This is a genomic window from Alteromonas sp. a30 (assembly GCF_026788005.1).
In the GTDB taxonomy this organism is placed as follows: domain Bacteria; phylum Pseudomonadota; class Gammaproteobacteria; order Enterobacterales; family Alteromonadaceae; genus Paraneptunicella.
This window is the reverse complement of sequence record NZ_JABEPE010000011.1, coordinates 1-57671: the sequence shown is the minus strand read 5'-3', so window position 1 is coordinate 57671 and position 57671 is coordinate 1. Positions and strand designations below refer to the sequence as shown.

The following is a 57671-nucleotide window of genomic DNA, read 5'->3' as shown; positions in this document are numbered from 1 at the left end:
TGATGGAAGGAGTGCTGACCATTTGTGCCTTCACTTCCCCAAACAATGGGGCCTGTTAGGTAGTCAACGGCTTGCTCACCTGCCATGCGTTTGCCATTACTTTCCATATCAAGTTGTTGTACGTAGGCAGGAAAGCCACGTAAGTAATGATAGTAGGGTAAAAGCACATAGCTTTGCGCGTTAAAGAAGTTGCGATACCAAATGCCAAGTAGAGCCATGATTACTGGCATATTGTCAGCAAGAGGTGCGGTTCTAAAATGTTGGTCCATATCGAATGCACCTTCAAGCAATGCCCGAAAGTTATCGAATCCAATATTTAGTGCCAGAGGTAAACCAATGGCTGACCACATGGAATAGCGTCCACCAACCCAATCCCACATTGGAAACACATTGTCTTCCGCAATGCCAAAATCGGTAGCCGCTTCAATGTTGGAAGAAACCGCAACAAAATGGTGAGCGACGTCTTTCTTTTGCCCACCAGAGCGATAAAACCATTCGCGTGTTGTTAAGGTGTTTTGCAGTGTTTCTTGAGTGGAAAACGACTTCGATGACATGATTACCAAAGTTTCTTCAGGAGAAACTTTGGCAAGCACATCCTGCAAATGGCAGGCGTCTACATTAGCAACAAAATGCACGTTTACTTTGCCGGTTTGATAAGGCTTCAACGCTTCGGACATGATTTTCGGGCCTAAGAATGAGCCGCCAATGCCGATAGCGAGCACATCTTTTATGGGTTTGCCGGTATACCCTAGATGATCGCCTGAATGAATAGCGTGAACAAAGCGCTGCATTTTAGTCAGGCAGTCTTCTATTTCTGGCATCACGTTTTCGCCGTCTTCATAAACGGGGGCGCCAGAAAAGTTTCTTAAGGCAGTGTGTAAAACGGAGCGATGTTCAGTGTGATTGATTTTATCACCGGAAAACATGGCATCACGTTTTACTTCAAGGTTGGCATCTTGGGCTAAACCAAGTAGGGCGCTCATCACCTCTTGGTTGACCAAGTTCTTAGAATAATCAAGGAAGATGCCACAAGCCGACAAACTCATTTTTTGCGCTCTATCGGGATCTTGCTTAAACCAGTCCCGCATATGTTCTGCTTGAATTTGCTCGTGAAGCTGTGAAAGTTGCTGCCAGTGTTCTGATTGTGTCAGAAGGCTCATGTCATCTCCCAATGTGTAGTTACGCAAACCAGAGCAGTTACAGATACTCCTGTAGCATTTTTTCCAGTTTGATTTGGTCAACAGTGAAATTACGAATACCTTCAGCGAGCTTTTCCGTTGCCATTGCGTCTTCATTCATTGCCCAACGGAACGCTGCCTCTGTTAACGCAGATGGCGCAGTTTCAGTTGCTTGAGCCGCTTCTAGTTTGAGTGGAAGCGGATCGGTGCAATCTTTCAGTTCTTGCAATAGCGCAGGGCTAATCGTTAAACGATCACAGCCAGCTAGCTCGGTTATTTCGTCTATATTGCGGAAGCTTGCTCCCATCACAATGGTGTTGTAGCCGTGACGCTTGTAATAGTGATAAATGCTGGTCACAGATTGCACACCCGGGTCTTCCGATGCAGGGTAACTGTCTTTGCCGTTTTTAGCTTTGTACCAGTCTAAAATTCGGCCAACAAAGGGTGAGATAAGGTAAACACCGGCTTCTGCACAGGCTCTTGCCTGAGCAAAGCTAAACAATAATGTGAGGTTGCAATTTATACCTTCTTTTTCTAATTGTTCAGCAGCGCGAATGCCTTCCCATGTCGATGCTATTTTTATCAGAATTCTGTCTTTAGTGATACCTTCTGATTGATAAAGTTCAACTAAACGATGCGCTTTTGCAATGGTTGCTTGCGTATCGAACGATAATCGAGCGTCCACTTCCGAAGAAACGCGTCCGGGAACAATATCAAGAATTTCTTTTCCGATTAACACAAGCAATTTGTCGTTAGCATCTTCAAGCTGTTGCGTAGCGTTATCCGATTGAGACTTAGCCCATGTTGTGGCTTGTTCAAGTAGAGGAGTATATTGCGGTAGCTGCGCCGCTTTTAATAACAATGACGGGTTGGTTGTGGCATCAACCGGCTGATAAGTTTTAATGGCGTCGATGTCACCAGTGTCGGCGACAACCGTGGTAACTTCGCGTAAAGCATCTAATTGGTTAGTCATAATATCCTCTAACTACAAGGTTCTTGGGCTTGTATCATTTGGCTTAATATTTCATTTTCAAGTGCAACCGTAATAAACGATTGTGACTGGTTAATGAATTGAATTCGTATTCATTCTGATGGGCGACTGGCACAATGCCGATTTCAGGAGAATCGTGTCTTTGAAACATGACGCCATTATAACGGTTGCTACTCTCAAAGCGCAAAACTTGCTAACCTTTTGGCTAAATTCCAGTGTGAAATGATTGAAAATCAACAACAACTATTTAGAACCAGTTAAGGTAATACATTTATGACAGCGAAAATTACCATTATTCAGGAAGATATTACCCGACTTTCCGTGGATGCCATTGTGAATGCTGCCAATAATTCCTTATTAGGTGGTGGCGGTGTTGATGGTGCTATTCATCGAGCTGCTGGGCCGGAATTAAAAGCGGAATGCAGTAAATTAAAGGGATGTCGAACCGGGGATGCTAAAATTACGCAAGGTTACAACTTGCCCGCTAAGCATGTTATTCATACTGTAGGACCGCGCTGGTATGGCGGTGGTCATGGGGAAGCGCAGTTGTTGGCGTCCTGTTACAAAGAGTGTTTAGCGCGCGCTGGAGAAAATGGCATTCGCAGTATCGCTTTTCCGGCTGTCAGTTGCGGTGTTTACGGCTATCCATTGCAAGCTGGCTGCCAAATTGCCATGCAAACAGTTGCCGAAGAAATCGGTCACTATGAAGATATACGTAAAGTGATCTTCTGTGCTTTTAGTGAAGAGGTGTACCACGCCTTTGTTAATGCAATGCAATCCTTGCAACTGCATTAACACACCATCATTGATAGAATGCCAAAATCAGTGCCTGCCAAGTAAAAATAGAGAATGCTATGTTAGTTGTTATTTCCCCTGCGAAAAATTTGGATTACACCACCGCGCCCGTTACCGATACCTACACCCAACCAAGGTTATTAGACGATGCTCAGGAGCTTATTCAACGATGCCGTGAGTTAGCGCCGCATGAAATTGGTTCATTAATGAAAATCAGCGATAAATTGGCTCAATTAAATGCTGAGCGTTTTGCAGAGTGGCATTTGCCATTTACGCCAGAGAATGCCAAACAAGCGGTATTGGCCTTTAACGGCGATGTTTACACCGGTCTCGAAGCCAACACATTAGATGAAGCCGACTTCACCTTCGCACAGTCTCACTTGCGTATTTTGTCGGGTTTGTATGGTTTATTGCGTCCATTAGACTTAATGCAAGCGTATCGTTTGGAAATGGGCTCGTCGTTGTCTAACAATCGCGGTAAAAATCTATATGAGTTTTGGGGAACGATCATCACCGACAACTTGAATATGGCGCTTGCGGAGCAAGGCGACAACGTTTTAGTGAATCTTGCTTCTAACGAATATTTTAAATCGGTGAAAAAAGCCAAATTAGAGGCTGAGATCTACACGCCAGTATTCAAAGATAAGAAAAACGGTGAATATAAAGTGATTAGCTTCTTTGCTAAGAAAGCGAGAGGACTAATGGCGCGATATATCATTAAGAATCAACTTGCGGAAGTCGAGCAATTAAAAGCCTTTGATTATGCGGGATACCAATTTAGTGAAAGTATGAGTCAAGGTACGGATTTAGTATTTACCCGTGAAGAACAATAATAGAAATGTTTAAAAACGGCCGGAAAGCAAGCGCCTCCGGCCAAAAACACTTTGAGAAAAGTGAAACGTGAAAAATGAAATGTTGAAACGAGGAACAGAGAATTAAGCGAGTTTAACTTCAACCGCAATGTTGCCACGGGTTGCGTTAGAATATGGGCAAACCATATGCGCTTTTTCAACTAACGCCTGAGCTACTTCTTTATCCAAGTCTTTTAAATCCACGGTTAGGCGAACAGCAATGCCAAATCCCGTTTCGACAGGACCAATATCAACTTCTCCTGTGACTTGAATGTCATCCGATAATTTAACTTTGCCTGCGGCAGCAACGTGCTTTAATGCGCCAATAAAACAAGCAGAGTAACCTGCGGCAAACATTTGCTCAGGATTCGTACCTGAACCGCCCGCTCCCCCTAACGCCTTTGGTGTAGAAAGCTTCAAGTTGAGCGATTCATCGTCAGAAAGCGCTATCCCTTCTCTTCCACCTGTTGCGGTTGCAATTCCGGTATATACAACTTGCTGTAATGCTTGCATTATCTTCTCCTAGTAACGTTTACTATGTGAATTAAATATAGAATATTGTTTGCATGCAAAATATATTAAAGTAAGCGGTGTCGCTTTGCAACTATATTGTATGCAAAATTATTGGAGAGGAATGAATAAATGACTGATGCCCTAAGGCTTAAAAATCAGATTTGCCATCGTTTTTATACGGTTTCCAATGCATTTACCCGTGCATATCGTCCTTTACTTAAAAAGTTAGACATTACCTATCCTCAATATGTCGCCATGATGGGGCTGTGGGAGCAAAGCGGGGTGACTATCCAAGAGCTTGTTAAAACAACAAAAATCGATGCTGGAGCAATGACGCTCATTCTGAAGAAACTACAAAGCAAAGGGTATCTGGAAGTGGTTCAAGGCGAGGAAGATAAGCGTACACGTTTTGTGCATTTAACGGAAAAGGGCAAGGCCGCAGAGAATGAAGCCGAGTCGATCCCACAGCAGCTTATTTGCAAAGTTGATACACTTGAAAGGGAAGAGGCACTCACGCTAATTTCGTTGATTGATAAGCTAAGTCAGGGTTTAGAGTCGGCCATTTGTAAGTTAGAGGATTAAATTTTTGTTTAACGTTTTACCTAAAAGCGTTAAATACAGCTATTTAGTTAAACAGCGCTAGTTAGTCGTCACTTTTCTGAGCGCTCGCCCCGCCCAGCTGGAAAAAATCGCGATGATAGCAGAAAGGAAAACAGCAACGGAAAAGAATGAATGAGAAGCCAGCGCTTGAAAAAAGGCAGCGATAAGCATCGAAGTGATCGCTGCCACAATCATTGAAAATGGCAGTGTTTTTTGAAATGTCAGTATGCCAATAATAAAAGGAATAATGATATTGGCAATTAACGCAATGATGCCGACACTTTCACCCTGAAACACGCTTTACTCCTGAATATCAATTTGTTCGCTTTTACTTATCCGTAAGCATTCGCACTTCCCGTTGTGGAAACGGAATGTTCACACCGTTGTCGTTTAGTGAACGGTAAACCTCTCTATTCACTTTATGCAAAAGCGTGTGATATTGCGAGGTAGGCAACCAAACGCGGATAGCGATATTCACTGAACTGTCGCCAAAATCGCTAATGCCCACTTGCGGCGGCTTTTCTTTGTCTGGGCCATCTATTTCCGATATCGCCTTTTGAATCAGCTCGATAGCGTTGTCGGGGTCTTCGCTGTAAGCAATACCAATAGAAAGCTCAGCCAAAGTATTGTTAAACGAGTTTTGGATGATTTCGCCAACGATATGCTTGTTAGGAATGCTGATTTCGATTTGGTCTTCGTTGGTAAGAATGGTAAATGCCAAACGCACTTCTTTGACTTCCCCAGTTACGCCTTGCACGCTAATAGTGTCGCCAACCACGTAAGGCCGCGTCAGAATAATATTCAGGCCCGCACCATAGTTCGATACCAAGCCTTGCACTGCCAAGCCTGCGCCTAGAGACAACGCACCAACCGTGGCAATAAAGGGGGTGACGCTAATGCCCAACTTACCAAGCGCAATGATGGCAAACATGGTCATTGTTACGATTTTAACAAAAGTGGCTGCAAAGCGACTGAGGGTGACATCCATGCCTTTTTTATCACACAGCGCAAGTAGCAAATTACTCACTTTACGAGCAACCACCAAACCCAGCAGCAAAATAAGAATCGCGCCTAGAATTTGAAAGCTGTAATTCACAAAAAACTCAATCACCATTTGATAAATGGCAGCAGCTTGCTCAAGTTCTTTTCCTAAGTTTTCTTCCATCAATGGTGTTCTTCCATCAGTTATTGCTAACAATGCGTTTCAAAAATCAGCGTTAAATGGCGTTAATTGCTTAGCGTAAATCATAGCGAATAGGGTTGGGAATGAGATCGTATGAATATATATAAGCATGGTAAAAAAGGTCGGCTAGTTCGCCTTGGGCGCTCGTTAATTTAGGTACCTGTATGATTGCGGGGCGGTAATTCCATGGCCCAATTGGCTTAGTTCAATGGCCTGTTTATACCTTTGGATGTTTCCAACTTTTATGGCAACAGCACTATCTTTTCCCGAGTAATATTCATCAAAGAAGTTTTTTGAAATACCAGCGTTTTCTTTTGTAAGCTTCCAAAGTTCATCGGGAGTATCTGTCAGTATTTCTTCAATATCAAATTCACCAACAACTTTACCAACGGGGAGAGTTGAATAAACAACTACCGTTTTTATACCTTCTCTTTTAAAGGCTGATTTCCGAAATTCATAGTGTTTTGTACCATTTAAGATTTTGTCGGCATATTCAGGTTTAATTGACAATAAGACTTTCATTTACACCACCTAAGTATATTACTGTTCTAATCTGTTCTAGGGTTAGCCTTCTATATCCCCAATAGTCACCTCTACTGAGTCCGACATTCGCTACTAGTTGAGCTTTAGTCAGTCGTTTTGTCAAGGCTGCGTTATACATGAATTTTATGATAAAAGGGTACTTTCGTGTATTCCAAATATCTAGAAGCTCTTCATCTGTAAATACCGAGTACGAAGAGCAGTAATCATAATATTCATCATAACTCTCGAAGGTATCGATGTGGCGAATGCTCTGGAAAACGCATAATGATGTGACAACTGATCTATATTCAGCGGGCCCCAAATTGTCAGTTGTCCGGTAAATCAAAATCAAGTCGCCGGGATTAAGGCGGTTAACGGCATCCATTTTAGTCATGTAAATTTTATGGATACTATTTGTATGGGAAACGTCTTGTACAATATCCTCGTTTTCATTTTTTAATATGGAATCTGGAAAAAGTTTAGTGTGGTGTTCTGGATAAATACTTAACATTAAATATTGCTTATTAGATAAGCTGATGAATGGATAAGTTTGTATTGACGACCCCGTTGATGAATTCATGAATTTGGTTAAAACTACTTCGGTGCCATTTGCCGTGTTTTTCCGTCCGTGAATTTGAAAACCATACCTTTGAATCATACCCATGAGTTTTTTTTGTTCTTCAAACATAGTCACATAGATTGTATCAACGTTCGAAAATAGCGCGTTATCTATGGCTTTTTTTAAGAATCGTTGACCTCTTCTCGTCCCGATATTTTCGAATTTGAAAGTACCTATCTTTAGCGCTAATTTTGTACTAATTTGAGGGTGAATATCATGTATTGGGCCTTGTTCTACCTTTAAGTACATGAATCCGACAATGCGACTGTCAGCATAAAGTACGTAGGCTTTTTCGTTTGCTTTTCTTGCAAACCAGAAACTAAATTCAGTGTAAGTTTGTTTCAGAGAATCGAAAAAAGGATCGTTGATGTCGATATCCCTAAATTCCTGATAGTACAAGTTATCCATATTCGACCCGTCTATTTATAGGATTTTTCTTGAGGATAAATAATTGGGAAATGAGTTTAAAGTGTAATTTTAATGACTTAAGTATGAGCTTATGGGTTGCTTAGCAAAAAGCGTATTCTTAATGGTAAGTTATTGATAGAAAGTCACCAATAAAAAGACACCAACAGAAAAATCACAAGCAGACCCTCAGCCGCAAGGAAGCGGCTGCGGAGCCTCCATGGAAGGATTTACGGCGAGTCTGCGGTGAATTTCTGTTGGTGGCTAAGAACGGAAGCAAGCATCTATGTCAGTTTGGCTTTGCCCCACGAATTATCTACTTCCCCATTAATCCCGAACTAACTTCTGCTGAAAACGTAGCGTTTGCGTGTTGTTACCGTGCTGAACACGGATCTCAAAGCGATACGTTTCGTTATCATCAAAAGGAAATTGCGCTAAATAATAAATAGATTCCTGCTCTCTTACTTGGCTAAAGGTAAGTGTTTTGGTGTTGCCAAGTAGATCTCGCGCTTCACCCGTTACCACCACATCTTGCGCTTGCTTTGAGGCTCTATCTAACACCGAGATATTCACAAAGGCATTGTACTTACTGCGCACAATCTCGTATTGCTGCGCGATATCGGGCTGCAAAAACGTGCTGTTGAGCACGATATAATGCACTTCCCAATCACCCAACGCCTTAAACTGCTCAGCTTGAGCGCTAAACGCACTTAAGCCACTTAGCAGGGCAACCACGCCACTTAACCACATCGCTTTGATGAGATGTAACGCCTTCATTAAAAACCTCTTACTAAATCCTGAATCAATATTTGAATAAATTGTAGTGCAATTATGGCAACTAACACTGATAAATCTAGACCTCCCATTGGCGGCAAAATGCGGCGAATAGGCGCAAGGAATGGTTCGGTGAGTTGGTGCATAACCATCTCAATAGGGTTTTGACCTTGGCTAACCCAGCTTAACAACGCGCGAATAATTAACACCCAGAACATCAGAGATAACGCTTCTTTTAGCACCACAAAAGCCGCACCAATAAGCAGTGACACAATGTTGTACATGCCGCCAGCAAGCAGCCCTAAAATAAACAGTTTGGCACCAGCAACCAGTAATGCCAGTACTAAAGTGGCGGTATCGAGGCTGCCAATGGAAGGTAGCACTTTGCGTAGCGGCCCAACAATCGGGTGTGTTGCCTTTATTACAAATTGGCTAAAGGGGTTGTAGAAGTCGGCTTTAGCCAGTTGTAGCCAAAGACGTAAAAGCACCACCATTAGGTACAAGTCAAATAGGGTGTTAACTAAAAAATAGCTTGCGTTCATGAATTAACCATCGTTCAAATATTAGAATAACTTAGACATTTCATCGGCTCGATCAACCGCTGCTTGCATTGCACCAGAGACAATGTCTTCGAGCTGATGATCTTGAAAATATTCCACGGCTTTGGCGGTCGTTCCGCCTTTCGACATCACTCTTTCTCGCAATTCCTTTAACGAGACGTCCGGGCTTGCGCACACCAATTCCGCTGCACCTAACATGGCTTGTTGCACCATGTTACGAGCGTCTTGCGGTTCGAATCCCATGGCTTCGGCTTTTTGCTGCATGGCGTCCAAAAATAAGAAGAAATACGCCGGACTGCTGCCAGCGCCAGCGATCACAGTATTAATTTGTGCTTCGTCTTTCGCCCAAACGGTGGTGCCAACCATATTAAATAACGCTTCAGTAAAGTCGCGCTGCGCTTGGCTAGCATTTTCGCTGAACAAGCCGGTTAAGCCTTTGCCTACCGCACTTGGCGTATTTGGCATGGTGCGAACGAGCGCATGTTTGCCGCCAATAAATTCATATAAACGCTCGCAAGTTAGCCCTGCTGCAATTGAGATAAATAACTTGCCTTCAAATGCACCGGCTTCAACTAATGGGGCGCACATTTCCTGCATGAATTGCGGCTTTACCGCTAATACCACCACATCCGATTGCGCGACTGCTTCAAGGTTATCTTGAGTGATATTGATGCCGAGGTCTGCGTTGAGTTTTTCCAATTTAGGTAAACTGCGGTTGCTGGCGGTAATCAATTGGCTAGGGTAGCCGTTTTTTACCATGCCACTAACGATGGCGGAGGTCATGTTGCCTGCGCCGATAAAAGCAATTGATAAATGCTCCATAACGAGTGTTTCAATCTCCAATGCTGCAAATTAAACGTCATCATAACAAGCTTGTGGGCGTTATGATATGTGCCTTCGGGACGGGCGCGTGGTTTTTCCGTGCTTATTGCCTTGCGCTGTTTGCTTCTCTGGGACCAAAGATAGCCGTGCCAACGCGTACCATGGTCGAACCGCATTCAATCGCGCTTTGCATGTCACCAGACATCCCTATCGAAAGCGTGTCTACTTGAGGATATGTGGCTTGTAAGCGTTTATACAAGTCGTGCATGGCTTGAAAAGCCTGTTTTTGTTCCGCTTTGGACTCAGTGTTCGCCGGAATCGCCATTAATCCTCTTAAGGTTAAATTAGGCAAGGCGTGTATGGTTTCAGCTAGAGCGAATACCGCATTTGGCGCAACGCCAGACTTGTTTTCCTCGTCGCTAATATTGACTTGAATGCACACCTGAAGCGGTGCTTTAGCTTCTGGGCGTTGTTGGCTTAATCGTTCGGCGATTTTCTCGCGTTCAATGCTTTGCACCCAATCGAAATGTTCAGCCACTTGCTTGGTTTTATTGGATTGTAGCGGCCCGATGAAATGCCATTCAATATCGCTAAGTTCGCTTAAACTCTGTACTTTTTGTATTCCTTCCTGTACATAGTTTTCGCCAAACATACGTTGACCCGCTTTCCACGCTTCCTTTATGGCGTCATTCGGTTTAGTTTTACTGACAGCCAGCAGGCGAATTTCAGAAGGGTGGCGTTTTGCATTTTGAGCGAAGTCTTGAATCGAATCCAATGCGCTTTTCAAGCGATTTGCTATTGTTAACATGATAAAAGAATGCCGTTGTTCATTCAGTTGATACAGGAGTATAGGCCTTGGATATTACCGAACTTTTAGCCTTTAGTGTGAAGAATAATGCTTCAGACTTGCATCTTTCCGCCGGTTTACCGCCGATTATTCGGGTTGATGGCGAAATGCGAAAGCTAAATGTGCCAGAAATGGACCATAAACAAGTTCACGCGCTCATTTACGAGATAATGAACGACAAGCAGCGCAAAGAATATGAAGAGAATTTAGAAACCGATTTCTCATTTGAAGTGAAAGACTTATCCCGGTTTCGTGTTAATGCCTTTGTGCAAAATCGCGGCGCAGCGGCGGTATTACGTACCATTCCTAGCAAAGTGCTCACTTTAGAACAACTAGGCGCACCGGAGATCTTCAAAGACATCATTAATCAGCCCACGGGCATTGTATTAGTAACAGGCGCAACCGGCTCGGGTAAAAGTACCACGCTGGCAGCCATGATTGACTACATTAACACCACCAAACGTCAACATATTCTAACCATTGAAGACCCTATCGAATTCGTTCATGAGAACAAACTCAGCTTATTAAACCAGCGGGAAGTGCATCGCGATACTCACAGCTTTAACAATGCACTGCGCTCGGCACTACGTGAAGACCCAGATGTGATTTTGGTGGGTGAACTACGTGATTTAGAAACTATTCGTCTTGCCATTAGTGCGGCTGAAACCGGTCACTTAGTGTTTGGTACGCTGCACACCAACTCTGCCCCTAAAACCATTGACCGTATTATTGATGTGTTCCCCGCAGAAGAAAAAGCCATGGTGCGCTCAATGTTGTCGGAATCCATTCGCGCAGTGGTATCTCAAAGTTTATTGAAGCGCATTGGTGGTGGTCGCGTTGCAGCCCATGAGATTATGTTAGGTATTCCCGCCATTCGGAACTTGATCCGTGAAGACAAAGTGGCGCAAATGTACTCTGTTATTCAAACTGGGCAACAATACGGTATGCAAACTATGGATCAATGCCTACAAAAGCTGGTGGCCCAAGGTTTGATTACTCCGCAAGATGCAGCGGATAAAAGTATTGATAAAAAGAATCCTTCTCCCGGGTTTTAGCGTCAGTAACGATCCTCAGCGATGTCATAAGTGAGATGAGTAAACATGGATTTAGATTTTTATTTGCAAAAAATGGTTGAACAAGGCTCCTCTGACTTGTTCATTACATCAGGGTTTCCTGTTAGTGCAAAAATCAATGGCAAAATGACGCCAATTAGTGAAGCTGCATTAACCGATGAGCAATCATCGGCGCTGGTAAAAAGCGCCATGAATGCGGAACAGCAAACGGAATTTGATAAAAGCAAAGAGTGTAACTTTGCTATTTCTCGCGATGAGATTGGGCGTTTCCGTTGCAGTGCGTTTTGGCAACGCGATAAAGCCGGCATGGTGATTCGGCGCATTGTTACGCAAATTCCTAAAACGGAAGATTTGGGCCTGCCTGATGTATTAAAAGACATTATTATGGCAAAACGCGGGTTAATTTTGTTTGTGGGGGCAACCGGAACCGGTAAGTCGACCTCGCTGGCTGCGTTAATTGGGCATCGTAATCACAACTCTTTTGGTCATATTTTGACGATTGAAGACCCAATCGAATTTGTGCATGAACACGAAAATTGTGTGGTGACTCAGCGCGAAGTGGGGATTGATACCCAATCCTTCGATGATGCCCTGAAAAGCTCGCTACGCCAAGCGCCTGATGTGATACTCATTGGTGAAATTCGTTCTATGGAAACCATGGAATATGCCATGTCGTTTGCCGATACAGGGCATTTGTGCGTTGCCACCTTGCACGCCAATAATGCCAACCAAGCCATTGAGCGCATAATGCATTTAGCACCACCTGACCAACACGCGAAATTGCGTTATGACCTAAGCCTTAACATGCGTGCCATTATTGCTCAACAACTTGTGCCAACGGCAGATGGAAAAGGGCGCGTTGCCGCCATTGAAATCTTACTGAATTCCCCCTTGGTTCAAGACATGATTCAGCGCGGCGAAATCAGTGGCCTGAAAGATGCCATGAAAAAAGGCAAAGAGATGGGAATGCAAAGCTTTGATATGGCGTTATATGATTTGTTTAAATCTGGCCGAATTACCATGGACCAAGCGCTACATCACTCTGATTCACCCAACGATTTACGCTTGATGATTAAACTGGATAACGATAGTGGCACCAGCTTAGGTTCATTGAGTGATGTCACCATTGATATGGATTAGCGCTTTAATCAAGGTGTTAAATTGAAGCTCTAGTTCAAATCTCCAAATATCTGTTTCAAATTAACAGTCACCTACAGAGAGTTAAGCGTAAACCCTCAGCCGTAGGGAAACGGCTGTGGAGCCTACATGGAAGTATTCACGGCGAGTTTGCGATAAATCTCTGTAGGTGGTTGAAAATTAAACATAACTGTTTAGGTCAAAGTGTTAAATTAAAAGCATCAAATTAACGCTAGCGCAGGCTAGTCAGGCAAAGAGGACGCAGGTTTGATTCGCATTTTTAGCAGTGAAAATCGGCTAGAAGTACAACAAATTAAAGACTTATTAGAGTCGAAACAAATAGATTGCTTCATTAAAAATGAATTCGCCATTGGTGCCGTGGGCGAACTTTCGCCCTTCGACGCTTGGCCTGAAGTTTGGATCCTCGATTCCGAATGGGAGCCCAAAGCCAGAGCCTTCATTGATGCCTTTTTAAAAGAAAACGAAGAAAAGCGACAGCAAGGCGATTGGGTTTGCCCTCATTGTCATGAAGTTAACGATGCCCATTTTGAAATATGCTGGTCGTGCGGTTGCGAAATGGTATTTCAGGCATAACTATTTAATAATGGATGTATATGAGAATAGTTCTAGCTATTGGCTTTTTGTGCCTGAATTTTTCAGCCTTGGCCGATACCGCAACGAAGGTGGATATTCACCTTGTCAAAACCGCCGCTGAAAAGTGGCAATTAAGTTATCTACTAAGTGCTCCTGCAAAACGCCTCGCGTTTGTTCGCAATCCTGATAATTCCCGAACAATACGTTGGCAACCTATGTCGTCGGCGTTCCACATTATTCAGCAAGATGGCAATGAGTTCATTGTCAGAAAGGACAGCGAACCGTTTAGTGATGTCAGCGTTTTACTTACGCCAACGTACAAACATCTTTCTAAAGACTACGCCCCGTTTTCGCCTTATTCGAACAAAGGTGCGCTAATCCATACAGGGCGTTTATTTGCCTGCGCTAATGCCTGTGCGGACGATGAAAACCATTGGAAGATTTCCATGCAAGCGCCGAAAGGGCAGCATATGGTGGTGCATGGCGTAATTCATACCGAAGTTGTGCATTGGGTGGATAAAGACGATGGCATCAATGTGTATGTAGGAACGCAAAAGCCCATTGAAACTGATAACGTGATCGCCATTGTGGATGAGAGCTTGCCAGAGAAAATCAACACTTCTTTGGAAGCTGATATTCCCGCATTAATGGACTATTTTGAGCAGCGCTTAGGCAAATTAAAAGGCTCGAAGCCAATGTTATTTGCGTCCTACGCTAACGTCGACGGACATTCGTCCCAAGGCGGTACTTTGCCTAACCAAATCTTTATGCATTGGAACGTTAATAATCTGAACGAAAAGGTAGCAGACGAGCAATTTCTAAATAACACTTTGTGGTTCTTTGCTCATGAAGTGGCGCATTTGTATCAGCGAAGTAATGGCAACCAATTATATGGTGAGCAAAATGAGTCGTGGCTACACGAAGGAAATGCTGAATGGCTAGCGGCATTAGCACTGTTGGAAATGTATCCCGATACCAAGCCTTATGTTGAAGCTAGAGTGAATAAGGCCAAGCAAATATGCAACCAAGGTTTGCGCCAATTTCCCTTAACAGAGGCCGCGAACAATGGACGATTCGATTTGTACTACCAATGCGGCTTGCTTATTCACAAAACTTTGGATGAAGCGATAAAACAAAACAGCGAAGGTAAGCAGGATATTTTTTCGCTTTGGCGAGCGTATAGAGATGCGTTAAATAGCAGCGTGGGAGAACCCAACAAAGGCGCATTGTTTTTGCGTTTAGCAGAACAAAAAACATCAGCGGATTTAATTTCAAAAATTAAGGCGTTTATTAATGCCAAGGCGAATGCCGACGCGAATAATTTAAAAGAAAAAGTATAGCTTCAATGTAATTATGGATTTGTGAAAAGGCTACCAACAATATTTAGGAACATAACATTCATCGCTTTTCTCATTTGGTTGATGTGTTTTGTTCTTTTAGCCAATTTAGATAAGGTAGTCGGCACTTGGTAGTTGAGCAAATAAGTTGTCGTGTCAGAAGGGGCGCTATCCCACTTCAAGCAAACGCTAAAGTGGGACGAGAGCAAATAAACGCGATGTTATTCTGCTGAAGCTTCTTTCATTGCATCGCCTTGGGCTTTTTCCATTTCGGCTAGCATGTGCTCTACGGCTTTATCTAGGCCCGGATTTTCTGGGTCTGAGCTTTGCGTCATGCCCATCATGCTGCCATCAGCGTAGAAGAAGTAGGTGGTGGGTGTTGCGTTTACTTGGAATTGACCAATGGCAACACGATCGCCATCAACCAAGGTTTTGAAGGTGTGACCACGTTCGTTCAGCATTTCTTGTGGCTTTGCGCCTTCTTTCTCGCTAAAGCTAACGGCCCAAATTTGTAGACCTTGGTCTTTGTATTTTTCGTTTAACCGATCAAATGCGGGTTGAAGTCTTTTACAGTATGGGCACCAAGTTGCCCAAAAATGTAAAATGACAGGTTTGCCTAGTAAGTCTGTGGATTTTACAACTTCACCGTCGGCGGTTTTTAGCTCCCATTCAGGCATGAAAATCTTTTCTTCTTCAGACTGAGCTTGCACAACAGAAGATAAGGAAAGAATGAATAGGCTGGCTAAGCTCAATAAAATGCTTTTTGCATATTTAAGTTTCATTTCGTTGCTCTTGTATTTGTTTAACTGACTTCTAAAGCGGCCTAAAAAGAGCCACTATTGATAAGCCATTTTGGCTTTCACAATCAGACCATCAAGAGAATGAGTTTATTTCGTGAAAAAACGTTTTCAAAAGACGATTTGGAAATTATTTATACTAAGCGGTATATTGTTGTTCCATCCAGCCTTCAACAATTAAACAAGCTGAAACGCTATCTATCTTGCCTTTTTCTAGTTTTTTAAAGCCACCAAGTTCAAATAAACGGGCTTTTGCGTCTGCTGTTGTCAGGCGTTCGTCGTAGGTTTCGACGGGCACTTTAAATTTATTGTGTAGACGATTTCCGAATTTTTTTGCAGAGAAGGTCATTTGCTGGGTTGTACCGTCCATGTTGAGCGGTAGGCCAACGACGACAATGTGTGGTTGCCATTCCTTGTACAATGCAGCAATGCTGTCCCAGTTAGGGATGCCATCTTTAGCGGGAATAGCGGTAAGGGGCGCGGCAGTGCCCGTGACTTCTTGGCCGATAGCAACACCAATGCTTTTTTTGCCAAAATCAAATCCTAAAATACTGCGACTTAACTGCGTCAAGGTGGTTCCTTAAAGAAAACTAAGATAAATGCTTAAAATAAAAACAGGTGCCGAAATGGGCACCTGTCTTTGCGATAAGTTAATGTTGTTTAGCGTTTAAGCGTGTCCAACGTGTGGCGATAAGCGCCAAATATCAATACCAATTTTATTAATAGCGGCTTGCCACTTATCTTCAATTGGTGTTTTAAACAGGATTTCTTTGTCGGCTTCAACGGTCAACCAAGAGTTTTCTTCCAGCTCTCGCTCTAGTTGACCAGCATCCCAACCGGCATACCCTAAGGCAACGATAGAATCTTCAGGGCCATTATCGTTGCCAATCACATCAAGAATGTCTTTAGATGTGGTGATCATGATTTCAGAATTTAACCGTAAGCTTGAGTTCCAACCGACTTGAGTTGAGTGCAAAATAAACCCTCTGTCTCTGCTTACCGGACCGCCCATCATAACAGGGTTATCGGCACGGAAACGGTCGACTTCTCCACTGGTTTCGGTCATTTTCATCAGCTCTTCCAATGACATACCAGCAAGTTGATTAACTACAATTCCCATCGCCCCTTTCTCATTATGCTCAAAAAGGTAGGCAACAGACCGTGAAAAATACGATCCTTCTTGCGAAGGCGTAGCTATAAGCAAATGATTTTGAAGGCTTTTGTGCATAATCGACCTTTTAATATGAATGTTGGGTTGAACATCTCATCTTCGGTTTAACTATAGCTTTATTTGGGGGTTTTGAGATATTTTTCAATAGCGTCAAATAATTTGCCCGTAATATCGATGTCGAATGCCGCTTCAATTTCCTGAACGCAAGTGGGGCTAGTAACGTTAATTTCGGTAATTTTGTCACCAATAACGTCCAGTCCAATGAAAAATAGGCCCTGTTCTCGCAGTATCGGTGCTACGGCTTCAGCCAGTTTGCGGTCGCTCTCGGAGATAGGCTGAGGGCGACCTGTTCCTCCTGCGGCAAGGTTTCCGCGAGTTTCACCAGCGCTGGGTAGGCGTGCCAAGCAGTAGGGCATGACTTCGCCATCGACAATTAAAATACGTTTATCGCCGTCTTTTATTTCAGGCATGTATTCTTGGAACATGGCGTAACGTGTATTGTGAGCAGTGAGGGTTTCAATGATGACGCCTAAGTTGTTGCCATCTTCTTTTACGCGGAAAATAGAGGCGCCGCCCATACCATCAAGTGGTTTACAAATGATGTCTTTGTGTTTCGCATGGAAGGCTTTAATTAAGGCGGTGTTTTGGGTAACAAGCGTGTCGGGGATTAAATCTGGGAAATACGAAGTGGCGAGTTTCTCGTTAAAATCGCGTAATGCTTGGGTTTTGTTAACAACTAAAGTGCCTCGTAATTCTGCTTGCTGCAATATTTGCGTGGCATATAGAAATTCGCTGTCGAATGGTGGATCTTTACGCATCAAAATAACATCAAGGGTTTCTAAAGCGATGTCTTGTTGCTCGCCTAATTGGTAGAAATTGCTAGGGTCACGTTGAACCGACAATGATTGCGTGAGCGCATGTGGGTGGCCTTTATCAAGATACAAGCCTGACATTTCAATGTAAAACAGCTCATAACCGCGTTTTTGCGCTGCTAACAGCATGGCGAAGCTGGTGTCTTTCTTGATGTTGATGTCCGCGATAGGGTCCATCACAATACCGAGTTTGATGCTCAAGTTGCTATCCTCTTAATCTATTTTGATGCCTACCTTTGAATAGGCGCATTTCTCAGTATTTCAATACTGCTAGCCTGAGAAATCATGTAACAAATTGCATGATGTTAATGTGTTATAAGTCGCCAAAATGACTTTGCAAGACACTAATTGCAGCCAAAGCGGCGGTTTCGGTTCTGAGTACACGAGGACCAAGCAGCGCAGGGGTAAATCCACTTTCACCACTTTGATAAATCTCACTTTCTGATAAGCCACCCTCCGGGCCTATGAGCAAGCGAAAACCATGTTGGTCTGGCCTAAGATCTTGCATGCGTTTTTCTGCTTGTGGATGCAGTGTAATACGTAGCTGCTGGGTGGATTGTTGTTGCCACTCTTGTAAAGGAATAGGCTCATGTAAAATAGGTAAGGTGTTACGACCACACTGCTCGCAGGCCGAAATGATGACTTTTTGCCAATGTTGGTGTTTTTTCTCCCAACGCTCGGCGTTGAGTTTAATTGGGCAGCGTTCAGTAATGAGTGGAGTGATTTCCTTGACGCCTAGTTCCACCGATTTTTGCAGCACAAAATCCATACGTTCACCTTTGGAAATGCCTTGTCCTAGGTGAATGGGTAAAGGTGATTCAACACTGATGCTTAGTTGGGTTTCCACAAACGCGGTGGCGTGGCGTTTGGATTCAACGCGCAATGATGCTGAATATTCGTTGCCATCTCCATTAAAAAGGATGATGGGGTGTCCGTCTTTTAGGCGTAAAACAGTAAGTAAGTGTTTACATGCATCAGCGCTCAAGGCTTGATGTTTATCAATGAAAATTGGGTCAGGAATAAATACTCTAGGGATTCGCATGATGTCTTATTTTTAGCGTTTAAGCTGGGCGCATACTGTGGCATTCTTGACGCCTCTTGTAAATAACTGAGAAGCGCAGATGCAATACGTGATTGAGGTCAGCGGGTTAACAAAATCATTTAGTGATGTACTGGCTGTCGACAATATTAGCTTCGATGTCAAAAAAGGTCAGTGTTTTGGTTTGCTTGGGCCAAATGGTGCAGGTAAAACAACAACTATCGAGATGCTCGAAGGCATTGTTGAACCGAGTAAAGGCAGTATTTGTTATTTCGGTGAGCCGATAAGTAAAGCCGCGTTGGCTCGAGTCGGAATTCAGTTTCAGAATACGGCATTGCAAAGTTATCTAACCTGTAGAGATACCCTAAAACTCTTTTCTTCGTTTTACGATGATCCTGTGTGCCAAGATGAGTTAATCGAAATCTGCCAATTAGGCGATTTTATTGATCGTTTTCATAGCAAATTATCTGGGGGGCAGAAACAGCGGTTACTGTTGGCTTTGGCGTTAATTAATAACCCCGAAGTGATTTTTTTAGATGAACCGACAACAGGGCTAGACCCCCATGCGCGTCGGCTCTTTTGGGATTTGATAAATCGTATTAAATCTCAAGGGAAAACCATCGTGCTTACCACGCATTATATGGACGAGGCGGAGTTTCTGTGTGATGAAATTGTTATTATGGCACAAGGCCAAATTATTGAGCGAGGCAACCCGCAGTCATTACTTAGCCAGCACTTTTCTGATGCGTTAATTCGTATATCACCACAGACACTGCCAGCGCCAATTTCAACAGATTATGATTGGCTTAAAAGCGAGATGTATTATGAAACGTCAACGCAAGATATTGAAGCCACCTTATCGCAGTTAACCCAAGCCAATGTGTCGCTTAAAGGCATGCATATCAAGTCGGCAAATTTGGATGACTTATTTATGAAATTGACCGGACAAAAACTAGAGGAGGAAGCATGAGTGCTTTAACAAGTACATGGAAGCGCATTTTCGCTGTATTTAAAGCGCGTAATCTCGAGTTTTTCCGTGATAAAGGCTCATTGGGGTGGTCTTTGGTGATGCCAATTATCATTATTATTGCTATTTCTGCGGCTTTTGATGGCGATGGAAAAGCACAGTACAAAGTCGGTGTGATGCACGGCATGCCTGATGTCATTCAGGAGCCCGCATTAGCGCATGAAAATGAATCTGAAAAGGTCGGGTTTTTTGCATTGAAACATGTGGAGTTTGTTCCATACGAAGATTTGACGCTAGCGCAAATCAAAGTGCAACGTCACAGTATCGACTTGTTAGTTGACTGGCAGTCAAAGCAATATTGGGTGAACCAAACTTCACCTAAAGGTTACGTGATTGAACAGTTGTTGCTGGGGCAGACTGTGGATTATCAGCGCCAAGTGTTAACAGGAAAGGAGGTGCGTTATATCGACTGGTTGATCCCCGGTATTTTGGGCATGAACATTATGTTTGGCAGTTTGATGGGAGCATCTTATGTTATTGTTCGTTACCGTAAAAATTCAGTATTGAAACGATTAAAAGCCACACCCTTAACGGCCACCGAATTTATGATAGCGCAAGTGTTTTCTCGTTTGTTTATTGTGGTGAGCATGGCTTCTATCGTGTTTACTCTTTGCAATTTTATCTTCGATTTTTACATGCTTGGTAGCTATTTAACGTTACTTATTGTGGCCGTGAGCGGGGCTTTATGCCTGATTTCGTTAGGGTTACTGATTTCGTGTCGAAGCCAAAGCGAAGAACTTGTGGCAGGCATTTCCAATTTTACTACGTGGCCCATGATGTTGTTGTCAGGCGTATGGTTTTCACTCGAAGGCGCATCTGATTTTGTGGTTGGGTTAGCGCAAATTTTCCCGCTGACTCACATGTTGAATGCCGCCAGAGCCGTGATGACCGATGGCGCTGGACTTGCTGATCTGCACTATGAATTGGGGTTATTGCTTGGGTTAAGTGTAATTTTCATTGCAACGGCGGGTTACTTCTTTAAATGGGAAGGGGAAGGGCGTTAAAAGAGTATTGATAAGAGGTATGAATAAAAGCGCTAACAGCGATAGGGCTCCTTGACCCTTCGCTTTCAAGGGGCGTAACCTTACTTCTAGGCCCTTCTATTCAGAATATTGATTGAAAATATAGGTTGTTGCATGTCTCCCATTTCTCGAAAACTTGTTAGTCTCGATATGCTTCGAGAGGATATGCTTGAGGCATCGGAGAATGCAAATCATGAAGTGAATGCTGTTTACCTGAAAATGCTGAGCCAGTATTTATCACAATGTCAGTCTTTGATGGTGGAAGCCGAAGCGTTAAGCGACCACGTTTTTATTGAAGCGATTGAGGCGTCTGGAACGCATTTGCATATTCTCAATAAACAAATGTTACGAGTCCAGATTCGGTTATTGGAATACGTGCTTGATTATTATTCAGCAACGCAAAAAGCAGGGAAAATTCAGCAATCTGAGTTTGATAGTTATGCCGACAAGCGCTTAGGTTTGCTGCAAACCCGAGCGATAAAGGCTCGAAATCAGTTTCGTATTGTAGCAGAAGCGATGGGAGCACAGGATTTAGCTGCTTTTTTAGAAGCCGCCTGCTTGAGTCCAAATGATTGGAGCTGGCAAGCGCTTGGCTTCTCACAATAATAAACAACACCTCGTTAGCATTTATAACGTGCACTGAGGACGGTTACGGGTGCTGTTATAATGTTGCAGGGCAGGTTTCATGTTTGCCTTTAATTGTTCAATACGCGTTGTCGGAGCCGGGTGCGTTGATAAGAACTCTAATGGCGCATTACCGCCACTGGCTTTTTCCATGTTTTGCCATAAGGTAACAGAGGCTTGCGGATTAAAGCCCGCTTTTGCCATTAAATCTAAGCCAATTAAGTCCGCTTCGGTTTCGTGGGTGCGACTAAAGGGGAGTTGTACACCCACTTGTAAGCCAACTCCGATGGCCGACATAATTTCTTTGCTGCTGCCAACTTGTTGAGTATCTAAAATTTGGCTAGTGACCTGCATTCCCAAATTAATTAACGTGCCAGATGACATGCGCTCGTTACCATGTTCGGCAATAACATGCCCCACTTCATGACCAATCACTGCTGCGAGTTGGTCTTGTGTAGTCGCTACATTTAATAACCCTGTATACACCCCGATTTTTCCACCGGGCAAAGCAAAGGCATTAATTTGCTCATCATCAAATACCACAACTTCCCATTCCCCCGAGAAAACATGCTTTGGTACTTGTGGCGTGATATGACGGGCAACACAATTGACATATTTAGATTCGCGGGAGTTGGGTAAGGTTTTCGATTCTTTTTTAATACTATCGAACGCCTGTCGGCCCATTTCATCCATTTGTGCAGCGCCATAAAACTTAAATTGATTCCTGCCTGTTGGCGATTTTGCACATGATGTAACAAGGAGAAAAAGGCTCAATACGAAAACGGTTTTGGCGATGAAACTTGGTTTGGACATATGGCTTCGTTCCTCTGAGTGTCCGCTGATGTGAATCCTATATTTTAGCAAGGTTAAAATATAGGGTGTAAAAGAACCGGAAATAGGCGTATTTATTTTATCTCAAGAATGCGGTTAATTGAGTGTCACCTCTACGCCGTTTAGGATACAGAAGCGTCATACATAGCAAGAGGTGACGGTCGGTTTATACACCGTCAAGTAACGGTATATATGCATTTACACAACAGTATTGCGGTTAGGCTTCAAGGCTAACCTGTTCTTGAATAGTTTCGAAGCTATGCGTAATTTCAACGGCTTCTTTCAGCATGATAGAAACTGAGCAGTATTTTTCCATTGAAAGGTTGACGGCTCTTTCTACCTGCTTTTCTGATAAGTCTTTTCCTGTTACCACAAAGTGCATGTGGATTTTGGAAAAAATAGCAGGTACCGCATCTACACGCTCACCTTCTAATTTGACTTCAACGCCAGTGATTGCTTGTCTGGCCTTTTCTAAAATCATAACGATGTCGATAGAGGCACAGTTGCCTGCACACATCATGACCATTTCCATGGGGGAGGCGCCTTTCTCTTTGCTGCCATCCATAATGACTTTGTGTCCGTTTTCGGTTGTGCTTTCAAAGCACAACCCATCTTGCCATTTCACAGTTGCTTGCATGTTTGGTCCTGTCTTTAGGTTGATAACGACTACTTAAATAAATTGCCGGAAAATACTGCTCACAGCTATTCGAAGCGGGGATTATAACCAGTTTGTAATAGGATTGGCGACGCCCTTTGCGATTTCATACTTGAAGGACATTATTTTGGATACTGTATTTAGGGTCAGTTAGATAATCCTAATTAATTTTATATCTTCGCTTATCAAGTAGGTTCGACATCAAACCCATTTGTTAAGCTGGGAAGACACATATGAGTATTAAAAATAATTTCCTTAAAACGACGTTGGCACTAGCAGTGTCATTGTCACTATCTGGCTGTTTTTCAGACGGAGACGATGGAGCGCAAGGTCCTCAGGGTCCTCAAGGGGAGGTAGGTGCTCCTGGTGCTGATGGGCAAGATGCGCCCACAGGTATCAGCCTATCTTTAGTTGGACGAACGGAGTTAAATCCGGGTAATCCACTAGGTGCTGCTGAGATAGTTCAATATCACGCAGCAAGCAATACGATTTTTGCCATAAATAATGCGGTTGGTACGCCAAGCCTTGGAATGGTCGACATTTCTAGCTTGCCTTCATCAGCAATTGACAATCCTCTTACTGCAAACAACCTCAATGCAACATCGCTAAGCTTGGAAACAACGGCTAACGGTATTGCTTTAGGTGGCCCAACGAGCATCGCTGTTTATGGCGATATGTTAGCGGTAGCGGTTCCTGCTGCTGCGCATAATGAGACTGGGGCAGTGTTGTTCTACACAAGTCTAGAATCAGGTTCTCCTGAATTTGTAAAGGCTGTTGCCGTTGGTTACTTGCCTGATATGGTGACATTTACACCAGATGGCTCAAAAGTATTAGTGGCCAATGAAGGTGAGCCCGCAGGTGATTATAGCTTCGATCCAGAAGGTAGTGTTTCTGTGATTTCTATTGCTGATGGCGTCCCCGCTGATACGGCAACGGAAATTAACTTCCAAGATTATAATGGCGCGCAAGCAATGCTCGAAGAGCAAGGCATGCATTTCCCGAATCCAAATGGGCGCATCATTAATGATAATTTAGTTTCGGTTTCCGTCGCGCAAGACTTAGAGCCTGAATATATCACGGCAACAAACACAAAAGCCTACGTGACGCTTCAAGAAAACAACGGTTTGGCAATTATTGATTTGGAAAGCAATAGTGTTGAAATAGTTGGTCTTGGCTTTAAAGACTGGTCCTTGTGGCAGTTGGATGGAACCGAAGATGGCCGTGTTAGTTTTGGTCAGTACCAAGACGTTTATGGCGTTTATCAACCAGATAGCATCGCAAGTTACCAATGGAGTGGTGCGGACTTTTTAATCACCGCTAATGAAGGTGATGCGCGTGAATATTACTTCGACACATTAGATGAGCAAGGCGTTCAAAACGAAGAACTGTGTATCTTTGCTGGTGGTCAAAGCTTTGATCAGGAAAGAGGCTGTTTGTCTTATTCTGAAGAAGTGAAAGCACAAGAGCTAGATTATGTATTCGATTCGAACTTAGGTCGTATTGCCAATGGTAATCCAGCGGATGTTGATTTTGCGGCATTCCAGTTAGGTGACTTGCGTGTGACCTCGGTATTGGGCGACCAAAATGGTGACGGCGTACAAGACGCTATTTTTGCGTACGGTGGACGTTCTTTCACTATTTGGGACCAAAACGGTTTACCTGTTTTTGATTCAGGCGATGATTTTGAACGCATTACAGCCTCTGTTCACGGACGGGCTTTCAATAATGAAGGCGGCGAGAATGCGGGTGACTCTCGTTCTGCAAATAAAGGTCCTGAGCCTGAAGCGTTGGCTGTTGGTCAAGTCGGTGAGCGCACATATGCTTTCATTGGCTTAGAACGAATGGGTGGCATTTTTGTTTATGATGTGACAAACCCATATGACACAAACTTTGTTGATTACATCATTAACAGAGATACAACTGAAGGTGCGGACGCATTAGGCGACTTAGCGCCAGAAGGTATGACATTTGTTCCTGCGGCAGACAGTCCAAGTGGTAATGCACTGTTAGTTGTAGGCAATGAAGTGAGTGGTTCGGTATCAGTTTGGCAAATTGCTGAGCAATAGCGTTCCATCGTATTGAGTGTGTTGTGTTAAGGTCGCCAATCGGCGACTTTTTTTTATTGAGTTGAGAGCCATTCCATTGCACTTTCTTCTTCTTCGAAAGGGCGTAGGTTCAAGTCATGCCGAGAAAGAAAGCTTTCGAATAATGCTTTTTGTAAAGACGTAGTGGTCACAGAAGCGATGGCTCTACAGCCATTCTCTAGGCTCCAAAAGAATCCTTGCTCTATTCCTCGTATAACTTCATGATCGCCAAAGGTATTTTCATCAGGATAATCGAGTCTTATCCACGACGTATTATTGGCCTTGGCAACTTCTGCTTTGAGTTGTTCAAAACTGGTATCGACACCTTCAATATTAAAAGGACCAATGGCTCTCACAATGAGAATATTGCCAATCCAGCTGAAATGGGTTTCACCGTGTGGATCCTGATAATAAGTGCGGTTTAGTCTTTGATACATCGTTGGTTTTGTCTTGTTTGCATACTAAAAAGTATAGCAAGCGCATTTTTATTGTCGTTGTTATTTGCTCTTATTTTGGTGGGCTAAAACGAAAAAAAGAGACAAACTCGGTTTATCTCTTTTTTTGAGGCTGTTTATATTAAATAAATACGATTTAAACAGTATTAATTAGCGACATTTGTGCTTTCGAATATTTTATCTGCGGAAGCGGCTACAAATCCCGTATAAATTTTTCCGTTAGGTAATTCGTAGCGTTGTGCAAATTCATAAAAGCAGCTTGGAATGGTTTTTACCGCATCTTTAAATTGCACATCTATTTTGTCTGCCATTGTGGAAGATTGCGCCAAAAATACCTCTTGACCACCTTTAATTTCTCCACCAGAAGTATTTAATACAAATCCTGCATCTTTTAATGCCTGATTGACAGCGGCTAATTCATGATAGTGCTGCATGTGATTAATGCTTACGGTGAAGTGATTGGCGCGATAGCCCCACGCTGCCATCCAAGCTGCGTATTCTGACTCTGCTAATAGCGTTTCGTATTCTTCTGTGGTGACTTGCCAGTGTGGGCCAGAGTATAAGAAGCTTTCTTGTTGGCTTGCATTATCTGCAACTTGCGCAACCATATTACGAATAATATTTTGTGTGGTTTCAGAAAACGCTTCCACTAAAAGCTCGCTGATGAAAACTTTCGGTTTTGTTGTGTCAGCGTGTTCAAAGTGTTTAGCTTTTAACTTTTTTTGCTCAAAGTCATATTGCCCTTTTTCTTCATAACCTAATGCTAGGAAATGAGCAGCAAGTTTGTCTAAATTTACTTTTTCGATATTAAATGTTCGAAAAGCGACATGATCATTAATTAGTGTATCGCCTTCACCTAGTAGGCGATGAACTTTTTCGGCAGAGGGTGTCACGCTTAAGTAATTTTGCCAAAGGTTTTCAAATAAAGTATCGATATTTGTGTGCATACGTCGAGAAATCTATCCAGCTAAAATTAGACAAACTCATGCTTGTCGGAGTAAGTATATAAGGCGCGCATTATATGCAAATAAGATTAAATTAACAGCAGTTTTGCCAGCGAAACGGTTTATTTATAATCTGATTTTTAAGCATGTAACTAAATTGTTTTATGAGGTGTTTATTTGTTGTATTTTTGTTAATTTATTGTGTCGGAAAGTGAGGTGTTAATATATTTCTATATTGTGATTCTAATTTTCTATGATAGAAGAGTGTAGGAATTGTCATATTGTTTAATAAACAGGTTTGGCGTTTTTGATAGGGGTGTTTTCCTTTTAATTTTTACTTAATATCTAACTCGGTTTTTCGATAATATTCATAATAAACAATAAAACTTTTTTATTGTTTATTAGCGAGAATAAAATTCAACAATAACGCATTTTTTAACCATTAAAAGGTGGTTTTAGAGTGATGTTAACCTGACTATAAAATAATAGAGATGGTAAATTAATACTCTAAAAGTGATGTTTTTGAAGGGGTGTTGTGTGAATAAACTCACTAAGTTAGAATCGATTGCTGCCGAGTCAAAAGTGGTAGAGATAGCATCAAAAAAAGTGTAATAAAATGCTGTTTTCTATATGGAAGAAATTGGTTTATCAATAACAATGTAATTTTATTGAAACCCTCTCATGTTATTTAATATCTGATTTATTTTTCATAGAGTAAAAACATTTTCATTCTACACTTTGGGTATAGTTGATTAACGAATTACTGAAGCAAATTGATGCAAAAACTCGGTTCTGTTAAAGCCTATCCGTTTGATTATTCAGTTTTTCTGGACTTACTGATGCAACGTAACTATTGAGTTTCCTTCTGGTTGTTAAGTCATGTTCTCCTGCTTTATTTTAGTTATAGCGTAAAAGTTCAATGCTTAAGTCCAGTCTTGATTTCTTTTTGTTTGTCTTTTGCAATATATTTTCACGTTAGACCTCTTTCTATTTTTATGAGTGTATTGTGGAGCAGAAAAATCCGCATGGCGTGAATTGATTAATAACGCTCCAAGTAGGGTAGAGCTTCAGAAAGTCAGTATGAGCTTGCGTTAAATTAATGAATGCGGCGAAAAAACCGATAAGTTAAATAAACTACAGTAGCGAATTGATTCTGTTTTAAGTGTTTATCTATTTTGGCTACTTTTAGTTCAATATAACGATAATTTTCCTGATGAGATTTAAAGGATTTAATAATAATAATGTTTACTAAACTACGTTTTGCCGCCGCCGTAATGGCGGTTTCTGGTTTTATACCCACCTGCTCTTATGCTGCAAATGGTGTTATCGGCTTGGATAACGGTATCGACTTAACACCCAGCATCACACTTGGCTACTGGAATAACGACAATATTACTGCCTCTGAGTTTAATCGTTCCAGCAGTGGTGAAGCGAGAATGCGTGCAAATGTGCTAGCCGAACTTAAACAAGGCCGAACTGAATACAGTCTCAATTACAACGGTGTGTTGGGTCGCTACGATGATTCAGAAAATAATTATGATGATCATCAATTAAATTTGGGTATTAGCACAGTCGCCTCATCTACAAGTGAACTCTCGGGCAGCTTTCATTACGCGCGTTTACACGAAGCAAGAGGAACGGGCTTAAGCCAAGGTTTGGCAGAGTTAATCAATACCCCTGTTGAGTTTGATAATTTAGGTTTTGATCTGAATTGGAAATACAGCTTTTTAGCCGAACGCTTTTGGATGGAAGCGGCGCTTAGCTATTTGGAAAAAGAATATCAAAATGCCGAAGTTTTAAGCGCAAATCTTGATAATGACCAATTGCAATCTCAGGTGTCATTATTTTGGCGTACAGGCAACGAGAGTAGCATTTTTGTTCAAGGACGCCATACATTAATTGATTATGATGATGATTCCCTTGAAGAATTTACGCGAGACGGAAACGATTATCGCCTGCTTGCAGGGTTGCGTTGGAGTCGCGGAGCCCTTGGATACGGTAGCCTCGGCTTCGGATTTCAGAAAAAACAATTTGATAGTGCGTTACGTGAAGAATTCAACGGGTTCTCTTGGGAGGTAAAGTTGGCATGGAATCCGCTAGAAAGACTTGGCTTTGAGGTTGAAAGCAGTCGAGCGTCGGTAGAACCACCGTTAAATGGTGATTACGTTCGTCAAATTTCTCACGCGCTATCAATGGGGTACAACGTATCCGAGAGGATTCGACTGACCAGTTATATTGATTATGCCGATCTTCGATTTGTTGGCATTGAGCGTGATGAAGAAAAGACGAACTTCGGCGTAGGGTTAGTTTATGCGTTCCGATCCAATATTTCTGTTGAGCTAACAGCAAAAAGACAAGATAACGATTCAAATTTAGATGGTTATTCTTACGAGCAAAACGTGATTGGGTTGGATGTTACTTTAGGGTTGAAATAATCAATGAGGTTACGCTGTTCAATTCTTCTTTTGTGGGGATTGCTTTGTATCAGCTTTGCTGCCTTTTCGGCGGATGATTATATTTTGGGGGCCGGGGACCAGATTGAAATCCGTGTTTACGGACACCCCGATCTCACGACTAAATCAACGTTAGGGTCGGATGGTTTTATCACGTTTCAATTTGTGGGTGAACTGCCAGCCCAAGGTTTGACCGTAAACCAACTTTCAAATCGCATTCAATCAGGGTTAGCGGATGGCTATATTGTTAATCCACTAGTATCGATAAACATAGTCAAATACCGGAATTTTTATATTCAAGGTGAGGTAGAGCGTCCGGGTGGATATGCGTTTGAACCGGGCATTAATATCAGCAAAGCCATTGCCTTAGCTGGTGGCTTAACTGATAGAGGATCAAAAAACAAAATTGATCTTATTTCACAAAAAGCGCCAGATAAAAAAACAGAGTCAGTTGCTTTAGACACTGCGGTTAATGCTGGTGACATCATTGTCGTTGGTCAACGGTTTTTCTAATTTAGGTTGTTTAGATGAGTACCAATAATGACAGTCACAATATAGACTCATATGAGTTTATCGACTTGTTCGATATATGGCGTGTTTTAATGCGCTATAAATTCTATATTGTTGGATTTGTCAGTATTGTTGCAGTGCTGGCTGTGCTCGCTGTTGGCAAAATTACTCCCACCTATATCGCGACCGCCACTTTGCTCCTGAAAGAGAAAAAAGAGAGCATGTTTAGTCTTCCCGGCGGATTTGATTTAGGTCTCAATAATGATGAGACAATCGTTACCGAAATGGAGGTGTTAAGCTCTCGCAACATGATGACGCAAGTCATTGACGAATTAAATTTGGCTGAGGAGCCCGCTTTTGCTGGGCAATTGAATAAACCCGGATACATACAGCAGCTAATAACGTTTATGACGTCAACATTGGGTGCTCCTGAATCTCAACCTGAGCCTTCCCCACCGACTGAAAAACAACTCGACACTAAGCAATTTCAAATGCTTGGGTTATTCAACCGCGATCTTTCAGTTAGCAGCATCCCTCAAACTCGTATGATAACGGTCAGTTTTGAATCTAGCTCTCCTGAGTTAGCGCGTGATGTGGCAAATACGCTGGCAGAATTGTATATCGAGCGAAATGAAAGAATTTTTAAAGATGATGCGGAAAGAGAATCGCAATGGCTAGATGAGCGTCTATACCAAATGCGTGTGCAGATGCAGGATCTAGAGCAAAATATTTCAGATTTCTTGGAAAGTAATGATCTTATTGTCACCAACGGCGTGTCGGGATTAAGCGCAGGAAAAGTAAAACAGTTGAAATCCCAAGTGCTAAAAGAGCAGCAGCGAAACTTGGAGTTATCAATCATCAACACCGTTGTTGAAGAAGCGGGTATGAAAGGCATCTCGGCGCTACTTAGTATCGACTACGTTGTGAAAAACCCCACTATTCAGTCACTTCGACACAGTGAAATGCAAGTTCAGCAGAAAGTGAACGAATTATCGACGCTTTATGGTCAAAAGCATCCCAAGATGATTGCCGCACAATCCGAGCTAAAACAGGCACATTATAATGTAATGTCAGAATTGCGTTCTATGGCAGCAAACGCAAAGACGAATTTAAATGCCTCTAATGAAGTGCTTAAGGAGCTTAAAGCCGAGCTGAAAATGGCGCGTCAGGAGCACCAACAAAACCAAAAACTGGAGAATAAATTTATTCGTTTGACGCGGGAAATTGATTCCAGCCGAGAGCTCTACGACAAGCTTTTACAACAATCACTACACAATCGACTTGCCACGGCCTCTCATGTAGGCATTGCTAGTATTATTGACCCCGCTATTGCGCCTCCTTTCCCCGCGAAACCGAAAAAGAAGGTATTAGTCGGAATTGCCATTATTTTGGCGTTAGCCGCCTCGGTGATCATGATTCTGATCATTGATGCAATGACCAACAATAGTTTCAGGAGTGCTAACGACGTTTCTCGTTACCTCGACGTGCCGCTATTGGGAATTATGCCCAAAATTAAAAATGGAAAAACCGAGCGCTCTCTAGGAGAAAGGGAGCACAAACGTTTCTTGGAGGCAATAAGAACAGTTAAAACCAATCTGTTATTGCAACTAAGGCAAGATCCGAATAAAAAATTGATAGCAGTCACATCAACATTTGTGGGCGAGGGCAAGTCTTTGCTGGCCAAGAGTCTCGCTGAGTCGTTGTGTCGTCAAGGAAAGGTGTTGTTAGTGGATGCTGATTTGCGGCGACCTTCTCTTGGTCAAGGCTTAGGCGTACCTGAAAACCATCCTGGGTTGGCTGACCTTCTTAAAGGGGAAGCCAGCTTTATTGATTGTGTTTATATGGATGAAGCAACGGGATTGGCCTTTTTGCCTGCGGGAAATTTATGTGACGATCCCCTAGACCTGCTTTTTTCCCCACGCTTTCATTTACTGTTAAAGCGGCTTAAGCAACACTACAAATACGTTATTTTAGATAGTGTACAAGCAGAAGCCGTGAGTGATGCGTTTGTCATCGCAAAGAAAGTCGATTCACTGGTTTATGTCGTTAAAGCAAATAGTACCAAGCGAGAGCAGGTTGTTACTTTGTTTGATCGATTGAGAAGTCAAGGCGCGAGTGTGAGTGGCGTGGTTGCCACCCAAGTTGATGTACATAATCGCCAGAATAAAGAGCGCTTCGCCAATTACTATGACTTTGATAGTTTAATGGTGAAAAAATCTAATGGGGCTTGCTTCTAAGCGATTAATCTCGCCGCTTCAATTTCAATGGCACTTCATTTCATCATTTTCTAGCTTCAAATACTGACCATTCCCCATTCCCCATTCCCCATTTTGCAGTGCATTGATAAAAGTGCGTTATCCAATGGCTTTAGGTTAATCAATTGGAGCGGAGCAAGTGGAGAGAGGCATAAATAAAAAAGGCCCGACAAGCGGACCTTTAAGGTATTCTAAATTCTATCGACTTCTATTTAGCGGCAGCAGCTAATGCCTCTGCTTTGTCGGTTGCTTCCCAAGGGAATTCTTCGCGACCAAAGTGCCCGTAAGCCGCAGTGCTTTGGTAAATGGGCTTTTCAAGGTCAAGCATCTTGATAAGGCCATAAGGACGCAAGTCGAAGTGCTCTCTTACCAATGCAGTTAGTGCTTCGTTGTCCAATTTACCTGTGCTGAAGGTTTCTACGCTGATAGAGGTTGGCTCAGCAACACCTATCGCATAAGACACTTGAATTTCACAGCGCTCAGCAAGGCCCGCAGCAACAATATTCTTGGCTACGTAACGACCAGCATAAGCCGCTGAGCGGTCTACTTTTGAAGGATCTTTACCAGAGAATGCACCACCACCGTGACGCGCCATACCACCATAGGTATCTACGATAATTTTACGACCAGTTAAACCACAGTCACCCATTGGCCCACCGATAACGAAACGGCCTGTTGGGTTAATGAAGTATTTGGTTTTATCTGAGATTAAAGAAGTCGGTAGCACCGGCTTAATAATTTCTTCCATCACCGCTTCTTGCAGTTCTTTCAGGTCAATGGAATCACAATGTTGAGTGGAAAGCACAACCGCATCAACTGCAACAGGCTTGCCATCTTCATAAACAAAGGTGACTTGGCTTTTAGCGTCTGGGCGTAACCACGGTAATGTGCCATCTTTACGCACTTCCGCTTGGCGCTTCACCAAACGGTGAGAATAAGTGATGGGAGCAGGCATTAGGACATCCGTTTCATTACTGGCGTAACCAAACATCAAACCTTGGTCTCCCGCGCCTTGTTCTTCTGGACGAGAACGATCAACGCCCTGATTAATATCAGGCGACTGCTTACCAATGGTGTTTAATACAGCACACGAATCGGCATCGAAGCCCATATCTGAATGCGTGTAACCAATATCTCTTACTGTCTTACGAACCAGTTCTTCTATATCAACCCAAGCAGACGTAGTAACTTCACCGCCTACCATCACCATACCGGTCTTAACGTAAGTCTCGCAAGCAACACGAGCTTTTGAATCCTGCTCTAGGATGGCATCGAGGACCGCATCAGAGATCTGATCGGCGATTTTATCTGGATGACCTTCAGAAACGGATTCTGAAGTAAATAATTGTCGAGCCATATTTATCTTCCTAAATTATTCAACAATGACAAAATTTTCTACATTCTAAAGAAGCTGACTAGAATTACCAGTGTATGCTTCTAGACGTCTAAATGTCTAATACTATTTTTGTACGGTATTCGATACAAAAGTCATGAGAAATTTTTGTCTGGGAGGGGAAATTCTCTTATTTGGTCAATTTTTATCATTATGTATAAATGATTATTTTGAATATTGCAGATCAAGCATTGCAGATAGGGTGAGTCTGAGTAAAATTGACGCAGCGCAGAGCCTTACCTCACATAGCAAGTTCAAAACGAAGAAAAATACCAAACTTCATGGTCGCTCAACCGTTGATCTTTCAGATTAATGAAATTCCCATTTGGGGAAATGCGCTTATTATTAATTATATGTTTCCGTATTTATGAAGGAGAACCCCATGCCAACACGTAGAGAACTCGCCAATGCTATTCGCGCTTTAAGTATGGACGCAGTCCAGCAAGCTAAATCTGGACACCCTGGAGCGCCAATGGGTATGGCGGACATCGCACAAGTGTTATGGGGAGACTTTTTAAACCACAGCCCAACCAATCCAGAATGGGCGAACCGCGATAGATTCGTTCTCTCTAATGGACACGGTTCTATGTTGGTTTACTCCTTGCTGCATTTAACAGGTTATGAATTACCTATTGAAGAACTGAAAAACTTCCGTCAATTGCATTCAAAAACACCGGGCCATCCTGAATATGGTTATGCGCCGGGGGTTGAAACGACGACTGGCCCATTAGGACAAGGCATTAGCAACGCTGTGGGTATGGCGATAGCTGAAAAAGCATTAGCCGCTCAATTCAACCGTCCTGACCACGACATTATCGACCACTTCACCTACGTATTCATGGGTGATGGCTGTTTAATGGAGGGTATTTCTCATGAAACTTGTGCGCTAGCGGGCACACTTGGCTTAGGTAAATTAGTTGCGTTTTGGGATGACAACGGTATTTCCATTGATGGTGAAGTGGAAGGTTGGTTTACCGATGACACGCCTGCTCGTTTTCGAGCTTACGGTTGGCAGGTGATTAGCGATATTGATGGTCATGATCCAGAGCAAATTAAAACCGCCATTGAGGAAGCGAAAGCAGACCAAACTCGCCCAACGTTAATCTGTTGTAAAACTGTTATTGGTTTCGGTTCACCGAACAAGCAAGGTAAAGAAGATTGTCACGGTGCACCATTAGGTGAAGACGAAATTGCTCTAACACGCAAAGCATTAGGATGGGAATACGGCCCGTTTGAAATTCCAGAAGAATACTATTCTGCATGGGATGCGAAGATAAAGGGTGACGAAGCAGAAGCCGATTGGAATCAACAATTTGCTGCCTATCGTCAAGCTTACCCTGAATTAGCAATCGAGCTAGAGCGTCGTTTACACGGCGAGCTTCCTGAATCTTGGAGCGACGCCGCTGATGCCTACATTGCTGAATTACAGGCGAACCCAGCCAATATCGCTTCACGTAAAGCAAGCCAAAACAGTTTAGAAGCATTCGGCCCTATTCTCCCTGAATTAATGGGGGGCTCTGCTGATTTAGCCGGTTCTAACCTCACCATTTGGTCTGGCTCTAAAGGGTTAACCAAAGACGATGCCAACGGAAACTACATTTATTACGGTGTACGCGAATTTGGTATGTCAGCCATTATGAATGGTATTGCCTTACACGGTGGATTTAAGCCTTACGGTGCAACCTTCCTCATGTTTATGGAATATGCGCGTAATGCTGTGAGAATGGCAGCACTAATGAAGTTGCCAGCCTTATTCGTTTATACTCATGATTCTATTGGGTTAGGTGAAGATGGCCCCACGCATCAACCGGTAGAGCAAATTGCTTCACTACGCATGACACCGAATCTAGACAACTGGCGTCCATGCGATCAGGTTGAGTCAGCAGTTGCATGGAAAGTCGCTATTGAACGCACTGATGGTCCATCGACCCTTATTTTCAGCCGACAGGGTTTAGCTCAGCATGAGCGTTCTGCCGAGCAGCTCGCCAATGTCGCTAAAGGTGGTTACATCCTATGTGATTGCGATGGTCAGCCAGAACTTATTCTTATTGCCACGGGATCAGAAGTGTCTATTGCGGTTGACGCATACAAAGCGCTGACTGAACAAGGTAAAAAAGTACGCGTTGTTTCCATGCCTAGTACCGATGTATTTGAAAAGCAGGATGCTGCCTACAAAGCAGCAGTGTTGCCAGCGACGGTAACAAAACGTATTGCTGTTGAGGCGGGTATTCGTGACTTCTGGTTCAAGTATGTTGGTTTAGAAGGTGAAATCGTAGGTATGGATACTTTTGGCGAGTCAGCGCCGGCTGGCGACTTGTTTAAGCATTTTGGTATAACGGTAGATGCCGTGCTTGAGCATGCGAACCGTTTGCTTGCGTAAATCGTAAATTATAGCGCCCGATATTTCGGGCGTTTTTGATCGAAAAATGGGAAAACACAATCGGATGATAAACGTCGCCATTAATGGGTTTGGTCGTATCGGTCGAAGTATTGTTAGGGCTTTGTATGAATCAGGGCGAAATCAACAGATCAATGTTGTGGCAATTAATGAACTTGCAGAACCAGAAGGCATTGAACATTTGTTGAAATACGACACCAGCCACGGGCGTTTTGCTTTTCCTGTGTCAAGGCAGGATGATGTGCTCACCGTTGCTGGTGACGACATTCAGTTACTACGTTGTGAAAGTATTGCTTCGCTTCCTTGGGAAGAGTTAAACGTGGATGTGGTGCTAGAATGCACTGGTGTACATTCCTCGAGAGAAGCGGGTGAATTGCACATTGAGCAAGGCTCAAAAAAGGTCTTGTTCTCCCAGCCTTGCCAGCCGGATATGGATGCAACGGTGATAATGGGTATTAACGAAAATAAACTAAAACCTGAGCACCGAATCGTATCAAACGGCTCTTGCACTACTAATTGTATCGTGCCTGTTATCCAAGTGTTAGACGATGCTTTTGGTGTTCATAGTGGCACTATTACCACGATTCATGCATCCATGCATGATCAGCAAGTGATAGATGCTTATCATCCAGACTTAAGGCGAACACGTGCTGCAAGCCAATCTATTATTCCAGTCGATACTAAGCTCGCAGCAGGTATTCAACGTATTTTGCCCAAATTTGCTGGGCGTTTTGAAGCCATTGCTGTGCGCGTACCAACGATTAATGTTACCGCAATGGATTTAAGCGTTACTCTGAATCAAAATGTCAGTGTTGACGCGGTTAACCAAGCCCTACGTGAGGCCAGTATAAATACACTTCCTGGCATTTTAGACTATACCGAAGAACCTTTAGTATCAGTCGATTTCAACCATAATCCCCATTCTTGCATCGTCGATGGCACACAAACCCGAGTTAGCCATGGTCAGCTAGTGAAAACACTGGTTTGGTGTGATAACGAGTGGGGATTTGCGAACCGGATGTTAGATACAACGCTCGCACTAATGAATTAACGTAAACAGATTTTTTTGAGGTTGCCATGTCAATAATCAATATGTCCGATTTAGAGCTTGCTGGAAAGCGAGTGCTTATTCGTGAAGATTTAAATGTGCCTGTGAAAGATGGGAAAGTGACTTCCGATGCTCGCATTAAAGCGTCTTTGCCTACTATGATAAAAGCCCTGGAAGCGGGTGCAAAAGTGATGGTGATGTCCCATTTAGGGCGGCCAACAGAAGGGGAATACGACGTTGCGTTTTCAATGCAGCCCGTTGTAGAGCACTTGTCCTCTTTATTAGATTTCCCTGTGCGTTTAGTCAAAGATTACCTTGATGGCGTTGAGTTGGAAGCTGGCGAATTAGTGGTACTCGAAAATGTGCGTTTTAACCAAGGTGAGAAAAAAAACGACGAAGCGTTATCTAAACAGTATGCAGCGTTATGTGATGTGTATGTGATGGATGCTTTTGGTACGGCCCACCGCGCTCAGGCATCGACACATGGTGTTGGGCAATTTGCGCCAGTAGCCTGCGCAGGTCCCTTGCTACAAGCCGAATTAGAAGCATTAGGGAAAGCATTAAAAGAGCCCGCTAGACCGCTATTGGCGATCGTCGGAGGCTCAAAAGTTTCCACAAAACTCACGGTTTTAGAATCGTTATCAACCAAGGTGAATCAATTGATAGTTGGTGGCGGCATTGCAAATACCTTTATTGCTGCTCAAGGCCACAACGTAGGTAAGTCTTTGTATGAAGCCGATTTGATTCCAGAAGCGAATCGTTTAATGGTTGCCGCGAAAGAGAATGGTGCCGAAATTCCAGTACCTGTGGATGTGGTCACAGGTAAAGCATTTAGTGAAACCACGCCTGCAGAACTAAAGAGTGTGGCCAATATTGCTGATGATGACATGATTTTCGATGTGGGCCCGAATACGTCAGAACAGTTAGCGGCAATGATTAAGTCGGCAGGCACCATTGTGTGGAATGGGCCTGTAGGCGTGTTTGAATTTGATCAATTTGCCGAGGGAACACAGTCATTGGCGCAAGCAATTGCTGACAGTGAAGCATTCTCTATTGCTGGAGGGGGAGATACCCTTGCCGCGGTAGATAAGTATAATATCGCCGATAAAATATCGTATATTTCCACTGGTGGTGGTGCCTTCTTAGAATTCCTAGAAGGGAAAGAGTTACCAGCAGTTGCGATGCTAGAGCGTCGTGGACGAGCTTAAGATTAGATAACAGAACTTTATTTTTACATTAATGTCGTTGCGTCGGCGTTAACCAATTTATAGGAGTATTGCCAATGGCTGCGCCAGCCAATCAAGAAATGTTAGCAAAATTGCAAAACGGTAGAGGCTTCATTGCTGCATTAGATCAAAGCGGTGGAAGCACCCCGAAAGCGCTTAAGCTCTATGGTGTAGAGGAAAGTGAATACAATGGTGACGAAGAAATGTTCGCAACAGTGCATGCTATGCGTACACGAATTGTGACTAGTCCAGCATTCACTGGTGAGCGTATTTTAGGCGCAATTTTGTTTGAAAATACTTTGGATCGTGACATTGGTGGCATGCCAAGTTCGCAGTTCCTTTGGCAAGAAAAGCAAGTTGTTCCTTTCTTGAAAGTCGATAAGGGGCTGGCCGACGAGGAAGGCGGTGTTCAAGTAATGAAGCCAATGCCGGGATTGGATGAATTGTTGGATAAAGCCGTGGCACAAGGCGTGTTTGGTACCAAAATGCGCTCCGTTATTAAGCAAGCAAATGCAGAAGGCATTGCTAAAGTGGTGGAGCAACAATTTGACATTGGTAAGCGTATCTTAGCAAAAGGTTTAGTACCCATTATTGAGCCAGAAGTGGATATTCATTCTACGGATAAAGCAGAGTCTGAAACCATCCTTAAAGGTTTGTTGTTGAAGCATTTGGATGCATTAGGTGACGATAAAGTGATGTTGAAGCTAACCTTGCCTGAAACTGCGAATTTCTACAAAGAATGCGTAGAACATCCCAATGTTTTAAAGGTGGTAGCACTTTCTGGTGGTTATTCTCGTGATGAAGCGAACAAGCGCGTCAGTGAAAATAACGGCATGATTGCAAGTTTCTCTAGAGCGTTAACAGAAGGACTTTCAGCGAAACAAAGTGAAGATGAATTCAATGATATGCTAAACAGCTCAATCGAAAGTATTTATCAAGCTTCGTTAAGCTAACCCCAAAAATTGGACTGAAAGGTGGATTTTTCCACTTTTCAGTTCACATCTCTGTAAATTCATGAATAATTTGTTGTACTAAATATAAATTTCGCCGTATTTCGAAGTAATTGATTACATGCCTATCATTATCTCTACTTTTGAAGTGTTGCTATTTCCCCAAGGAGCTTTTTCCAATGCTTAAAAAACCACTTTTATTACTCGCCGCCGGACTGCTCGCATTTGGTAACGCCTATGCTGAAGATGAGGAACCGGAAAAAGAGTTTAGTCTAGATGGTGAAGTGGGACTGCTTTTCACAACGGGAAATACGGAAACATCTTCTTTTAAAGGGCGTTTGGCTTCTCATCACGAGATGGAAAGTTGGAGTAATGATTATGTCTTGGAAATGCTATACAAGCGCGAAGAAGTGGATACAGAAGAAGGCGAACAAACCCAAACCAGTGCGCAAAAGATATTTTTCTCAGGTCAGGGAAACTATAAGTTAACAAACCCTGATAATCGGTTGTTCTTATTCGGATCATACGAAGACGACAGATTCAGCGGTTTTGAATATCAATCTACTATTGCAGCGGGTTGGAACAGCAAGTTGTGGAAAAACAAAAACTCACGTCTTGCATACAGTGTCGGTCCGGGTTATGCCATTGCCAGAACCATGGAAGGAGAAAGCCGAAATGGTGTGATTGTTCGTGGTGCTTTCGACTACAAATGGAAAGTTTCTGATTCTGCCACATTCAAACAAATTGTCAGTACGGAAGTGGGTAGTGAAAACACCAAGTCTCGTTCGGAAACGTCGATTTCGGCGCAAGTTAATGGCTCAATGTCGTTGAAATTTTCTATCATCTTAAACCACAACAGTAACGTGGAAGTCGGTACTGAAAAGTTAGATACAGAAACCACAGCAACTTTGGTTTATTCCTTCTTCTAATGCTTTACGTTGAACTCTGGTTTTAAAATAAGTAGTGATGTTCGATTTCTTTGCATAATCAGATGAATCCAAGTAAAAAGGGGCTTTGTTTAGCTCTTTTTTACTTTTTATGCCTCAAATAAAACAAGTGGCGGCCGTAGCCGCTGCGGTAATAACAAGTTCAGGTGTAGAAGCCGTATCTTTTCCCGAAATTGCTTCTAACGTTCCTTATGACGCCGTAACAGCATTACCTTTTCAGGAAGCAACTCACAGGCTTGCTTACGGAGAAGACAGCTTACAGTATGGCAAGTTGTGGATTTCCGATGAAGGTAACACCAAACCGCTGGTGGTTTTTATTCACGGTGGTTGCTGGCTAAGTGCTTACGATATTCAACACTCTTATCCCCTAACAACAGCCATTGCCCAAGCTGGTTATCATGTGTGGTCTCTTGAATATCGCCGTACTGGTGACACTGGTGGAGGTTGGCCGGGGACATATGAAGATATTCTGGCCGGGATTGACGCGACGAATAACCTAACGCAATTTGGTGTTGAGGTGAACTCTGTGGTGTTAATGGGGCACTCGGCTGGTGGGCATTTGGCAGTATTAGCGGGTAGCGACTGGCAAGCTAAAGAGGTGTTACAAGGGGTGAATATCTCCGGCGTGATTGGTCTTGCGGCGATTACCGATCTTGTTAAATACTCTCAAGGGGAAAATAGTTGTGAAACTGCAACGCCCCAGTTTATGGGGGGGAGAGCCGCTTCAAAAGCGGATGCATATACTAAGGCTGACCCTGCTCAAAAACAGCCAATGACGAACACCGTTTTATTACACGGCAACCAAGACGCCATCGTAAACGTGCAACATGCTTCATTAAAAGGGGCTAAAGCGCGACTAAATGAAACTGCCGGACATTTTGATTGGGTTCATCCGGGTAGCCAAGCTTTCACCATGATATTGTCAACGTTGGAATCGCTGAGCACAAACAACTCGGCGCAAAAACCTGAGTAAACTTAAGCTACAGCAGCGGGGATTTAGCTACAAGGGTGCCGTTATTGTCGGCATACACGTAATCCCCCGGCTGGAAATCGATTCCACCAAAGTGAACAGGCACATTTAAATCTCCAAGCCCGCGCTTTTCGGTTTTGATAGGCACCGTACCGAGTGCTTGTACACCAAAGTCCAATGTCGCAATAACATCAACATCGCGGATACGGCCGAAGATGATAATTCCTTCCCACTCATTTTTAACAAAGTTCTCGGCAATCATATCGCCAAGCAATGCCCGTCGGGAAGAACCCCCACCATCTACTACTAGCACTTTTCCTTTGCCGTTGTGATTAGCTTGCTCTTTTACCAGAGAGTTATCTTCGAAACACTTCACGGTGACAATCTCTCCACAGAAACTTTTTCGAGCGCCGTAGTTGGTCAAGTCTAGCTCGACGACTTGCACCTTGTTGGGGTGATCGTCACATAAATCGGGAGTGGTAAAATTTGCAGTGGCCATGGGTAATTAAAGCCTCATATAGACAAGTCAGTCATGAGCATACAAAGATTGGCGCGTGGCGAGAAGTTAAATTGGTGAATGCCGATTATTACTTTGCCAAATTTACCGATTCAACTTAGGCCGATTCTTTTTCTTCGTATTGCTTTAACCAGTCGGTGAAGTCTTTTGCAGGAAGCGGTCGGCTTAAATAGAAGCCCTGAGCTTTTGTACAACCCATATCAGTGAGTAATGATAATGATTGACTGTCTTCTACACCTTCTGCAACGGTATTGAGACCGAGATTCTGAGCGAGTGCAATTAGCGTTCGTACCATCACTTGGTCGTCTTCGTTGTTGGCTAAATCGAGAACGAAGGCTTTATCAATCTTTAACTCGGAAACGGGCATTTTCTTGAGTTGCGCCATGGAGGAATAGCCGGTTCCGAAGTCATCGATAGACAAGGTGATTCCCATGCTTTGCAGTGTGTTTAATGCTTTTAGCGCACTTTCGGGTTCCGACATAACGGCACTTTCGGTTACTTCTAGGGTTAAACATTTACTGCTAGATTTATATTCTTGCATTAGCTTTTCAACGTAAGTGGGCAACGTCATATCCACTAAATCAATGGCAGAAATATTCACGGCAATTCCAATGGAATGGCCTTGCTCTTTCCAGGTTTTTTGTTGTCGAAATGCTTCTTTTAATACCCAGTGTGTAACCTCGCGAATCGCCCCGGTTTGTTCAGCTAAAGGAATAAATTCATCGGGAGGAATAAAACCGTGAATAGGATGAATCCAGCGAATTAAGCATTCCACTGTTGAAATACGGTTTTCCTCAATAGAGAGCTTAGGCTGGTAGTACAAACTCAATTGACCAAGCGCGACAGCACCGCGTAATTCAGACATTAAATTTAAACGCTGGACGGAATGTTTGTTTAGTTCAGGGTTGTATAAGGCGATGGGGTAGTGCAACCCTTTACAGCTATATAAGGCAATATCTGCACATTGCATCAATCCGTACGCAGAATCGGCATCTTTAGGGTAAGTGGCGACACCAATACTAACATCAACATCTAACGTTAATTGTGCTATGTGGAAAGGGGTATCGAATAAAGATGAAAATTCATTGGCGATCGTTTCAGGTGTTTGATCTTTGATGTTATCAACGATAACGCCAAACTCATCCCCGCCAATGTGTGCAATAAATACACTTGGTGTGGCCGATTCTTTTAGGCGATTGGCAATATCTTGAAGCAAAATATCGCCTATTTCATGCCCGACGGTGTCGTTAATATCTTTAAAGCGATCTAAATCCAGCATCATAACGGCTAATGGTGCGGGTGAATCACTGAGCTTTTCTTTAAGCGTTTTATAGAAGCGGTTGCGGTTCGGGAGTTTGGTGAGCGAGTCGTTATAAGCTAAATCTTGAATTTCTACTTCCCTTGATTTAATTCCATCCTGCATGGCACTAATTGCACTTGAAAGAGAAGCAACCTCGAGCGTACTAGACGTCGGGAAATTCGACACATATTTGCCCTTTCGTATTTGGTTCGCAACGGCAACTAACTTCACAATGGGCGAGAGTACGCCGTTTGATAAGAACATGGCGGCGGTACTTGCCATAATGCCAGCGATGGCCAGAATCAAAATCAGTTGGAAGAGCAAGCTGTTATAAGAAACATAGGCTTTTTCTTCATGGGTCGTCAGCAGGATGTGAATAGGGGTGCCATTCCACTGCGCAAATAAGTCGGTGAAATAGAGGTATTGGTGCAAAGGTTTATTAAGTTGGTGTAAGCCAACCTCTTGCTTAACGGGGAGGAGCGTAAGCTGCTCAATAAGCTTGGTAGAATGTGTTGTACCGATGATTTGATGCGGCACATTGAACCTGAGCAGTGTCACATCCATATCAGTTAGTTCAACTAGCTCTGGCGTGATTAAACGTCGCGTATCAATTCCCATGACCAACCAACCATTAATATTCCTTGATGATTCAACATATTTAATGGGAGCGGCTTTAATTAAGTAAAACTGGTCGTCGATAAACAGCAATTGAATATCACGATGAGTAAATTTTTGTGCATCAATTTTTAGAGTGTTGGATTCTGTTGTCGCCGTCGAGGCTAGCACCTCTTGCTTGTCGCTCAGCACCCAAGCTATATCAGCATCGTTACGTCGCTGATAGTTTTGCAAGGCCACTTTTAAGCTGATTTTATCATCTACACTTCCCGCAATAAGCTGCTTAAAGCTGAAATCTTTGCTGACGGTATTTAATGACTCTTGAAGGGCGTTGCTACGGCTGACAATTTTATCTTTTACTACATTGGCCGATGCTTTGGCATGAGCTAAAAGTTGGCCTGTAGAATGTTCATAAGTTGTTGATTGAACAACATAAAAGGTGACAAAAACTAATAAGCTCAGGAAGAACAAGTAGCTTAAAAGAATACGTGCACGAAGTGTGCTAAAAAGTTGGCTATTAATCATATTCCGAGAACTCATCTGCCTCGCCACCAAATTCATCCTTTCCTGGTGCCAGTGTTTCACTGAGCTTAATGGTGACTTCCTGCGTTCCCGATATTGATACTGGTCGTTTTTTCTCTATATCTTGTTCTTGAATTCGAGGGTGCCAAACACGTAGCGTGTAATCGCCATCTGGTGCGTCAATGGTCACACCCCCGTCTTTGTCCGTTTGTGCGAAATAAGGGGTATCGACAACAAAAATATAACCTAGCATCCAGTCGTGGATATTGCAGCCTAACTCAACCGCCCCTTGTTTTTCGAATTGCATGGATTGGGCGCGACGGTTTTTGAATAACTGAAGCTCAAACTTTTTAGTTGGAGAGAATGAATATACGTGATGCTTGATTGAATCTGAATTTGGAAAAGAAACCTTCTGGCCTTTTTGTATCGCTAGAATGTAAGGGGAAAATTGGCGATTAATTTGATCCATAATAGCCATGGTATCACCTTCGTATTGACCTTTGTACTCATCGGTTTCTAGATATACAACCGCGTTAGTAAGATGCAACGCCTGATTATCAACAAGTTTTACCTTGAGCGCACCAGCCTGAGCAACCGAAACTGATAAAAAGGTCAATACAGCCAAAAAGTTCTTCATCATCACTCAATTATTCCAGACAATATACATCTATTAACAAAAACACTATGGTCAATAATTGTAGCCGACCAAGGAAAACGAAACGGTATAATGCAGTCTATGACACATTCTTCAATCTGGGGTAAAAAATATCAACTTTTCGCTCAATAAGAAATAGTCTAGCGTACAAATAACATGTTACATAGTCCGAGAAAATTGGAAAAAAGTTTCATCTAAGTAGGATTTCCCGGGACCTTTTTTGAATAGCTTATAATTTGAACAAAAATGCCATCATTGATATTTAAAAAAATGTACAAAACTTACGTTAAGATACCGAAATTAGGTTGTTTTTTCTAATTCTATATGACGCAAAACGCGCACTAAACGGATATTGATTTAGTGCGCGAAAAAAGAACGAAACACTAGTGTAGGATACGGGTTTTTATCGTGCCTTCAATGGTTTTCAGTTGATTGTGTGCGGTATCTGCTTGATCCGTATCAACATCGATAACTACATAACCGATAGATTCATCTGTTTGCAGATATTGTGCGGCAATATTGACGTTGTTTTCTGCGAAAATCTGGTTGATTTTTGTCAAAATCCCCGGCGTGTTTTTATGGATGTGTAACAAACGAGAGCGTCCTAAGTGTTCCGGCAAAGAAGCTTCAGGGAAGTTCACTGCTGTTACGGTGGAGCCGTTGTCGCTGTATTTTACTAGCTTACTAGCAACCTCTTTACCAATGTTTTCTTGTGCTTCTTGCGTACTGCCGCCAACATGTGGAGTGAGGATCACATTGTCGAATTCTCTCAGCGGAGACACAAATTCTTCTTGATTGGATTTAGGTTCAACAGGGAACACATCGATGGCAGCTCCGGCTAAATGCTGGTTCTTTAATGCTTCAGCAAGTGAATCTATGTCAATAACGGTTCCTCTTGAAGCATTGATTAAAATCGCTCCTTTTTTCATGACATCAAGCTCAGCCGCGCCAATCATATTTTGTGTTTCACGGGTTTCAGGTACGTGCAACGTAATCACATCAGAGGTTTTTAACAGCTGAGTTAAACTGCTGACTTGCACGGCATTTCCCAATACCAACTTGTCTTCAATATCGTAGAACTGAACATTCATGCCTAAATGTTCAGCTAAAATACTGAGTTGCGTACCAATGTGACCGTAACCTATTATGCCCAGTGTTTTCCCTCTGGCTTCATAAGAACCGACCGCACTTTTTTCCCAGCCTCCGGCATGGGCAAGCGCATTTTTCTGTGGAACACCTCGTAACAACAAGATAATTTCACCTAGCACTAATTCTGCTACCGAACGGGTATTGGAAAAAGGCGCATTGAATACCGGGATGCCAAGTGTTTGCGCTGCTTCCAAATTGACTTGATTGGTACCAATGCAAAAGCACCCTATGCCAATTAACTTATTAGCGGCTTTTAGCACATTCTCTGTTAGTTGTGTTCTTGATCGAATACCAATGAATCGCACATCTGCAATTTTTTCAATGAGGTCCTCTTCACCAAGCGATGTTTTTATATACTCAATATTGCTGTAGCCATTACGTTTGAGCGTTTCCAGTGCGCTTTGATGTACACCTTCTAGCAATAAAATTTTGATCTTGTCTTTAGACAACGACACTTTGCTCATGGCAGTTTTACCCGTTAACTTGATTTGAAGAAGTAATTTACTGTGCGTTACTGACAATGGGAAGTTTAACGCAATATTTTAGACGTCTAGCCGTCTGATTTTGCACTTTATCAGATACGAAAAAATGTGCAATGTTTAAGCATCGAAGTCATTACTTAGGTTCGATACATTTCACACCATTATCGGTGCCAATCAATACAATATCGGCACTTCGACGAGCGAAAATGCCGTTCGTCACCACCCCAGTGATTTGATTGATTTGGCTTTCTAATTCAGGGGGATTCATGATTGTTAAGTTATGAAGATCAAGAATGACGTTGCCATTGTCCGTTACAACACCTTGTCGATATTCAGGATCGCCACCGAGCTTAACTAATTCCCTAGCAACATAAGAACGAGCCATTGGAATGACTTCAATTGGCAGAGGGAAGTTGCCTAGCATGGGAACTTGTTTGCTATCGTCGATGATGCAAATAAACTGCTTAGCCACCGCGGCAACAATCTTTTCTCGGGTGAGGGCGGCGCCTCCTCCTTTTATCATGTGCATGTGTTCGGTGATTTCATCGGCACCATCAACATAAATGTCGAAGCTACTAATGCTGTTTAAGTCGAACACTTCAATGCCAAGTGCCTCAAGGCGTTTTGTGCTAGCGTCAGAGCTTGAAACCGCTCCTTCAATGTCATTCTTCATTGACGCTAATGCGTCGATGAAGTAGTTGACGGTAGAGCCAGTGCCAACACCTACGATGCTGTCGGGTTTTACGTACTTTAGCGCGGCTTCTGCGGCGGCACGTTTTTTATCGTCTTGGGTCATGGCGAACTCACTATTATTAAAGGTTAATTCAAAAATTCGGTTTGGCGCTTTTATCTGAAATCCATTGTGATGGCGTTAAGATTGCATCCAACGGTATATCCCAATTTTCGGTGGGGATTTTTTCTGCTTGTTGGCAATCATGGGCTAATCCAATCACTTTGGGTTTTTGCTTTGACGTATTGAGCGTTGCAAGCGTGCGATCATAAAATCCGCCCCCCATCCCCATTCGGTTTCCTTGAGCATCAAACGCGACCAAAGGGGTAAAGATCACATCAAGATGTTGAATAGGGCAAAGTTGAGGACATTCGACTTTAGGCTCAGGGATGCCAAAGCGATTGCTACGCATTTCAGTTGTTGCTGTGTAATTAACAAAAACGAGAGTTTTTTGATAAAACGGGTGCAGTACCGGCAAATAAACATGCTTGCCTAAACGCCACGCCTCTTGAATAACAGGTGCGGTGTCAATTTCCCCGTCGTTAGCTAAATACAAGGCAATGTGTTGCGTGTTTTGAAAGAAGGCATGATTGTTTAACTGGGAGATAATTGCCTGACTTGCTTTCGCCTGTTCCTGCTCAGACAACGCGCGTCGCTTGGCGCGAAACAGGGCTCGAAGTTGTTGTCTAGGTGTCTTGGTCACTGCAAAAGTCGTTGCTGCTGGTTAATTATGCACAGCATTGTGCAAAAGCTGGTAGGGGAGTATGGCGCGAGAGAGGATGAAAAAAAAGCCGATTTTTAGATTTTTTTGTTTGAATAAGCTGAAGACTAAGAAAAACAGCACGCTGTTTGACCAGCCGTGCTGTTGGATTGCTACTACGGTATTCTGTTAATTCAAGCGCTGTTAGAGCGAATATGCTTCTTGAATTAGGTCTCGTACTTTATCGTCGTTAACCTTTAACGCTGCGCTCACAATAGGTTGACTCGACCACGCCGGATTCGGCATGGGGTTATCGGTTCCTTCGAAAGAGGTTTGACCGTAACAAAGTTCATCTTTGGAAACACGGATATAACCGTCTTGGTATTGGAAGATGTCTGGATTAATAATATGAGCAATTGCTAAAGCGTCATGGAAGTAACACACAGGCTCTTTGGCATTTTGGAACACTTCCGAATAAAACTTCGTATAAAATTTGGCGGCTTTATTCATGAAACTTCCAATCACAGGGTTAAGCTGCTCAAGTTTGTCGTTAAATTCAACACTAAAGCTCACTGCATACGTGACATCTAAACCAATCAGGGTGAGTGGTTTAGCGTATTCCGTGGCGAATACTTTTTCTGCACCGTAAGGGTCGTTCCAAATGTTCGCTTCCGCAACAGGCGATACGTTGCCCTTTACTCTAGCTGCGCCACCCATGACCACAACACGTTTGAGCAAGTTAGGTAATTCTGGTTCAAGGTCTAATGCATGCGCCACATTGGTTAGCGGGCCAACCGCAACGAGTGTTACTTCACCCGGATATTTTTTCGCCATTTCAATAATAAACTCGGCTGCTGAGCGCGGGTCTTCTTGGCGAGATGGTGGAGGTAACTCAATATTACCAAGGCCGTTATCACCGTGAACAAAATGTGCAAAAGATGGCTCTACGTCGCCACCATAGGGTTTACCTGCACCAGTACAAACGGGAATATCTTTTTTGAGTATGTCGCAAAGGCGGATAGCGTTGTCCGTCGACATTTCGACTGGTACGTTGCCAAAAACCGTGGTTAAACCGATTAAATCTAAATTAGGTGACTGACTGGCGAAGAATATCGCCATTGCATCATCAATACCCGGGTCGGTATCAATTATAATTTTCTCTTTCATCTTATCCCCCCTGTTTTTCCAAAAATGCGTGTACTTCTTCTGCCTTTGGAATAGACGGTGAAGCGCCGGGGCGCGTGACGGCAATGGCCGATGCAGCACAAGCTTGAGTTAATGCTTTTTGGGCGTTGTTATTTTTCATGTATGACGCTAAGAAATAGCCGATAAAGGTGTCGCCTGCCGCAGTGGTATCAACGGCTTCTACCTCGAAGGCTGGTACTTGAATTCGTTCCCCGCCTTTAATCATGACCGCCCCCGCTTTACCCAGAGTAATAATAACTGCGGCATTTGGGTAATGTTGCTTAAAGAAGGTTTCAATTTGGGCTAATTCGCGCGTGCCAGAGATATCTTCTGCTTCCACCTCATTTACGATGAATAAATCAACTAAATTAAGTGGAAGTTGTTTGACCGAATCGTTCATTGGTGCAGGGTTAAAAGCAACCTTCATTCCCTTTTCTTTCGCCATTCTCATGGCATCGCCAATAGCGTTGGTTTCGTTTTGGGTTAATAACCATGCACCTTCAGGCGCTTCATCAATAGCTTGCTGAACAAGATCGGTTTGAATATCGTGGTTTGCACCTGCAAACAAAACAATGGCATTTTCACCCGACTCATTCACTTGGATGATAGCGTGTCCTGTCGGTTTTTCGCTGATTTTGACATAGCGACAGTCAACCTGTTCACGGATCAAATCTTGTTTAATGTGGCATTGTGCTTCGTTAACTAAGCCAAGGTGCTGAACGGTTTCATCTGAATTTGCTAGCGCGTGTGCAAGTGCAATTGATTGGTTTGCACCTTTGCCGCCTAGTAATTGTTGATAACCCGTTGATGCGAGCGTTTCGCCCGGTTCAACAAAATGCGGAACCTGATAAACATGATCGACATTAATCGAACCTAAATTAATAACCATCATATGCGAGTGTCAGTTGAGTTTAAGGCTGATTACTTTAAAGCAAAAAACACAATCATACTAATGACTTTGTGTTTGTGTGCATAAAATTCAAACAGTCTTGTTGGGCAAGATTTGCTTAACTATTTGAAAGTTATTTAAAAAATTTTCTTTTGAATATTCGATATTTTTTGACCGTTTGGTCAGAAGATGCTTTGGATGCTATCTTTTAGGCGAAAGCAGTAAGGCAAAAAATGCCTTACTGCTTTCGTTTTATGAGGGGGCTATTTGGCAGTTTTATTATCTTTGTAACTGTCTTCGTAGTCTTGAGACCAATCGACAGGGCTGCCATTCACGAACGTTTGGACCGCTTTTATTTCGTGAATTTTGTTTTTACCTACCGTAAGCGGGTTTTCAGTTAAAATAACCAAATCAGCCACTTTTCCTACTTCAATAGTTCCTATTTTATTCCCCAGCAAATTTTGTTGTGCAGGCACAATGGTGATTGCTTTCAATGCATTATAAACATCGGATTTTGGGTCGCCGAATAAGGATGTTGGAGGCATTCTCTGTACATCCTCATCACCTAGGTTAGGGTAGAACCATGTGTTTCTCGTCACCATTTGTTCCACATACCATAGCGGATTAATTGGCGTTATTGGTGCATCGCTGTGTAAAGAAACAGGAATGTGTTGAGCAACTTCCGCCGCCATTGCATCCAACGCGCCGGCTCTTGGATTACCCAAAATATTGCTGGTTTTTATTGAACCTTTTGTCTCGCCATTTTGAAAAGCGCCTCCCCAATAGGCAATGTGGCCCGGCGTATGGCTGACACTAATATCAAGTTTTGGCTTGTCTTGAATGTTAGTGTAAGCAGCAATAAGCCCTTTATTTTTTTGATTATATGGGCATTTGTAAGTGTTATTGCGCGCAGCAGTTATATCCTTAATCACATTTTCATTGGTTTTGGGGTCGCCAGAAACCGTTGCATGATGAAAAACAATAGGCATGTCTTGGACTTTTGTTGGGTCACTGGTCATGAGTCTTTCCTGATGCAATTTATCGAATGCGCAAAGCGAATGCTGCATTGCTTTATCACCATTTGCATGAACTTGAATAACCCAATCTCCCCAATATTGTTTTAGGCTTTTGTACAGTTGTTCGTCTGTATAATTCATTCCTTCTTCAAGGCTAGTTCCCCCGCATAAGCCCTTATCGGCGTATTTATCTGTTAGGCCAGCACTGCAACCTTGAGTGGAGCCATCTGCCCACCACTTAATACCGTAGGCACCATATAATCCTGCATAATCTTCTTCCCAAACCGATGTTCGATAAAAATTGGCAATATCGAGCGGTGTAGCCTTTTGGGAATCTGAGTTTGTGGTATCCGCTTTTGGGGGAACGACGCCTTTTGTATCGATAACTTCAGAAGATATGAGGCTTCGGAATCGCATTTGATAGATATTTTTTTCTTTTGATATAGCAAAATTTTTCATGTATTCGAGCTCATCGCTTGTCATACCTCCAGCGTTGACCATGGTTGTGACACCCGTTTTGCTGATTTTTTTCAAAAGATTATTTGCAACAGTATTGGCTTTACCTTGCTCATCCTCTGTACTAAAAGGCATAAAGAAAAATGGACTATTTTTGATTCCCGAGTTTTCTTGGATAGCTTGAATAAATTTTCGATATGCTGGTTCTTCTAATAATTTTCCTGTGAAATGTTTGCCGTTTTCATCTACAACCCATGTGCCCAATGCTGGTTTTTGGTTTTGTGGCAAGGTTGTATCATTTATCATATTTTTCGGAGAGCAGGTTTTAACATCGCTGCAAATACCGGCTTCAACAAAAGCTTGCATATTAACGTAGGCAACGTGCCCTGATTGGTCGAGGATGAAGACTGGATTGTCTTTAGCGCCCTTTACGAAGTCTTCAATGACTTTGGCGGGGTTATCGATGAAAAATTTAGGGGTGATCATACCGTCAACGTAACCTTCAGGCTCTTCGGCTTTTTCAGGTTTTATTTCTGATATTTTACTCGCTACGAGGCGCGAAGGGTCAATGCCATTCGCCATAATCCAGCCTTTTTTTGATGGCAGCGCTTTTAATTCGCGTTTTGAGCTATCGTTTAGTGCGTTGATGCTTTCAGACAGGTTTACAGCGCAATTAATCTTATCATCGTCGTAGGTTGTGTAGCTGTAACGCTCAGGTAAGCACGGGGAAAGGTCAGTAACAGGGCTAAACGAAATCAGTAGTGGTAAATGGGTATGAGGCTCTACAAATCCCGGCATCAGTGTTTTGCCGTATAGGTCATACATGTTTAGTTTGTGTGTGACGGGTGGTGGTTTTTTGTCAGGATATTCTGGACCATTGAGAATGGCTAAATTAGCCATTTTGTCGGCGTTTATTTGTTCTTTTGCGTCCTGATAAACCTTTTCTTTACTGCCCATGGACATAATTTTATCTTTATATACCCATATGGCTTCCGGCTTAATTTCGGAGTCGTAATCTTCCGCCGACATGGTGATAATATTGCCGCCGAAAAAAAGGTAGCTGTTTACTATTTCTTCATCGCTTGCGTTAGCTCCGAAGGTCAAAGAACCAGAAATGACAGCGGTGAGTGCTGCTAAGCGGTTTCCAAACTTATTTACAAACATTGTTTGCCCCCATCGTTTATTTAAAGTCGTCAATAATGAAAAGTGGGTGGCAGAGTAAATTTTTTGGAATGGAATGTTTATTTCATAATATTTCAGGCAAATCGTAAGAGGGTTATGTTGTTAAGTATAGAAAAAGCCATTTACGGTATGTCTAAGCTTTTCAGGCTTTCTTGTCTGTTCTGTTTTAGTCAAACAGGACACTTCAATATGAGGAATATAATCCTGATATTGAGGTGACTTGGACAAAAAGAAAAAACAGAAGCTATACCAATGAGTTCAAACAAGACATTGGGATAATGTTGTTGAACGGTTCTTCGGTAGTTTAAAGCATGATTGGCTACTAAAAGCACTACAACCAATAAGAGAACATATGAAAAATAATGTCGCAGCTAATGTGCGATATTACAACTTTGACCAGCTTCATACTGCTAACAAGGGTATGTCACCGATTAACCATGAAGACCGCTTAAATAAAGGGTACGGTTTAATTTGAAAATACTGCCTACTTAGTTTCCAGACTCTTAATCCGTTGCTGTAGAGGTTATATTTGTTTTCGCTGTAAGATAATCGATTTCTATTGGCATCTTATGGTTTTTAGGTGTTTCAGGAAAGTCAGCTGGGGAGCTTAGACCTAACTTAAGCGTTTTTTTGTTTTGTGTAATTCTAGAACGAAGCTCCATACCAAGATGCTCGGCTAGCTCCAATATTAAATAAGGAGCCAAACTCAAAAATGCTGCGTGCGAATTGTAAATGTTAGAATGCCGATTACCTGCTTCTTTATGATGAGCTAACAACATATTATCTAGGGTTAATACCAAATTATTCTCATCTCGATTGACTAAGTGCTCAATGGCATCTGAAGATCCCGGTAGTACTGAGGTGTACTTTTTAGCCTCCCACTTTCTAAACCAATCCATATAGGGTTTGTGGTCTTCCTCTAATCGTAAACATGAAAGAATTGTACATAAGTGACTAACAAACTCATTTGTATTTGTTTTAGCTATACTAATAATCTTTTTCGACACTTCAGATACATCCTCCAGCAAAAGCGCCTTTGTTTGATAGATATTTTCCAAACTTGGGAGCATATCTTCCTGACAGACATCCACGGCTAATGAATCAAGTCTAAACCTATTTATTAAATGTGTTTTTGCATTCTCATCCAGACCTAGAGCTGTATTATAAATATAGGCGCCATAAGAATAGCCACTACATATTCTGTACCCAAAAGCTTTTTTGGATGGTGGAAGGTGTTCTGCTGGCCTAATGTTTGCCATTGTTGAGCATGAGTCAGCTCTAAATTTAATTTCTTCTAACGCAGTCATCATTATTATATTTGAACTCCATATCTGAACTACAACTTGAATGCGCGACACCAATATATGATGTCGCGTTTTTGTGTATTCAATTTTATCAGATCACAACATATTACTTAATATTTAAACTATGGGTTAACTGGTACTTCTATAATCACAATATCATTTAGTTTCTGAGAACCGTTCGCCCCAAAAGTCGCATCATTGGCAAGACGCTGTGTTACCCCAGAGCCAACATGTCTTGGCCTAACAACAACAAGCTGGGTTCTCACGTTTCCATTTTGAAAAGCCGTAAGCAACTCTGTTCGTTGTGATTGGCTTAGGTTGGAAGTTCTACTTAAAGCACTGCCAACACCGTCACCATTTACACCAAACATCCAGCTCTCAGATAGTTGCCTTCCATTATTTGTATTGCTTAAAGTTCCAACACCAATGTTGGAATTTGAACTAACCCATTTGCTTTCTGATACGATAAATTCGCCAGTGCTTGGGTTTCTGAAAACATTATCAAACCCTTGTGCAGAGGTATCGGCACTGCAAAAATAACACTCTAAACCGTTGCTTCTAGCCCAACTTTGAGCCGCTGCCTCACCAAACTGGCCTTTTGCCCCCGCACTGGTTAATCCATTCAAACTTAATCCCAGAGAATTGCTAAATGCGTTGGCATCCTGCACTACCACACTAGTAAAGTCTAAACCATTTCTGCTAGCACTGGTCACCACAGAATTAATGGAATTTTCCAGTGAAAAGCTAGTGGCACCATAAATATCCGCATTTCTGGTTAAGTTTCCTAAATAGACTGCTGATGCGTCAGAAATTGAGCCTAGTGTATCAGCAATATTATCAAGGCCTTTTATGTCGAAAACGTTATCGGCGGTTTTATAAGCTCCTTTCCCAATATCGTACCACGGAGCTATACCTACTATAGCAATTCCCACATCACCATATGAACCATTGTTAAAAGCAGCCTCGTAGGACGAAATCCCCAAGTTACGTATATCACCCACTAATAAAAAGTCTGAAATGAGGGTTGAGCCAGTAGCTATGTTTTGCAATAAAGGAGTGGGGTACAAAACTTCATTGTATGTCCCATAAAGTAATCCATCGACTCCAGCACCTACACCGCTACCTATTGCACTTAGAATATTTGAAACATCAGCTGCAAAAGTGTTATTCGTCTGTTGCTGAGTTAATGCGCCTAGAGGTTGTTCTCCTCCTGCTGCGCCGCCATTAATAATAAACGCAGCAGCTCCTGTATCAGGGTCTAGCGCAATAAAACCAACGCCTTCCCAATCAGATATGGTTTGTGGGCCAGAAGGGGTTATGACGATTCGGCCATCATCAATGAGATTACTCAGATTCGTTATCATTTCCTGACGATAACTTAGTTGAGGTAAGAGGCTATCTTTGTTGGTCTGATTAATAACATAAATCGGTTGTTCATGATTAGCCGCGTAGCGGAGTATCGACATAGTTGATTCGGCAGGCCAGCCCATTGCTTTGGCAAATACTGCGTGTTCAAGAGCTGATGCAGCTTGTCCCAGCGCAAATAATACTGGAGCAGAGTCATAACTGTTGCTCGCTTGATGAGGAAGGATAGCGAATAAATTTCTTGGTGCGTCGATTCTCCTAGAGCCAACCGACATCTTGTAACTGCCATCAGCTACCTGACGAGCGGTTAAATCAATAGAAATAATCGCCTCATTAACCTGATGAAAAATCAATGAACCTGTACTCGCACTGGCGTTTTGTACCTCAACATCTAGTTGTTTATGGTAAGAACGGCCTAGATAACTAAGAAGCGGTCCTGCAAAACGCGAATCAAGTAAGTTACTTGCGTAAGTTTGCGACAATCCCTGCAAGGCCGCAGCTTCTTGTTCCAAAGATGTGCCGTCAATGTACTGTCCATCTAATGCAATGGCATGCACACCACCCACAGTGACGTTGTGAGTCACAATGTCACGACAGTCTTTTTTGTTGAAGTTATTGCATACGTTACTGCTCTCACCGCCATCCAACATTTCGACAGTAATGGTATCGTAACTACCGACTGATTTTGCGTTACCTCTTGCAACCTCTTGTCCATCAATAAGTAAGCGAGGCTTTAAACTTACGCCTTGATAAGGCGTATTTAATAAGCCACCATTGCTATCGATAGTTGACTGGTCACTTGTTGTCGCTGCCACATAGTCAATCACTACAGAGGTGTCTAGCGCTTTATCCATATTAACGGTGTAATTTATACCGCTAGTGCGAACAATAAGGCGCTCTCTCTTCAAAGCAGGGAGTACATCAAAAATATCATCAGATCCGCCAAAATCAGCAGATACTGAATGTCGAGCGTCCTCTCGGACTATGTCATAAGGAAGTGCTTGACCATACTCATAACTGCTTAAGCTGATTTCTTTACTTGCTAGGTAGTCGGAGTAAGTTAAATGAGTGGATTGCGCCAAGTGACTTCTAACTGTCTCTTGATTACTTTCGATTAACTCATCAAACTGATTTAAGTCAGGCAGCATTATTCCGTCTGGGTTATCAAAGGCTCCTGCTTGTGCCAACGCATCCAAAACGCTCTGCGAACTTGCGCCTGCGTCATTTTGTAAGTTTTTAATTGTCGGAACGGATTTAATTTGGAATGAGGGGTCTGCGACAACGCCATTTACTTCCGCCCATACATGGTCCATTTCAACATAAACCGGGGGACCATTTTGAGTTTGCACAAATATTTGTGGGTTAGCACCGCCAATGGCTAGTATTTGAGCGGCATTTTGGACATCGCCCACACCCAACCACGATGTTAAATTGTCAACATCTACCCGAATACGACCATACACAAACTCTGCACTGGTAACACTTGCTAGTGCTGCTGCTTGTGTTAGGAATGCACCCGATAGTTCAACAGCATTACCTGCTTTGCTAACACTAACAGAATCAACAGATTTCCTTTGTCCGAAATAATAAGGTTCAAAAGCATGTTCCTGAGCTATTGTCTGCATTAATGCATTGACTGAATCACAAGCTTGACAAGTACCACCACCGATATCGACCGTTGCAATATCACTCCAGTGGGCGACTTCTTCACATAATGGGGTGGTTGGTTGGGCTGGGTTAATCAAACATCCAATTACCTGAAATTCAAACTCTCCTGAAGGATGGTTTGTTAATTCAGCAATGGTGTTATCGCCTTGATAGACTACTGACCAATCCTGTGTGCCTTTTCGCCGTTTTTCTAGTCGATACTGCTGAGCAAAGTCCACACTAGCCCAGCCCATCGTAACGTTATACGCATTGGTTGATGAAGCCTCTTTATATGATTGTGATTTATTCAGAGATTGAACCGATGGAACAATTTGAACAGGAATAATGCCACCATTATTCGAACTAAAAGGCATAGCATTACTATCAACTTGTCTGTAAGGTTGCTGCTGACCACTCGCAAATGCTTCTGCTTCGGGCGTATATGCAAGTGAAGGTGTGCAAAATATTAGTACACCAAGTACAAACAGTGCAGTAACAAAGGAACTATTCTGAAAAGTCAAAGAGCCACGCATATCCGCATTATCCTTAATCATGTTATCTCTCTCCTAAGTTCATAGGGGCGGACAGCTTATTAACAGTTAAATTTGAACTAAACTGTTGAACCTCTTGATTCGAGTTATTAAAACACCTCCAATTGGAGTTTCCTGAAGTTGTTTTATAAAAAATAATCTGCTGAGTATTATTAAAACTAATCGGAGTAGCTCCGTCGGATAAGCAATAACTAACAGTTGTTAGTAGCCCCTCAACTTGGACGGTTTCGCCCACATGGAATTGCGTCTTTGACCAACTTACGCTACCAATCTTGGGCACAACAAATGCGCGATAAGAACTAAACGTACTCTCTCCCGTTCTATCTGAACGGATACGCCAGTAGTAGGTTTCTGGCGGCAATTGAGTAGGCGTACTTCCTGCGGTTGGGTTTGCCCTGAATGATGTATTCCAGCATTGTGTTGTACCAACAACATCGTTTAAGACCCATCGCTTGCTATATTGATTGAAATTGGTATCGCTACTAACTTGCACTGTATAACTTTGAGCGCCTGTTGTTTCTGACCAACTAAAGCACGGAATGCCATTGGTGACAGTCCCATTGTTGTCTGGACTAAATAAGACGGCAGTACCGAGTGGCTGTTCAACAACAGTTCTTTTAATTGAAGTAAAAGTACTGCATCCCGAGCTATTACAAGCTCTGACTTTGTAATCGTAATTACCAACTGGCAGTTGACGCTGAAAAATGCGACTGGAATCAGAATATACTTTTACATTATTCTCATACAGCTGATAAAAAGTTGCTCCTGATACAGGATTCCAACTCACTGTAAAAGCAACTCCCGAATTCACTCGCGCAGGCACGCTCAATGAAGTTGGTGTTGATGGTACGGGAATTGGCACAACAAATGCGCGATAAGAACTAAACGTACTCTCTCCCGTTCTATCTGAACGGATACGCCAGTAGTAGGTTTC

Annotated in this window: 53 protein-coding genes and 1 pseudogene (1 of these 54 running past the window's edge); 21 read left to right on the top strand and 33 right to left on the bottom strand. The window is 42.7% G+C overall.

Annotated features, from left to right (window positions below; translation table 11 throughout):
- Both pgi and tal read right to left on the bottom strand, forming a co-directional pair.
- Nucleotides 1–1160: the 5' portion of a glucose-6-phosphate isomerase gene (gene pgi / locus HJG39_RS11995; protein WP_268409472.1), read on the bottom strand. 487 nt of this gene lie to the left of the window's left edge; 1160 of the gene's 1647 nt are visible here — the first part of the coding sequence; it begins with the start codon at nucleotides 1158–1160; its stop codon lies off the left edge, out of view.
- A 37-nt stretch (nucleotides 1161–1197) separates the two neighbouring features.
- Nucleotides 1198–2151: a transaldolase gene (gene tal, locus HJG39_RS11990; protein WP_268409471.1), complete on the bottom strand. Its 954-nt coding sequence runs from the start codon at nucleotides 2149–2151 to the stop codon at nucleotides 1198–1200.
- Nucleotides 2152–2442: 291 nt separating this feature from the next.
- On the opposite strand from tal, the gene HJG39_RS11985 reads away from it, so the two are divergent.
- Together HJG39_RS11985 and yaaA are read left to right on the top strand one after the other, a co-directional pair.
- Entirely contained in the window at nucleotides 2443–2964 is a 522-nt protein-coding gene (locus HJG39_RS11985; protein WP_268409470.1) for an O-acetyl-ADP-ribose deacetylase, read from the top strand.
- A gap of 59 nt (nucleotides 2965–3023) precedes the next feature.
- Nucleotides 3024–3797, top strand: a complete 774-nt coding sequence (yaaA, locus tag HJG39_RS11980) for a peroxide stress protein YaaA (RefSeq protein WP_268409469.1) — start codon at nucleotides 3024–3026, stop codon at nucleotides 3795–3797.
- Nucleotides 3798–3899: 102 nt separating this feature from the next.
- On the opposite strand, the gene HJG39_RS11975 is transcribed toward yaaA, so the two are convergent.
- A complete protein-coding gene (locus HJG39_RS11975; RefSeq protein WP_268409468.1) occupies nucleotides 3900–4328 on the bottom strand; it encodes an organic hydroperoxide resistance protein in 429 nt (142 codons plus the stop codon).
- Between the two features lie 129 nt (nucleotides 4329–4457).
- Between HJG39_RS11975 and HJG39_RS11970 the strand changes: the two genes are divergently transcribed.
- Nucleotides 4458–4910, top strand: coding sequence for a MarR family winged helix-turn-helix transcriptional regulator (locus HJG39_RS11970; protein WP_268409467.1), 453 nt, complete (start codon nucleotides 4458–4460; stop codon nucleotides 4908–4910).
- A gap of 57 nt (nucleotides 4911–4967) precedes the next feature.
- On the opposite strand, the gene HJG39_RS11965 is transcribed toward HJG39_RS11970, so the two are convergent.
- The 8 genes from HJG39_RS11965 to HJG39_RS11930 all read right to left on the bottom strand — a co-directional run bounded on the left by HJG39_RS11965 (nucleotide 4968) and on the right by HJG39_RS11930 (nucleotide 10621).
- Nucleotides 4968–5225, bottom strand: a complete 258-nt coding sequence (locus HJG39_RS11965; protein ID WP_268409466.1) for a hypothetical protein — start codon at nucleotides 5223–5225, stop codon at nucleotides 4968–4970.
- A 31-nt stretch (nucleotides 5226–5256) separates the two neighbouring features.
- Nucleotides 5257–6126 (bottom strand): mechanosensitive ion channel family protein, encoded by an 870-nt coding sequence (locus HJG39_RS11960; protein WP_268409465.1) that lies wholly within the window; start codon nucleotides 6124–6126, stop codon nucleotides 5257–5259.
- Between the two features lie 132 nt (nucleotides 6127–6258).
- The gene (locus tag HJG39_RS11955) at nucleotides 6259–6633 is read right to left on the bottom strand and encodes an ASCH domain-containing protein (RefSeq protein WP_268409464.1); all 375 of its coding nucleotides are present in this window, start codon (nucleotides 6631–6633) and stop codon (nucleotides 6259–6261) included.
- Entirely contained in the window at nucleotides 6611–7660 is a 1050-nt protein-coding gene (locus tag HJG39_RS11950) for a hypothetical protein (RefSeq protein ID WP_268409463.1), read from the bottom strand. The genes HJG39_RS11955 and HJG39_RS11950 overlap by 23 nt, the downstream gene beginning before the upstream one ends.
- Before the next feature lie 324 nt (nucleotides 7661–7984).
- The gene (locus HJG39_RS11945) at nucleotides 7985–8434 is read right to left on the bottom strand and encodes a DUF4426 domain-containing protein (protein ID WP_268409462.1); all 450 of its coding nucleotides are present in this window, start codon (nucleotides 8432–8434) and stop codon (nucleotides 7985–7987) included.
- Nucleotides 8434–8973 (bottom strand): YggT family protein, encoded by a 540-nt coding sequence (locus HJG39_RS11940; RefSeq protein ID WP_268409461.1) that lies wholly within the window; start codon nucleotides 8971–8973, stop codon nucleotides 8434–8436. Before HJG39_RS11940 ends, HJG39_RS11945 begins: the two co-directional genes overlap by 1 nt.
- 21 nt (nucleotides 8974–8994) lie before the next feature.
- The gene (gene proC, locus HJG39_RS11935; RefSeq protein WP_268409460.1) at nucleotides 8995–9813 is read right to left on the bottom strand and encodes a pyrroline-5-carboxylate reductase; all 819 of its coding nucleotides are present in this window, start codon (nucleotides 9811–9813) and stop codon (nucleotides 8995–8997) included.
- A 103-nt stretch (nucleotides 9814–9916) separates the two neighbouring features.
- On the bottom strand, nucleotides 9917–10621 hold the full coding sequence (locus tag HJG39_RS11930; protein WP_268409459.1) for a YggS family pyridoxal phosphate-dependent enzyme: 705 nt from the start codon (nucleotides 10619–10621) through the stop codon (nucleotides 9917–9919).
- Between the two features lie 47 nt (nucleotides 10622–10668).
- On the opposite strand from HJG39_RS11930, the gene HJG39_RS11925 reads away from it, so the two are divergent.
- The 4 genes from HJG39_RS11925 (at nucleotide 10669) to HJG39_RS11910 (ending at nucleotide 14804) form a co-directional block, all read left to right on the top strand.
- Nucleotides 10669–11715 (top strand): type IV pilus twitching motility protein PilT, encoded by a 1047-nt coding sequence (locus HJG39_RS11925; protein WP_268409458.1) that lies wholly within the window; start codon nucleotides 10669–10671, stop codon nucleotides 11713–11715.
- Nucleotides 11716–11760: 45 nt separating this feature from the next.
- On the top strand, nucleotides 11761–12873 hold the full coding sequence (locus HJG39_RS11920) for a PilT/PilU family type 4a pilus ATPase (protein ID WP_268409457.1): 1113 nt from the start codon (nucleotides 11761–11763) through the stop codon (nucleotides 12871–12873).
- A 264-nt stretch (nucleotides 12874–13137) separates the two neighbouring features.
- Nucleotides 13138–13464, top strand: a complete 327-nt coding sequence (locus HJG39_RS11915; protein WP_268409456.1) for a putative signal transducing protein — start codon at nucleotides 13138–13140, stop codon at nucleotides 13462–13464.
- Between the two features lie 20 nt (nucleotides 13465–13484).
- Entirely contained in the window at nucleotides 13485–14804 is a 1320-nt protein-coding gene (locus tag HJG39_RS11910) for a hypothetical protein (RefSeq protein WP_268409455.1), read from the top strand.
- Nucleotides 14805–15022: 218 nt separating this feature from the next.
- Here the strand turns inward: HJG39_RS11910 and HJG39_RS11905 are convergent, their stop codons facing one another.
- The 5 genes from HJG39_RS11905 to HJG39_RS11885 form a co-directional block, all read right to left on the bottom strand.
- A complete protein-coding gene (locus tag HJG39_RS11905) occupies nucleotides 15023–15583 on the bottom strand; it encodes a TlpA disulfide reductase family protein (protein ID WP_268409454.1) in 561 nt (186 codons plus the stop codon).
- Between the two features lie 154 nt (nucleotides 15584–15737).
- Nucleotides 15738–16169 (bottom strand): Holliday junction resolvase RuvX, encoded by a 432-nt coding sequence (ruvX, locus tag HJG39_RS11900; protein ID WP_268409453.1) that lies wholly within the window; start codon nucleotides 16167–16169, stop codon nucleotides 15738–15740.
- Nucleotides 16170–16265: 96 nt separating this feature from the next.
- The gene (locus HJG39_RS11895; RefSeq protein ID WP_268409452.1) at nucleotides 16266–16826 is read right to left on the bottom strand and encodes a YqgE/AlgH family protein; all 561 of its coding nucleotides are present in this window, start codon (nucleotides 16824–16826) and stop codon (nucleotides 16266–16268) included.
- Between the two features lie 59 nt (nucleotides 16827–16885).
- Nucleotides 16886–17842: a glutathione synthase gene (gene gshB / locus HJG39_RS11890; RefSeq protein WP_268409451.1), complete on the bottom strand. Its 957-nt coding sequence runs from the start codon at nucleotides 17840–17842 to the stop codon at nucleotides 16886–16888.
- Between the two features lie 112 nt (nucleotides 17843–17954).
- On the bottom strand, nucleotides 17955–18683 hold the full coding sequence (locus HJG39_RS11885; protein WP_268409450.1) for a 16S rRNA (uracil(1498)-N(3))-methyltransferase: 729 nt from the start codon (nucleotides 18681–18683) through the stop codon (nucleotides 17955–17957).
- Nucleotides 18684–18762: 79 nt separating this feature from the next.
- Here HJG39_RS11885 and HJG39_RS11880 point away from each other — a divergent pair, with 79 nt between their 5' ends.
- From HJG39_RS11880 to HJG39_RS11870, 3 genes are all read left to right on the top strand, one after another.
- On the top strand, nucleotides 18763–19650 hold the full coding sequence (locus HJG39_RS11880) for an ABC transporter ATP-binding protein (RefSeq protein ID WP_268409449.1): 888 nt from the start codon (nucleotides 18763–18765) through the stop codon (nucleotides 19648–19650).
- Nucleotides 19647–20711 carry an ABC transporter permease gene (locus HJG39_RS11875; protein WP_268409448.1) on the top strand — a complete coding sequence of 355 codons (1065 nt, stop codon included), beginning with the start codon at nucleotides 19647–19649 and terminating at the stop codon, nucleotides 20709–20711. The genes HJG39_RS11880 and HJG39_RS11875 overlap by 4 nt, the downstream gene beginning before the upstream one ends.
- Before the next feature lie 132 nt (nucleotides 20712–20843).
- A complete protein-coding gene (locus HJG39_RS11870; protein WP_268409447.1) occupies nucleotides 20844–21335 on the top strand; it encodes a hypothetical protein in 492 nt (163 codons plus the stop codon).
- A gap of 21 nt (nucleotides 21336–21356) precedes the next feature.
- Here HJG39_RS11870 and HJG39_RS11865 read toward each other — a convergent pair whose 3' ends face one another.
- Both HJG39_RS11865 and HJG39_RS11860 read right to left on the bottom strand, forming a co-directional pair.
- Nucleotides 21357–22166, bottom strand: coding sequence for a M48 family metallopeptidase (locus tag HJG39_RS11865; RefSeq protein ID WP_268409446.1), 810 nt, complete (start codon nucleotides 22164–22166; stop codon nucleotides 21357–21359).
- A gap of 235 nt (nucleotides 22167–22401) precedes the next feature.
- A complete protein-coding gene (locus tag HJG39_RS11860; protein WP_268409445.1) occupies nucleotides 22402–22821 on the bottom strand; it encodes an OsmC family protein in 420 nt (139 codons plus the stop codon).
- 251 nt (nucleotides 22822–23072) lie between these two features.
- On the opposite strand from HJG39_RS11860, the gene HJG39_RS11855 reads away from it, so the two are divergent.
- Complete coding sequence (locus HJG39_RS11855; RefSeq protein ID WP_268409444.1) at nucleotides 23073–24905, top strand: choice-of-anchor I family protein; 1833 nt, start codon at nucleotides 23073–23075, stop codon at nucleotides 24903–24905.
- A 53-nt stretch (nucleotides 24906–24958) separates the two neighbouring features.
- Here HJG39_RS11855 and HJG39_RS11850 read toward each other — a convergent pair whose 3' ends face one another.
- Both HJG39_RS11850 and HJG39_RS11845 read right to left on the bottom strand, forming a co-directional pair.
- Complete coding sequence (locus tag HJG39_RS11850; protein ID WP_268409443.1) at nucleotides 24959–25360, bottom strand: hypothetical protein; 402 nt, start codon at nucleotides 25358–25360, stop codon at nucleotides 24959–24961.
- A 164-nt stretch (nucleotides 25361–25524) separates the two neighbouring features.
- Entirely contained in the window at nucleotides 25525–26325 is an 801-nt protein-coding gene (locus tag HJG39_RS11845) for a DUF1338 domain-containing protein (protein ID WP_268409442.1), read from the bottom strand.
- A gap of 1238 nt (nucleotides 26326–27563) precedes the next feature.
- On the opposite strand from HJG39_RS11845, the gene HJG39_RS11840 reads away from it, so the two are divergent.
- Genes HJG39_RS11840 through HJG39_RS11830 form a run of 3 tightly spaced genes read left to right on the top strand, consistent with a single transcriptional unit; the run spans nucleotide 27564 to nucleotide 31522 of the window.
- Nucleotides 27564–28757, top strand: coding sequence for an outer membrane beta-barrel protein (locus tag HJG39_RS11840; RefSeq protein WP_268409441.1), 1194 nt, complete (start codon nucleotides 27564–27566; stop codon nucleotides 28755–28757).
- A 3-nt stretch (nucleotides 28758–28760) separates the two neighbouring features.
- Complete coding sequence (locus tag HJG39_RS11835) at nucleotides 28761–29288, top strand: polysaccharide biosynthesis/export family protein (protein WP_268409440.1); 528 nt, start codon at nucleotides 28761–28763, stop codon at nucleotides 29286–29288.
- A gap of 14 nt (nucleotides 29289–29302) precedes the next feature.
- The gene (locus HJG39_RS11830) at nucleotides 29303–31522 is read left to right on the top strand and encodes a GumC family protein (protein WP_268409439.1); all 2220 of its coding nucleotides are present in this window, start codon (nucleotides 29303–29305) and stop codon (nucleotides 31520–31522) included.
- A gap of 226 nt (nucleotides 31523–31748) precedes the next feature.
- Here HJG39_RS11830 and metK read toward each other — a convergent pair whose 3' ends face one another.
- A complete protein-coding gene (gene metK, locus HJG39_RS11825) occupies nucleotides 31749–32897 on the bottom strand; it encodes a methionine adenosyltransferase (RefSeq protein ID WP_268409438.1) in 1149 nt (382 codons plus the stop codon).
- A gap of 418 nt (nucleotides 32898–33315) precedes the next feature.
- Here metK and tkt point away from each other — a divergent pair, with 418 nt between their 5' ends.
- From tkt to HJG39_RS11795, 6 genes are all read left to right on the top strand, one after another.
- Nucleotides 33316–35313 (top strand): transketolase, encoded by a 1998-nt coding sequence (gene tkt / locus HJG39_RS11820; protein WP_268409437.1) that lies wholly within the window; start codon nucleotides 33316–33318, stop codon nucleotides 35311–35313.
- 64 nt (nucleotides 35314–35377) lie between these two features.
- Entirely contained in the window at nucleotides 35378–36382 is a 1005-nt protein-coding gene (gene epd / locus HJG39_RS11815) for an erythrose-4-phosphate dehydrogenase (RefSeq protein WP_268409436.1), read from the top strand.
- Nucleotides 36383–36408: 26 nt separating this feature from the next.
- On the top strand, nucleotides 36409–37587 hold the full coding sequence (locus HJG39_RS11810) for a phosphoglycerate kinase (RefSeq protein WP_268409435.1): 1179 nt from the start codon (nucleotides 36409–36411) through the stop codon (nucleotides 37585–37587).
- 74 nt (nucleotides 37588–37661) lie between these two features.
- Nucleotides 37662–38558, top strand: coding sequence for a fructose bisphosphate aldolase (locus HJG39_RS11805; RefSeq protein WP_268409434.1), 897 nt, complete (start codon nucleotides 37662–37664; stop codon nucleotides 38556–38558).
- A 176-nt stretch (nucleotides 38559–38734) separates the two neighbouring features.
- Nucleotides 38735–39484, top strand: coding sequence for a DUF481 domain-containing protein (locus tag HJG39_RS11800; protein WP_268409433.1), 750 nt, complete (start codon nucleotides 38735–38737; stop codon nucleotides 39482–39484).
- A gap of 109 nt (nucleotides 39485–39593) precedes the next feature.
- Complete coding sequence (locus HJG39_RS11795; protein ID WP_268409432.1) at nucleotides 39594–40475, top strand: alpha/beta hydrolase; 882 nt, start codon at nucleotides 39594–39596, stop codon at nucleotides 40473–40475.
- Between the two features lie 7 nt (nucleotides 40476–40482).
- Here HJG39_RS11795 and HJG39_RS11790 read toward each other — a convergent pair whose 3' ends face one another.
- The 9 genes from HJG39_RS11790 to HJG39_RS11750 form a co-directional block, all read right to left on the bottom strand.
- Complete coding sequence (locus tag HJG39_RS11790; RefSeq protein WP_268409431.1) at nucleotides 40483–40971, bottom strand: putative 4-hydroxy-4-methyl-2-oxoglutarate aldolase; 489 nt, start codon at nucleotides 40969–40971, stop codon at nucleotides 40483–40485.
- Between the two features lie 115 nt (nucleotides 40972–41086).
- Nucleotides 41087–43444 carry a sensor domain-containing phosphodiesterase gene (locus tag HJG39_RS11785; protein ID WP_268409430.1) on the bottom strand — a complete coding sequence of 786 codons (2358 nt, stop codon included), beginning with the start codon at nucleotides 43442–43444 and terminating at the stop codon, nucleotides 41087–41089.
- Entirely contained in the window at nucleotides 43422–44066 is a 645-nt protein-coding gene (locus HJG39_RS11780; protein ID WP_268409429.1) for a methylamine utilization protein, read from the bottom strand. The genes HJG39_RS11785 and HJG39_RS11780 overlap by 23 nt, the downstream gene beginning before the upstream one ends.
- Nucleotides 44067–44464: 398 nt before the next feature.
- Nucleotides 44465–45694, bottom strand: coding sequence for a phosphoglycerate dehydrogenase (serA, locus tag HJG39_RS11775; protein WP_268409428.1), 1230 nt, complete (start codon nucleotides 45692–45694; stop codon nucleotides 44465–44467).
- Nucleotides 45695–45845: 151 nt separating this feature from the next.
- Nucleotides 45846–46508 (bottom strand): ribose-5-phosphate isomerase RpiA, encoded by a 663-nt coding sequence (gene rpiA, locus HJG39_RS11770; RefSeq protein ID WP_268409427.1) that lies wholly within the window; start codon nucleotides 46506–46508, stop codon nucleotides 45846–45848.
- A 28-nt stretch (nucleotides 46509–46536) separates the two neighbouring features.
- Nucleotides 46537–47145: a 5-formyltetrahydrofolate cyclo-ligase gene (locus tag HJG39_RS11765; protein ID WP_268409426.1), complete on the bottom strand. Its 609-nt coding sequence runs from the start codon at nucleotides 47143–47145 to the stop codon at nucleotides 46537–46539.
- A 201-nt stretch (nucleotides 47146–47346) separates the two neighbouring features.
- Entirely contained in the window at nucleotides 47347–48309 is a 963-nt protein-coding gene (locus HJG39_RS11760) for a nucleoside hydrolase (RefSeq protein ID WP_268409425.1), read from the bottom strand.
- A 1-nt stretch (nucleotide 48310) separates the two neighbouring features.
- Nucleotides 48311–49219, bottom strand: a complete 909-nt coding sequence (locus HJG39_RS11755; protein ID WP_268409424.1) for a ribokinase — start codon at nucleotides 49217–49219, stop codon at nucleotides 48311–48313.
- A 260-nt stretch (nucleotides 49220–49479) separates the two neighbouring features.
- Nucleotides 49480–51852: an amidohydrolase family protein gene (locus HJG39_RS11750; protein ID WP_268409423.1), complete on the bottom strand. Its 2373-nt coding sequence runs from the start codon at nucleotides 51850–51852 to the stop codon at nucleotides 49480–49482.
- A gap of 289 nt (nucleotides 51853–52141) precedes the next feature.
- On the opposite strand from HJG39_RS11750, the pseudogene HJG39_RS11745 reads away from it, so the two are divergent.
- A pseudogene (locus HJG39_RS11745) lies at nucleotides 52142–52345 on the top strand (integrase core domain-containing protein); the annotation flags it as partial.
- 28 nt (nucleotides 52346–52373) lie between these two features.
- Here the strand turns inward: HJG39_RS11745 and HJG39_RS11740 are convergent.
- The 3 genes from HJG39_RS11740 to HJG39_RS11730 all read right to left on the bottom strand — a co-directional run.
- Nucleotides 52374–53180, bottom strand: coding sequence for a hypothetical protein (locus tag HJG39_RS11740; protein WP_268409421.1), 807 nt, complete (start codon nucleotides 53178–53180; stop codon nucleotides 52374–52376).
- A 116-nt stretch (nucleotides 53181–53296) separates the two neighbouring features.
- Entirely contained in the window at nucleotides 53297–56740 is a 3444-nt protein-coding gene (locus HJG39_RS11735; protein ID WP_268409419.1) for a hypothetical protein, read from the bottom strand.
- Between the two features lies 1 nt (nucleotide 56741).
- Nucleotides 56742–57671 (bottom strand): chitinase N-terminal domain-containing protein (locus HJG39_RS11730; RefSeq protein ID WP_268409416.1); only part of this gene is annotated, 930 nt, incomplete at its 5' end.

Bases quoted from the DNA above. Each gene is read 5' to 3' on its own strand.
- HJG39_RS11910 (WP_268409455.1), top strand. From the start codon at position 13,485: ATGAGAATAGTTCTAGCTATTGGCTTTTTGTGCCTGAATTTTTCAGCC.
- HJG39_RS11735 (WP_268409419.1), bottom strand. From the start codon at position 56,740: ATGATTAAGGATAATGCGGATATGCGTGGCTCTTTGACTTTTCAGAAT.
- tal (WP_268409471.1), bottom strand. From the start codon at position 2,151: ATGACTAACCAATTAGATGCTTTACGCGAAGTTACCACGGTTGTCGCC.
- HJG39_RS11940 (WP_268409461.1), bottom strand. From the start codon at position 8,973: ATGAACGCAAGCTATTTTTTAGTTAACACCCTATTTGACTTGTACCTA.
- HJG39_RS11845 (WP_268409442.1), bottom strand. From the start codon at position 26,325: ATGCACACAAATATCGATACTTTATTTGAAAACCTTTGGCAAAATTAC.
- HJG39_RS11975 (WP_268409468.1), bottom strand. From the start codon at position 4,328: ATGCAAGCATTACAGCAAGTTGTATATACCGGAATTGCAACCGCAACA.
- HJG39_RS11755 (WP_268409424.1), bottom strand. From the start codon at position 49,219: ATGATGGTTATTAATTTAGGTTCGATTAATGTCGATCATGTTTATCAG.
- HJG39_RS11930 (WP_268409459.1), bottom strand. From the start codon at position 10,621: ATGTTAACAATAGCAAATCGCTTGAAAAGCGCATTGGATTCGATTCAA.
- tkt (WP_268409437.1), top strand. From the start codon at position 33,316: ATGCCAACACGTAGAGAACTCGCCAATGCTATTCGCGCTTTAAGTATG.
- rpiA (WP_268409427.1), bottom strand. From the start codon at position 46,508: ATGACCCAAGACGATAAAAAACGTGCCGCCGCAGAAGCCGCGCTAAAG.
- HJG39_RS11790 (WP_268409431.1), bottom strand. From the start codon at position 40,971: ATGGCCACTGCAAATTTTACCACTCCCGATTTATGTGACGATCACCCC.
- HJG39_RS11830 (WP_268409439.1), top strand. From the start codon at position 29,303: ATGAGTACCAATAATGACAGTCACAATATAGACTCATATGAGTTTATC.
- metK (WP_268409438.1), bottom strand. From the start codon at position 32,897: ATGGCTCGACAATTATTTACTTCAGAATCCGTTTCTGAAGGTCATCCA.
- HJG39_RS11885 (WP_268409450.1), bottom strand. From the start codon at position 18,683: ATGCGAATCCCTAGAGTATTTATTCCTGACCCAATTTTCATTGATAAA.
- HJG39_RS11950 (WP_268409463.1), bottom strand. From the start codon at position 7,660: ATGGATAACTTGTACTATCAGGAATTTAGGGATATCGACATCAACGAT.
- HJG39_RS11785 (WP_268409430.1), bottom strand. From the start codon at position 43,444: ATGAGTTCTCGGAATATGATTAATAGCCAACTTTTTAGCACACTTCGT.
- proC (WP_268409460.1), bottom strand. From the start codon at position 9,813: ATGGAGCATTTATCAATTGCTTTTATCGGCGCAGGCAACATGACCTCC.
- HJG39_RS11945 (WP_268409462.1), bottom strand. From the start codon at position 8,434: ATGAAGGCGTTACATCTCATCAAAGCGATGTGGTTAAGTGGCGTGGTT.
- HJG39_RS11760 (WP_268409425.1), bottom strand. From the start codon at position 48,309: ATGAAAGAGAAAATTATAATTGATACCGACCCGGGTATTGATGATGCA.
- HJG39_RS11970 (WP_268409467.1), top strand. From the start codon at position 4,458: ATGACTGATGCCCTAAGGCTTAAAAATCAGATTTGCCATCGTTTTTAT.
- HJG39_RS11855 (WP_268409444.1), top strand. From the start codon at position 23,073: ATGAGTATTAAAAATAATTTCCTTAAAACGACGTTGGCACTAGCAGTG.
- HJG39_RS11895 (WP_268409452.1), bottom strand. From the start codon at position 16,826: ATGCACAAAAGCCTTCAAAATCATTTGCTTATAGCTACGCCTTCGCAA.
- HJG39_RS11955 (WP_268409464.1), bottom strand. From the start codon at position 6,633: ATGAAAGTCTTATTGTCAATTAAACCTGAATATGCCGACAAAATCTTA.
- HJG39_RS11800 (WP_268409433.1), top strand. From the start codon at position 38,735: ATGCTTAAAAAACCACTTTTATTACTCGCCGCCGGACTGCTCGCATTT.
- HJG39_RS11840 (WP_268409441.1), top strand. From the start codon at position 27,564: ATGTTTACTAAACTACGTTTTGCCGCCGCCGTAATGGCGGTTTCTGGT.
- HJG39_RS11875 (WP_268409448.1), top strand. From the start codon at position 19,647: ATGAGTGCTTTAACAAGTACATGGAAGCGCATTTTCGCTGTATTTAAA.
- HJG39_RS11880 (WP_268409449.1), top strand. From the start codon at position 18,763: ATGCAATACGTGATTGAGGTCAGCGGGTTAACAAAATCATTTAGTGAT.
- HJG39_RS11870 (WP_268409447.1), top strand. From the start codon at position 20,844: ATGTCTCCCATTTCTCGAAAACTTGTTAGTCTCGATATGCTTCGAGAG.
- HJG39_RS11810 (WP_268409435.1), top strand. From the start codon at position 36,409: ATGTCAATAATCAATATGTCCGATTTAGAGCTTGCTGGAAAGCGAGTG.
- HJG39_RS11860 (WP_268409445.1), bottom strand. From the start codon at position 22,821: ATGCAAGCAACTGTGAAATGGCAAGATGGGTTGTGCTTTGAAAGCACA.
- HJG39_RS11905 (WP_268409454.1), bottom strand. From the start codon at position 15,583: ATGAAACTTAAATATGCAAAAAGCATTTTATTGAGCTTAGCCAGCCTA.
- HJG39_RS11740 (WP_268409421.1), bottom strand. From the start codon at position 53,180: ATGATGACTGCGTTAGAAGAAATTAAATTTAGAGCTGACTCATGCTCA.
- HJG39_RS11865 (WP_268409446.1), bottom strand. From the start codon at position 22,166: ATGTCCAAACCAAGTTTCATCGCCAAAACCGTTTTCGTATTGAGCCTT.
- yaaA (WP_268409469.1), top strand. From the start codon at position 3,024: ATGTTAGTTGTTATTTCCCCTGCGAAAAATTTGGATTACACCACCGCG.
- HJG39_RS11835 (WP_268409440.1), top strand. From the start codon at position 28,761: ATGAGGTTACGCTGTTCAATTCTTCTTTTGTGGGGATTGCTTTGTATC.
- HJG39_RS11920 (WP_268409457.1), top strand. From the start codon at position 11,761: ATGGATTTAGATTTTTATTTGCAAAAAATGGTTGAACAAGGCTCCTCT.
- serA (WP_268409428.1), bottom strand. From the start codon at position 45,694: ATGAGCAAAGTGTCGTTGTCTAAAGACAAGATCAAAATTTTATTGCTA.
- HJG39_RS11850 (WP_268409443.1), bottom strand. From the start codon at position 25,360: ATGTATCAAAGACTAAACCGCACTTATTATCAGGATCCACACGGTGAA.
- epd (WP_268409436.1), top strand. From the start codon at position 35,378: ATGATAAACGTCGCCATTAATGGGTTTGGTCGTATCGGTCGAAGTATT.
- HJG39_RS11805 (WP_268409434.1), top strand. From the start codon at position 37,662: ATGGCTGCGCCAGCCAATCAAGAAATGTTAGCAAAATTGCAAAACGGT.
- HJG39_RS11780 (WP_268409429.1), bottom strand. From the start codon at position 44,066: ATGATGAAGAACTTTTTGGCTGTATTGACCTTTTTATCAGTTTCGGTT.
- HJG39_RS11750 (WP_268409423.1), bottom strand. From the start codon at position 51,852: ATGTTTGTAAATAAGTTTGGAAACCGCTTAGCAGCACTCACCGCTGTC.
- HJG39_RS11795 (WP_268409432.1), top strand. From the start codon at position 39,594: ATGCCTCAAATAAAACAAGTGGCGGCCGTAGCCGCTGCGGTAATAACA.
- HJG39_RS11985 (WP_268409470.1), top strand. From the start codon at position 2,443: ATGACAGCGAAAATTACCATTATTCAGGAAGATATTACCCGACTTTCC.